The sequence below is a fragment of the Mycobacterium sp. ACS4054 genome, assembly GCF_001667275.1.
GTDB lineage: Bacteria > Actinomycetota > Actinomycetes > Mycobacteriales > Mycobacteriaceae > Mycobacterium.
In genome coordinates this window covers 57,672-115,342 of the sequence record NZ_LZHV01000041.1, presented here as the reverse complement: position 1 = coordinate 115,342, position 57,671 = coordinate 57,672, and the positions used below count along the sequence as shown (strand labels likewise).

Sequence of the window (57,671 nt, the reverse complement as noted above, 5' to 3'; positions counted from 1 at the left end):
GCGATCGCCGGGTTGGTCAGCATCGAAGACGTGCTGGAGGAGATCGTCGGCGAGATCGCCGACGAGTACGACGAGGCGGAGACCGCGCCAGTAGAAGACCTGGGCGACAAGCGGTTCCGCGTGTCGGCGCGGTTGCCCATCGAAGACCTCGGCGAGCTGTACGACGTGGAATTCGACGACGACCTCGACGTCGATACCGTCGGTGGCCTGCTCGCGCTGGAACTCGGCCGGGTCCCGCTGCCCGGGGCGGAGGTGGTCTCGCACGGGTTGCGGCTGCAGGCCGAAGGCGGGGCCGACCATCGGGGCCGAGTACGGATCGGCACCGTCCTGTTGAGTCCGGCCGAGCCCGAGTCCAACGGTTCCGACGGCAAGGCGCAATGACGCAGGAAAGCGAATTCCGTTCCGGCTTCGTGTGTTTGGTGGGCCGGCCGAACACCGGCAAGTCGACGCTGACCAACGCGCTCGTCGGCGCCAAGGTGGCGATCACCTCGAAGCGCCCGCAGACCACCCGTCACACCATTCGCGGCATCGTGCACCGGGAGGACTTTCAGATCATCTTGGTCGACACGCCGGGCCTGCACCGGCCGCGCACCCTGTTGGGCAAGCGGCTCAACGACCTGGTGCGCGACACCTACACCGAGGTCGACGTCATCGGGCTGTGCATTCCGGCCGACGAGGCGATCGGGCCCGGTGACCGGTGGATCGTCGACCAAATCCGTTCGACCGCACCGAAAACGACGGTCGTGGGTATCGTCACCAAGATCGACAAGGTGCCCAAGGACCGGGTGGCCGCGCAACTGGTCGCGGTCAGTGAACTGCTCGGCGGCGACGCCGAGATCGTCCCGGTGTCCGCGGCCACCGGGGCGCAGGTGGACGTGCTGATCGGCGTCCTCGCCGCGCCGCTGCCCCCCGGCCCGGCGTACTACCCCGACGGCGAGCTGACCGACGAACCCGAGGAAGTGCTGATGGCGGAGCTCATCCGCGAGGCCGCCCTGGAGGGCGTCCGCGACGAATTGCCCCATTCGTTGGCGGTGGTGATCGACGAGGTCAACCCGCGCGAGGACCGCGACGACCTGATCGACGTGCACGCATTGCTTTACGTCGAGCGCGACAGCCAGAAGGGGATCGTCATCGGCAAGGGCGGCGCGCGGCTGCGGCAGGTGGGCACCGCGGCGCGCGGCCAGATCGAGAAGCTGCTCGGCACCAAGGTGTACCTCGACCTGCGCGTCAAGGTCGCAAAGAACTGGCAGAGCGACCCCAAACAGCTTGGTCGGCTTGGCTTTTGAATTGCCGACGCGAAGGTTTCCACCGCCCGCGAGCGGGTAACCCGGTGGTGGCCGCGGAGGACGATACCGTCAACGACGTTCCGGACAAACTCTCCCGGTGGAAGCTGCGCGGTGCAGCCGATTCAGGTGGACCTGCGCAGGCACCCGCGTCGCCACCGGCTATGCGAGGCCTCGCCGACCTCGAGCAACCCGTGGGCGCGCACCCCCGCATCGACAAGTCGCGCAACCGAAGTCAACCGAGCGGTGATTTCACCGCCGCGACGGCGGTGTGCCGGCCACCGGCGGCGCGCCCGTTTCGGTGTTCCACCACATCGTCGGCTGCTTGGTCGACCACCCGCACACCGCCTCCAGTTCGGCCGCGAGCGAGATCAGCATGCCCTCGCTGTTGGCCGGACCCATCAACTGCACGCCGATCGGCAATCCCTCGGAAGTGAAGCCGGCCGGCACGTTGATCGACGGCCAGCCGAGCACGTTCCACGGGAACGTCAGGGGGCACGCGGCGATCATCGCCCGATCGGTGCCAAAGCTGCTCAACCGGTCGAACGCGCGCGCCGGCGGCGGCGGCTGCGCGGTGGTCGGGGCGAGAACGACGTCGACGATGTCGAAGATGGAACCCACGCGGCGCTGGACGGCGGCCTCGTGCCGGCGCGCGGTGCGCAGGATCGCCTGACCCAGCACGTGGCCCGTGCGCAGGTTGGCCAGCGTGCGGGGGTCCCAGATCACCCCGTCGCCCAGCCGTTCCTCCCAATCCCGCAGGCCGGCGGTGGACCGGGCCAGGAAGTCCCACGACAGCCGCAGGCCGTAGTCGGGATTGCCGGGCACCACGGTGTGGCCGAGCAACTCGAGCTGTTTGGCCACCGCCCGGGTGGCGGCCAGGATCTCGGGATGCAGCTTGGGGCGGAAGCCGGTGTACGGGAACCGGGTGGACAGCGCGATGTTCAACGGGCCCGGGGCGATGCCGACGTAGTCGGACGCGGTGATCGGGGGCGGTTTGTGGCGGTCGCCCTCGACGTTGCCGGACGCCGCGTCGAGCACCAACGCCGCGTCGGCGACCGTGCGGGCCAGCACGCCGTTGACCGTGATGCCGTTGAACGCCTCGGGCAGGGGCCAGGTCGAGATGCGGCCGCGCTGCGGCTTGATCCCCACCAGGTGCGTCCACGCGGCGGGGATGCGGACGCTGCCGGCGCCGTCGGACCCGATCGCCGCGGTGACCAGACCCGCGGCCACGGCCGCCGCGCTGCCCCCCGAGGAGCCGCCCGGGCTGTGCCGGCGCGACCAGGGATTGCGGGTATGCCCGAAACCGGGTCCGCTGGTGAACGGCCACTGACCCAGTTCACAGGTGTTGGTCTTGCCGACGATCACCGCGCCCGCGGCCTTGAGGCGGCGAACCACCTCGGCGTCGTGGGCGGCGGGCGCGACATATCCCTCGGTGCCGAATGCGGTCGGCACGCCAGCAACGTCGACGTCGTCCTTGACCGCGATCGGGATGCCGAGCAGTGGCGCGGTGTCGCCGGCCGCCCGCCGCCGGTCGGCCGCCGCCGCGTCGGCCCGCGCCGACTCGGTGAGCACCACGCGGAAGGCGTTCAACGTCGGCTGGCTCGCGTGGATGGCGTGCAGGGACCGGCGCACCAGTGTGACGGAAGTCACGGACCGGTTGGCCAGCTGATAAAGCAGGTCAGTCAGTGTGGGCAGGCGCTGGCCACCGGGCCCGAAAACGGACCCAGGACCTGACTCGGGAGCGCCAATCACGGGGTACGAGACTAATCGGCGCGGATACCAGCATTGTCGCGGCGGGGTGCAAAACTATGGTGATGCGGCTGTATCGAGACCGGGCTGTGGTGTTGCGCCAGCACAAGCTCGGCGAGGCCGACCGGATCGTCACCCTGTTGACCCGCGATCACGGGCTGGTTCGGGCGGTGGCCAAGGGCGTGCGTCGCACCCGCAGCAAATTCGGCGCGCGGCTGGAGCCGTTCGCGCACATCGACGCGCAACTGCATCCCGGCCGCAATCTCGACATCGTCACCCAGGTGGTCTCGATCGACGCGTTCGCCACCGACATCGTCCGCGACTACGGCCGCTATACCTGCGGGTGCGCGATGCTGGAAACCGCCGAACGCCTCGCGGGGGAGGAACGGGCCCCCGCCCCGGCCCTGCACCGGCTCACGGTGAGCGCGTTGCGGGCGGTGGCCGACGGCCGGCGGTCCCGGGACCTGCTGTTGGACGCCTACCTGCTGCGCGCCATGGGCATCGCCGGCTGGGCGCCGGCGCTGACCGAGTGCGCCCGGTGCGCCACCCCGGGGCCGCATCGGGCGTTTCATGTCGGCGCCGGGGGCAGCGTCTGCGCCCACTGCCGTCCGGCCGGTTCGACGACACCGCCGCCGGGCGTGCTGGATCTGATGTCCGCGTTGCACGACGGCGATTGGGACTTCGCCGAGCAGACTCCGCAATCGCACCGCAGCTACGTCAGCGGCTTGGTCGCCGCGCACCTGCAATGGCATCTGGAGCGGCAGCTCAAAACGCTGCCGCTGGTGGAACGGACCTATCACGTCGACCGCGCCGTCGCCGAACGGCGCGCTGCGGTGATGGAGCAGTTGGACTGTGGCTAAAGCTGAGCACAAGCTCAAGTCGACCGACTTCCCGCAGCTGCCCCCGGCGCCCGACGATTATCCGGTCTTCCCCGAACGGTCGACTTGGCCGGTGGTGTTCCCCGAGTTGCCGCCGTCTGAAGGCGGCGGCCCGAGCCGGCCACCACAGCACACCTCGAAGGCGACCGCACCCCGGATCCCGGCGGATCGATTGCCCAATCATGTGGCGATCGTGATGGACGGCAACGGCCGCTGGGCCACCCAACGTGGACTGACCCGTACCGACGGCCATAAGGCGGGCGAGGCGGTCGTCATTGACATCGTTTGTGGCGCAATAGAAATCGGGATCAAGTGGCTCAGCCTCTACGCCTTCTCCACCGAAAACTGGAAGCGTTCCCCCGAGGAAGTCCGCTTCCTCATGGGCTTCAACCGCGACGTGGTGCGCATGCGCCGGGTGAACCTCAAGACCATCGGGGTGAAGATCCGCTGGGTGGGCTCGCGTCCACGCCTGTGGCGCAGCGTGATCAACGAGTTGGCGATCGCGGAAGAGATGACGAAGGACAACGACGTCATCACCGTCAACTACTGCGTCAACTACGGCGGTCGCGCCGAAATCGCCGACGCCACAAAAGAAATCGCACGCTTGGCCGCCGCTGGCCGGCTGAACCCGGAGCGCATCACCGAGGCGACGGTGGCAGCGCACCTGCAGCGGCCCGACATCCCGGACGTGGACCTCTTCCTGCGAAGCTCGGGGGAGCAGCGGTCCAGCAATTTCATGCTGTGGCAGGCCGCCTACGCCGAGTTCATCTTCCAGGACAAGCTGTGGCCGGACTACGACCGCCGCGACTTGTGGGCCGCCTGCGAGGAATACGCCTCGCGCAACAGGAGATTCGGGAGCGCATAGTGGGGACCGGAAGCGTGGCGGGTCCTCACGGGAAGGATCCTATGCCGTCACTGCAGGAGAGGCTGGCGTCGGCGCTCGCCGAGGTGCTACCGGTCGACGAGGAAGCCGACGGGGCCCTGACGGTGCGCCATGCCGGGACCATCGCGTCGCTGCGGGTGGTGAACATCGCCGAAGACCTCGACCTGGTGTCGCTCACCCAGGTCTTGGCGTGGGATCTGCCGCTGACCAAGAAGATCAGCGACCAGGTCGTCAAGCAGGCCCGCAACAGCAACTTCGGCAGCGTCACGCTCGTCGAGAAAGTCAACGACAAGGCCGTGCAACGCAATTCGGGCAAGGGCGCGGCCAAAAGCGCGGACGTGATCCTGCGCTACAACTTCCCCGGTGCCGGCCTGACCGACGACGCCCTGCGCACCCTGATCCTGTTGGTGCTGGATTCCGGCGCCGGTATCCGCGGCGCGCTGACGGGTTAGGGCTCTAGGACACCGCAGACTTTCTCGGGCCGACGACTTCCGTACGGGGGGAAACGTCGTCGCCACCGCCGGTGCGCAGCAGCGAGTGCATCAGGTCCAGGTTGTAGTCGGCCGGTCGGGTCGAGTCGACGAACCGTTCGACGACCTCGACGAAGCGATCCGGATGGTCGTGGAACGGCATGTGCCCGGAGTCCTCGAAGATCTCCATCCGCGAACCGGCGATCGCCGCGTGGGCCGTCCGGGCGTGCTCCACCGGGATGATCACGTCGTCTTCGCCCCAAATGATCTGCACCGGAACGTCTTGCATGAGATAGCTGCGGTCCAGCATGGTCACGTATTGACCGCGCGCGTCGACTACCGACCGCAGGGTGCGCGCGAACGCGGCCAGCCCGGCGGGGTCCGTGAAACCCTCGAGCATTTCAACGACGTCGGCAGCGTCGCGCCCGAACCTGGTGGAACCCAGCACGGTCTGCACGGCGCGGCCGAAGCGCCGCACCGCGGGCAGCACGCCCGGCGCGCGCAGCACGCCCAGCGTCTCGGCGCCCAGCGGCATCGCGGCCAACCGCAACGCCGGGCTCACGTCCTTCGAGACGCCGCCGGCGCTCACCAGCACGATGCGTTCGACCAACTCCGGGTACTGGTAGGCGAACTGCATGGCCACCCCGCCACCGAACGAATGCCCGACGAGGGTGACCCGGTCGATCCCAAGCACGGCGAGGAGGTCGCGCATGCCGTTGGCGAAGGCCGGCAAGGAGTAGTCGGCGTGGGGTTTGTCGGACTCGCCGTGACCCAGCAGGTCCGGCGCGATGACCGTGAACCGCTGGGCAAGCTTGGCGTGCACGGGTTCCCACGATTTGGAGTTGCAGCCGACGCCGTGGATGAGCAGCAGCGCCGGTCCGGACCCCGCGACCCGGAAGGCCCGGCGGTAGCCGTGGATCGTCCGGAACTGCAGTGCCGGGGGCTCGACCTCGCGTACCGGCCGCAGTTGGGACACCGTGTCCTTGCGCATCGCGTGCTCACTTCCCTTGAGATGTCGTCTCGGCCCGGGGGCCACTCATGGGTAGGAGCACGCGGCGCACGCGTGGTGGACAGTTTTTTCGAAACGTTTTCCGGGGCCGGATTCGGCTCGGGTCAGCCTAGGCCCCGCACTGTGAGCACGTGCCGAATATTTCGATGGTGTGGCTGACGTCGGAGTAGCCGTGTTTGGCGGCGACCTGCGCCGCCCACGCCTCGACCTCGTGGTCGCCGACCTCGATGGTGGAACCGCAGCTGCGGCAGACCAGGTGGTGATGATGGTGCTCCGAGCACCTGCGGTACACCGACTCCCCGGTGTCGGTGCGCAGCGTGTCGACCATTCCCGCCGCCGCCATCGACTGCAGCGTCCGGTAGACGGTGGTCAGCCCGATGTTCTCGCCGCGGCGGCGCAACTCGTCGTGCAACTCTTGCGCCGAGCGGAAGTCGTCGAGGGTGTCCATCAAGGTGGAAATCGCGGCCCGCTGGCGGGTTGACCGGACGCTGGCGCCCGTCACGCGGTGTCCTCGCCGGCGTGCGCGACGGCGTCCACGACAATGTGCGCCAGGTGGTGATCGGCCAGCCGGTACAGCACCTCGCGACCCGAGCGCTCCCCGGCGACCACCCCGGCGGCCTTCAGGATCTTCAGATGCTGGCTGACCAGCGGCTGCGGCACGCCCAGTGCGTCGACCAGCTCGTGCACGCAGCGGTGCGATTCCCGCAGCTGCAGCACGATGGCGATCCGCACCGGCGCGGCCAGCGCGCGCAGCAGCTCGCCGGCGGCGGCCAGGATTTCCCGCGGCGGCGGGACCGGGTAGTCGGCCAGGGCGTCCGGACCGGCGTCGCCGTGCTCGTGGGCCACCACGCTCATGGCCGATCCCAGCTCGTCGGCGCGATCGGGAGGCAGGGGGACGTCGCCATGGGAGAGAGTCATCACCTCGAAAAGTGCCAGGTAGTCGGGGGCGGCCCGCGGTGAGGAAACGCGATCGACCGACTTCCACTGTCACATGCATGATGACGCATGTCAAAGACCGCGGCGCCGATCGTTACCATGACTGTTGCTCTGTGCGCGGCGGTCTGCTCCCCGCGCGTAACCGCCCAAACCCGGAAAGGGAGTGCACCGCCCCGTGGCGTCCGTCATCGACACCGTAGTCAACCTGGCCAAACGGCGCGGCTTCGTCTTTCCCTCGGGCGAGATCTACGGCGGCACCCGCTCGGCGTGGGACTACGGCCCGCTGGGAGTGGAGCTCAAGGAGAACATCAAGCGGCAGTGGTGGCGCGCGGTGGTCACCGGCCGCGACGACGTGGTGGGGATCGATTCGTCGATCATCCTGCCGCGCCAGGTGTGGGTGGCCTCCGGCCACGTCGAGGTCTTCCACGACCCCCTGGTCGAGTCGCTGATCACCCACAAGCGCTACCGCGCCGACCACCTCATCGAGGCGTACGAGGCCAAGCACGGGCACCCGCCGCCCAACGGGCTGGCCGACATCCGCGACCCGGACACCGGCGAGCCCGGCCAATGGACGGAGCCGCGCGAGTTCAACATGATGCTCAAGACCTACCTCGGCCCGATCGAGACCGAGGAGGGGCTGCATTACCTGCGCCCGGAGACCGCGCAGGGCATCTTCGTCAACTTTGCCAACGTGGTGACGACGGCCCGCAAGAAGCCGCCCTTCGGTATCGGCCAGATCGGCAAGAGTTTTCGCAACGAGATCACGCCGGGCAACTTCATTTTCCGGACCCGCGAGTTCGAGCAGATGGAGATGGAGTTCTTCGTGGAGCCGTCGACCGCGAAGGAATGGCACCAATATTGGATCGACACCCGCCACCAGTGGTACGTCGATCTCGGTATCGATCCGCAGAATCTGCGGCTCTTCGAACACCCGGCGGACAAGCTCTCGCACTACTCCGACCGCACCGTCGACATCGAGTACAAGTTCGGCTTCGCCGGCAACCCGTGGGGTGAGCTGGAAGGCGTGGCCAACCGAACCGACTTCGACTTATCCACGCACGCAAAGCATTCCGGCGCCGACCTGTCGTACTACGACCAGGTCACCGACACGCGCTACATCCCGTACGTCATCGAACCCGCGGCCGGCCTCACCCGGTCGTTCATGGCGTTTCTGATCGACGCCTACACCGAGGACCAGGCCCCCAACGCCAAGGGCGTGATGGAGAAGCGCACGCTGCTCCGGTTGGACCCGCGGCTGGCGCCGGTCAAGGCCGCGGTGCTGCCGCTGTCCCGGCACGCCGACCTGAGCCCGAAGGCCCGCGACCTGGCCGCCGAATTGCGCACGTGGTGGAACATCGATTTCGACGACGCGGGCGCGATCGGCCGGCGCTACCGGCGCCAGGACGAGGTGGGGACGCCGTTCTGTGTGACCGTGGACTTCGATTCGCTGGAAGACAACGCCGTCACGGTCCGCCGGCGCGACGACATGACCCAGGAACGGGTGGCGATGAACGCCGTGTCCGATTACCTGGCCGCGCGGCTCAAGGGCTGCTGACCACCGGGTTGGCGCATTCCGGGCCCCCGTCCGGCCCATCGGCGTGGGCGGCGGCGCATCCGCCACGCCGACGTATTAAACGTTTGATAAAAAACCGTTGCTGGGCGGCCGATTGGCTTTAGGCTCGGTAAACGAATGTGTTGCTCACGTGTCTAGTCGCTCGGGGGTGGGTGTCGGTTCGTGTGGGTGTAGGAGCCGTTGACTCGGTCGGTGAGTTGGGGATGTGATGATTCCAGCTTTTCTGTTATTTCCCCCCGAGATCAACTCTGCGCTGATGTATGGCGGCGCGGGCCCCAGCACGTTGTTGACGGCGGCCGCGGCCTGGGACGCGCTGGGCGCGGATTTGTCGGCCGCCGCCGCGTCCTTCGAGTCCGTGGTGACAACATTGGCCGCTGGTCCGTGGATGGGCCCGTCCTCCATGGCGATGGTGGCGGCGGCCACGCCCTATCTGCAGTGGTTGATTTCGGCGGCGGGGCAGGCCGAGATCTCGGCCATACAGGCGCGGCTGGCGGCGTCGTCGTATGAGGCGGCGTTCCTGGCGACGGTGCCCCCTCCGGCCGTGCTGGAGAACCGCATCCGGTTGCTCACCCTGATCGCGACGAACATCTTGGGTCAAAACACCCCGGCCATCGCGATGACCGAACTCGAGTACATGGAGATGTGGGCCCAGGACGTGGCCGCCATGGTGGGCTACCACGTCAGCGCGCAGACGGTGGCGACGACGCTGCCGGCGTTCAGCGTCCCGCCGGCCGGTCTGAGCGGCTTGGCGGGGTTGATAACGGCGCCGCTGGAGATCGTGTCCCAGCTGCTGGGGGGCGTCGGCGGCGCGTTCATTTCGCAGCTGCAGTCGGTGCTGGGCGTGTTCTCGCCCTTGCTGTCGTCGGTGACCTCGCTGCTGACATCGATGCCGGTGACGACGATGACCACGGTGGCGCAGATCGGGATGTATCCGGCCAGCGCCCTGATGTCGCCCATGATGGTGCTGGCCCACGGCGTGGCGCCGGCGGCCGCACCGGCGATGGCCGGTGTCACCACCGTCGCCGCCTCGGGAGGCGCGCAGGCCACGGCGGGCGGCGCCCACAGCCTGCAGACCCTGGGCGGGCTGGGCGTGGCGACGGCCGGGTTGGGCACCGCGCGGTTCGTGGGGGCGATCACGGTGCCGCCGACCTGGCAGGGGTCGATGCCGGTGCCGGCGGTGCTGACGAGCCTGGCGGTGCCGGCGCTCGGCGGCCAGCTGCCGACCCCCTTCGCGACGGGGGCCACCGGGGGATCGTCCGCGTCCGGCAGCGGTACGGCACCGGCGATGCCCATGGCGATGGAGGGGCGGGGGACCGAGGACGGCAAGACCGATGCGAGGGGCCGCCGCGGCGGCGAGAACCCGCACGTGGTGCAGGCGCGGCCCAAGGTGGTGCCGCGGGGGAGGCGCGGGTAGGGCCGGCCCGACCCGCGCGCGGTCGGCGTGGCCGTTTCGTCGCAGTTCCGGCCCGCGTCGTGGCCGTCCGCTTTGCGAAAAGCAAATCCCCGTTTTTGGGGTATTTGTCTGAAGTTTGGCTTACGATGTGGCTGCTTGGTGTTAATTGGTTCGGCCACAGCATCCGAAGATTCGGCTGTGGAAGGGGGCAACATGCTTTTGCCTCTTAGTCCGCCGTTACCCGACGACTCGGTGTCGGCGGTTAGGGGTGAGTCGGGGATGCTCGGTGGCCTGTCGGTTCCTCTCAATTGGGGTGTGGCCGTGCCGCCGGACGACTACGACCACTGGGCCCCGAAGCCGGAAGTGAGCGAGGACGCCGCCGAAGCCCCCGTTGACGCCACAGCCCCCGCCGTCGTCGCGGACGCCAGTCAATTCACCGAGTGGACCGAATGGAAGCGGTGGGAAGGCGAGGCCGAACCCCGCATCAACATGCCGCGCAGCGGAGGCGTAATACCGCATTCACCGGCCGCCGGCTGACCGCGAGCGCTCAGAATCGCCCGCCGCCACCCATCAAGCCGCCGCCGGACGAGCCGCCGAACGACGTCGGGCTCCAGCCGCCGAATCCACCCCGCATCCCGCCGCTGAGCACGTTGCCGATGATGATGCCGCCCAGCATCGCGCCGATGTCGCTGCTCCCGCCGCGGGTGTAGGCGCGCTGAGCCGATTGGACATCGGCATTGGCCAGCGTCTGCGCCTGGGCGGCCAGCGTCGACGCCGCGTTGGCGTGGGCGATCGCGTCGGTCGGGTTGGTCGCCCTCTTGTCCCGCGCGGCGTGCAGGTGCCGGTCGGCTTCGGCGAGCCGGGTGCGAGCCTCGGGGCCGATGCTGCCCCGGCGTGTGTCGATGTAATCGGAGACCGCCCGCACCCGGGACTCGGCGGTGAACAGCGCCTGCTCGATCGACCGCTGCAGCTGCTCGGCACTGGCCCGCTCCTGGGCCAGGGTGACCAGCAGCTCGCCGAGGTCGGCATCGGCCTTGGTCAGCTGGGCGAACGCGCCGAGCGGGTCGGTGGCGGCCCCGGCGCGGGCCCCGTCGACGGCGCGGGCGGCCGCATCGCGCGCCGCCAGCAGATCGCCGGTGTGAGCGGTGGTCTGCCCCTTCGCCAGCAGCTCGCCCGCGCGCTGGATGTCCGCCTGAATGTCGGCCATGGCCGACGGCAGGCGGTCGATCGCGTGCTGGATGTCGGTGGCCGCGTTGTCCACCGAGTCGAGCAAGGCGCGCGCCTGCCCCAGCGCGGACTCGGCGGCGCGGACCGCATCGACCAAGCCGGCCTGGCGGCCGCCGACGGCTTCGGCGGCCAACTCCCGGGCGGTGCCGATGTTGCGGTCGGCGAACGCCAGCCGCTCCTTGGCGGCCGTCACATTGCCGGACACCGAAGTCAGTGCGGCCGCGTCGAATTGGCCGTGCAACTCGGCCAGCCGCTGTTCTGACGGGCCGATGCGCGTGGTGAGCTCGATGTAGGCCTGCGTGAGCCCGTCGAGCCGCGATCCGGCGTTGATCACCAGGTCACGCAGGTTCTCGAACGCCTCGGTCTGCGATTCCAGTTCGCGGTCGGCGCGCGCCGCCGACACGACCACCCGGGTGAGCAGTTCGCGACGCTGCCCGGGCGTCTCGGGCGTGCTGTCGTCCAGCTGTTGTCGCACCGTGAACGCTTGGGACAGAGCGGCTTTGGCGTTGCCCAGGGCCTGGGTGAAGGGTTGGGTTCGGTCCTCGCCGAATTCGGCGACGGCCAGGTCGAGCTCGTTCGAGCTGGTTCGCACGGCGTTGTCGACGTCCACCACCAGCGCGCGGGACAGATCGTCAAGGGCCTCCAGCGGCACCGCGGCCAGCGCCTGGGAGTCGGTGGGGTCGACCCGTCGGGCCGCGGCCAATGCGGCCGCGCGCCGCCGCCGGCGGCGATAGCGCATCACCAACAACAGGGCCGCCAGCGCGCCGACAATGAGCGCCAGCGTCACCAGCAGGACCACCCGGCCCGACGAGCCCGGCGACCTGTTGAGCCCGTTGGCCGCGGCAACCGCGGCGCCGCTCCAGTCGCCGTTGTGCAAGGCCGGTTCGATCTTGTTGCGCCGCAAGTCATCGACCTGGCGGGCGCTGACGCTCTTGACGGTGGTCGGCACCAGGAAGGCGTATGCCCGGCTGGTGGTGGCGACGGCCAGCAGGGCGTCGTAGTCGCCCAGATCGCTCGAGCGCATCGTGGCCTGTGCCCAGCTCACCGGGTCCTGGCCGGAGAACGTGTCGACGTAGACCACCCACAGCCGGACGTGCCGATCCGTGTACAGCCTGCCGACCGCCGACGTAACCGCCGAGCGGCCGGAGTCCGAGAGCACGCCCGCGTTGTCGGTGACGTAGTCGGCCAGCCGGAACGGGGGCTGCGCGCCGGCCGCGGGCGCGACGAGCAGCCCCCCGCCTAACGCGATCGCGAGGATCGTCGCGACCACGCTTAGCGGGCGGGCAGTGCGCATGACGCCAATTTAGCCCCGCGGGCATACGGGCAAATAGCCGTGCGGCGCAGCGATCCCCCGCCCGGCATTCCCTGGCAGACTGTGCTGCGGTGAGCACGAATCGGCAAGACCCCTACGACGACTTCGACCGGCAACGGCGGGTACGCGAAGCGCCGAAGACTGCGGGTCTGCCGGGTACCGAAGGCCAACATCGCACCGACTTCGCCCGGGACCGGGCCCGCGTGTTGCATAGCGCCGCGCTGCGCCGGCTGGCCGACAAGACCCAGGTCGTGGGGCCGCGGGAAGGCGACACCCCGCGCACCCGCCTGACGCACTCGCTGGAGGTCGCGCAGATCGGGCGGGGGATGGCGGTCGGGCTGGGCTGCGACCTCGACCTGGTCGAGCTGGCCGGCCTGGCCCACGACATCGGCCATCCGCCCTACGGGCACAACGGCGAGCGCGCCCTGGACGAGTTCGCCGCCGACTACGGCGGCTTCGAGGGGAACGCGCAGAACTTCCGCATCCTGACCAGTCTCGAGCCCAAAGTGCTTGACGAGCAAGGCAATAGCGCCGGGCTGAACCTGACCCGCGCGTCCCTGGACGCGGTCACCAAGTATCCGTGGCCAAGAGGTGATGGGCGACGCAAGTTCGGGTTCTACGACGAGGACCGCGAGCCGGCGGCCTGGGTTCGCGCCCGCGCGCCGGAGGGCCGGATGTGCCTGGAAGCGCAGGTGATGGACTGGGCCGACGATATCGCCTACTCGGTTCACGACGTCGAAGACGGCGTCGTCTCACAGCGCATCGATCTGCGCGTGCTCGCCGACGACGACGAGGCGGCCGCGCTGGCCAAGTTGGGCGAGAGCGAATTCTCCCGGGTCAGCGCCGACGACTTCATGGCGGCGGCGGAGCGGCTCTCGACGCTGCCGGTGGTCGCCGCGGTCGGCAAGTACGACGCGACGCTGGCGGCGTCGGTGGCGTTGAAGCGACTCACCAGCGAACTGGTGGGCAGATTCGCCTCGGCCGCCGTCGCCACCACGCGCGCGGCGGCCGGTCCCGGTCCGCTGGTGCGCTACCGGGCCGACCTGCTGGTGCCCGACCTGGTGCGCGCGGAGGTCGCCCTGCTGAAAATCCTTGCGCTGCAATTCATCATGTCCGATCCGCGGCACCTCGACACCCAAGCCAGGCAGCGCGAACGGATCCACCGGGTGGCGCGGTCGCTGTACTCCGGGGCGCCAAGGACGCTCGACCCCGTCTTCGCCGCGGCATTCATCACCGCGGCCGACGACCGCGCCCGGCTGCGGGTCATCGTCGACCAGATCGCCTCCTACACCGAGGGTCGGCTGGAACGAATCGACGCGGGCCAGGCGGCCGGTTAGCGGCGCGTCATCCCGCGGCGGTGCCGTCGCCGTCGCGGGATAGGCTGCCCGGCATGACCAAATTCCGCGGTATCGCCACCCTCGCGGTGGGGCTTCCCGTCGTCGCCATCACCGCCTGCAGCTCACCTCAGCACGCGAGCAGCCAGCCCGGCACCACCCCTCCGGTGAAGAGCGCCGCACCGTCCTCGTCGGGCGAGACGACGACACCCGCGCCCAACGGCGAATCGCTCAGCGCGCAACTGAAGACGCCGGACGGGCGGACCGCCGCCACGGCGACGTTCGACTTCACCGGCGGGTACGTCACCGTCACCGTCAAGACGGCGGCCGGCGGCATCCTGACGCCCGGATTCCACGGCCTGCATGTCCACGAGATCGGCAAGTGCGAGCCCAACTCGGTCGCCCCGACCGGCGGCCCGCCCGGAAACTTCCTGTCCGCCGGCGGTCACTACCAGGCCCCCGGGCACACCGGCAAGCCGGAAAGCGGCGACCTGACCTCGCTGGAGGTGCGGTCGGACGGTTCGGCTTACCTGGTCACCACTACCGACGCGTTCAACCGGGACGTGCTGGTGGGCGGCCAGGGCAAAGCCCTGATGCTGCACGGCGCCGAGAACACCGACAACGCGATGGAACGGGTGGCATGCGGGGTCATCGGAACCGGTTAGCCGGCCCGGTCGGCGCTCTAGACTGAGCCGATGTCCAGCCCGGCAGGTTCGTGGGGGCGCGCCCCGCGCGCGGATGACGACGCCCGGCCCAGGGGCCGGGGCCGGATCCCCGATCGGGACATCGCCGCCATCCGCGAGCGGGTCCGCATCGAGGAAGTGGTGGGCGATTACGTCCAATTGCGGCGCGCCGGCGCCGATTCGCTCAAGGGCCTGTGCCCGTTTCACGACGAGAAGTCGCCGTCCTTTCACGTCCGCCCCAACCATGGCCACTTCCATTGCTTCGGCTGCGGCGAAGGCGGCGACGTCTACGCGTTCATCCAAAAGATCGAACACGTCAGCTTCGTCGAGGCCGTCGAGCTGCTCGCCGACCGTATCGGCCACACCATCAGCTACACCGGCCCGGCGACCAGCGTGCAACGCGATCGCGGGAGCCGCAGCCGGCTCGTCGCGGCCAACGCGGCCGCCGCGGAGTTCTACGCCGCGGCGCTGGAATCCGACGAGGCCGCGCCGGCCCGGCAGTACCTGACGGAACGCAACTTCGACGCCGAGGCGGCCCGCCGGTTCGGCTGCGGCTTCGCGCCGTCCGGATGGGACTCGCTGACAAAACACTTGGTACGCAAGGGTTTTGAGTTCAAGGAGCTGGAAGCGGCCGGGTTGTCGCGGCAGGGGCGGCGCGGCCCGATCGACCGCTTTCACCGGCGGCTGCTGTGGCCCATCCGCACCGCTGCCGGCGAGGTGATCGGGTTCGGCGCCCGCCGGCTGTTCGACGACGACCCGATGGAAGCCAAGTACATCAACACGCCCGAGACGCTGCTGTACAAGAAGTCGTCGGTGATGTTCGGGATCGATCTGGCCAAACGCGACATCGCCAAGGGGCATCAGGCGGTCGTGGTCGAGGGCTACACCGACGTGATGGCGATGCATCTGGCCGGGGTCACCACCGCCGTGGCATCGTGCGGCACCGCGTTCGGCGACGAGCATCTGGGCATGCTGCGCCGGCTGATGATGGACGACAGCTTCTTTCGCGGCGAGCTGATCTACGTGTTCGACGGTGATGCGGCCGGGCGCGCGGCCGCGCTCAAGGCCTTCGGCGGCGAGCAGAACCTGGCGGGGCAGTCGTTCGTCGCGGTGGCACCGGACGGCATGGACCCGTGCGACCTGCGGCTGAAATCCGGCGACGGCGCGTTGCGCGACCTGGTGGCCCGGCGCACCCCCCTGTTCGAGTTCGCGATCCGCACCGCGATCGCCGAGATGGACCTGGACAGCGCCGAGGGCCGGGTCGCGGCGCTGCGCCGCTGCGTGCCGATGGTCGGCCAGATCAAAGATCCCACGCTGCGCGACGAGTACGCCCGCCAACTCGCCGGCTGGGTCGGCTGGGACGACGTGGCACAGGTCATCGGGCGAGTGCGCGAGGAGGCCAAGAAACCCCGAGTTTCGGCGGACTCCCGTGGAGGTGGGCGGGTTTCTGGCCCCGCCGTCGCGGCCCAACCCGCCGCGCCGCGCCCGGACCCGCGGGACCCGACCCTGTGGCCACAGCGCGAGGCGCTCAAGTCGGCGCTGCAGTACCCGGCCCTGGCCGGGCCGGTGTTCGACACGCTGACGGTCGAAAGCTTCACCCACCCCGGTTACGCCGCCGTGCGCGGGGCGATCGAGGCCGCGGGCGGCACGTCGAGCGGCGTCACCGGGGCGCAGTGGATCGACGCGGTGCGCCAGCGGGCCACCTCGGAGCTGACCGCGGGGCTGATCAGCGAGTTGGGGGTGGAGGCCGTCGCGGTCGACGACGAAAAGCTGCCGCGCTACATCGCCGGCGTGCTGGCCCGCCTGCAGGAGGTGTGGATGGGCCGCCAGATCGCCGAGGTGAAGTCCAAGCTGCAGCGCATGTCGCCGATCGACCAGGGCGACGAGTACCACGCGCTATTCGGTGACCTGGTCGCGATGGAGGCCTACCGGCGCAGCCTGCTCGAGCAGGCTAGCGGCGACGATCTGACGATGTGAGGGCCTCGTCGGCCGGTTCCTCCGCGCCGCGCTCCATGATGGCCGTTTGGTCGTCGATCTCGGCGACGGTGACGAATCCGGCGTCCGGGGAGATCCGGTTCGCGACCTTGCGGCGGCCCCCTTCGATCATCGACTTGGCCACCGGGCTGCTGGTCAGCGCGCGATACGTGCCGACGATCTGCTCGTATCGGCGACGCCCGGCCTTCGAGCCCAGCACGTACCCCAGTCCAAGCACCACGACATACCGGATCAAAACGTTCCTCCCGACTAGCGACCGTTCCATCCTGCCTCACCCGGCCGGGTGCGTGCGCGCCCGATCGGCTTAGGCCACCGGCCAGAGGCGCCTCCCGTCCAGTTGGGCGCGGTAATGCCAGTACGCTAGAGTCGTCCCGCGATTGTGTTGATCCCCTGTAGCTCAATTGGCAGAGCGTTCGGCTGTTAACCGATAGGTTCCTGGTTCGAGTCCAGGCGGGGGAGCAAGGTAGAAAATCGGCGCTCCGACCGCCGCCCTTCCGCAAGCCCTTAGCGCCTCCCGCGCGCACCGCTAGTCGTAGACCGGGGCCCAGACGGCGTCGAGCACGGCCCGGCGGGCGTCGGCGTGCGTGCGGGTGGCCACCCCATCGGCCACGGCCGCGTGATACACCGCCTCGGCGACCGCGGTCGAGATGGCGCGCAGGTCCTTGACGTCGGGCAGCAGGGAGTCCCCGGGGGCCGACGGGCTGGCTTGTCGCACAACCGCTTTGGCGGCCGCCTGCAGCATGCCCTTGGTCAGCAGCTGCGCGCCGGCGACGATGATGCCCAGCCCGATTCCCGGGAACACCAGCACGTTGTTGGCCTGGCCGATGGTGTAGGAGATGCCGTCGAATTCGACCGGCGCGACGGGGGTGCCGGTGGTGATCAGCGCCTTGCCGTCGGACCATTGCAGCAGGTCGGCCGGCATGGCCTCCATCCGCGAGGTCGGATTGGACAGCGGGAAGATCATCGGGCGCTCGCAGGACGCGGTCATGGCCTGCACGACCTTCTCGGTGAAGGCGCCGAACGCGGTCGAAGCGCCCAGCAGCACGGTGGGGGAGGCCAGCTTGATGGTGTCCACCAAGCCCACCCGGTCCGCGGCGCCGATGCCCAACCGGCCGCGGTTCTTGGCGTAGGGCGCCTGGAAATCGCGCAGGTCCGCCATGTCGTCGAACAGCAGGCCCTGCCGGTCGATCGGCCAGATCTGCGCGGCGGCCCGCTCGGGGGTGGCCCCGTCGGACACCATCGCGTCGCGGATCTGGTCGGCCACCCCGATCCCGGCGGTCCCGGCCCCGAAGACAACCACCCGTTGGTCGCGCATCGGCACACCGGTGAGATGGCAGCCGCCGTACACCGCCGCGACGACCACCGCGCCGGTGCCCTGGACGTCGTCGTTGAACACGCAGTACTTCTCGCCGTAGGCGTGCAGGAGCCGGCGGGCGTTCAGCGGCCCGAAGTCCTCGAAGTGCAAAATCGCCTTCGGGAACAGGCGGTGCGCGGTCTCGATGTAGCGGTCGACGAAGTCGTCGTATTCCTGGCCGCGCCGCCGCGCGTGCCGGTTGCCCAGGTAGAACGGATCCTGAAGCAGTTGTTCGTTATTGGTGCCGACGTCCAGGGAGACCGCGATGCAGCGGCGCGGGTCGATGCCGCCGCCGGCGGTGTACAGCGCCAGCTTGCCCACCGCGATCTGGATGCCGCCCACGCCCCAGTCGCCGATGCCCAGGATCGCTTCCGCGTCGGTGCACACGATCAGGTCGACGTCGTCGGGTTCCAGCCCGAAAGTCGCGAAGGCCGCCTCGATTTCGTCGGGCTCGTCGATGCTCAGAAAGAGCCCCCGCTGTCCGCGGTATTCGTCGGAGAACCGCTGAATGGCCTCGCCGACCGTGGGCGTATAGACCACCGGCATCAGTTCGGGCAGATGGTCCTCGAGCACCTTGTAGTAGAGCAGTTCGTGGCGGTAATGCAACTGCTCAAGGAGCAGGTTGCGCCCCAGATCGATTGCCAGGCTTTGTAATTGACGCCAAACCCGGTCGGCCTGTTGATCGAGCGTGAGCACCGCGGACGGGAGGCGCCCGGTCAATCCCAACCGCCGCCGCTGCTCGTGCGTGAAGCCCACCCCCCGGTTCAGGCTTGGCGCGGCCAGTGCGGGCGGGATCCGCGGTGCGTGGGCGTCGCTCATCGCAATCTCACCTCCGTGGCGTGGCGCGTTAGGCCAACCGTAGCGTCGATCGCGGTGAACGCATCTCGAAGAGCGTTGGAAGTTGGGCCCGGTCGTCAGTCGCCGACCGCGACACCGGTGCTTCGGCCCGACCACCCGGAGACCGGCCTCAAATCCAGGTGTTCCCGCAGCGTCGCGCCGCGGTATTCGGTGCGGAAGCTGCCGCGCTCCTGCAACAACGGCACCACTTTGTCGACGAACTCGTCGAGGCCGCGTGGCGTCAGGTGCGGCACCAAGATGAACCCGTCGCAGGCATCCTCCTGCACATGCCGATCGATCTCGTCGGCGACTTGCGCCGGCGTCCCCACGAACTGCTGACGGCTAGTCACCTCGATGATCAGCTGGCGGATCGACAGGTTCTCGGCCTGCGCGCGGGCGCGCCACGCGGCGGCGACCGCCTTCGGGTCGCCGTGGCGGACGCGGCCCCGGGTGATGTGCGGATTCTCGACGGGGTCGGTTTCGGGCAGCGGCCCGTCGGGATCGTAGCCGGACAGGTCGACGCCCCAGACCTGTTCGAGGAACGCGATCGCGGTGGGTCCGCTGACCTGTTGCTCGCGGATGTAACGGGCGTTGTCCTGCGCCTCCGTCGGGGTGTCACCGAGTGCGAAGGTTGCGCCGGGCAGGACCTTCAGTTGGTCCGGGTCGCGCCCGTGGGCCGCGGCGCGGCTCTTCACGTCGGCGTAATAGCGCTGTCCGGCCTCGAGCGATCCGTGCAACGTGAACAGGGCGTCGGCATGCCGCGCGCCGAAATCGCGGCCATCGGTGGAATCGCCGGCCTGCAGCAGCACCGGATGGCCCTGAGGGCCGGCGGGCAGCGACGCCACGCCGCGGATGTCGAACTGTGCACCGCGGTGTTCGACGGTGTGGATCCGGGCGGGGTCGGCATAGACGCCCGCGTCGACGTCGGCGAGCACGGCATCGGGTGCCCAGCCGTCCCAGAATCTCCGGGCGACGGTGATGAATTCCTCGGCCCGTTTGTACCGATCGGCGTGGTCGAGGAACCCGCCGCGCCGGAAGTTCTCTCCGGTGAAGGCGTCGGACGAGGTGACCATGTTCCAGGCTGCCCGGCCGTCGGAGAGGTGGTCCAACGTGGCGAATTGCCTTGCCACTTCGTAGGGTTCGTTGAAGGTGGTGTTGATGGTTCCGGCCAGGCCCAGCCGTTCGGTGACCGCGGCGAGCGCCGCCAGGACCGTGAACGTGTCGGGCCTGCCCACCACGTCGAGGTCGTGAATCCTGCCGCGATGTTCGCGCAGCCGCAGGCCCTCGGCCAGGAAGAAGAAGTCGAACAGCCCTCGCTCCGCGGTCTGGGCGAGGTGTACGAACGATTCGAACGCGATCTGGCTGCCGGCGTCGGGGTCGGACCACACGGTGGTGTTGTTGACCCCGGGAAAGTGCGCGCCGAGAATTATCTGCTTGCGGCGCTTGACAGTTCGCGCGCTCATCCGGTCAGCCACCAGCGCTTGGCGATCAGCTCGTGCGAGCGCAGCCGATCAGTGTGCCGATGGGTCACGGACGTGATCACGAGTTCGTCGGCGCCGGTCACCCGGCGCAGCAGGTCCAGGCGGTCGGCGACCTCGTCGGGATTGCCGACGAATTGCGTTGCGGTGCGGTCGGCCACCAGTCCGAGTTCGTCGTCGGTGAGGGGTTCGCAGAGGTCGGGATCGGGGTAGGGGATGGCGCCCTGCCCGCTTCGGATGGAGTAGACCCAGTGCCCGTAGCTTGACGCGAGGTGACGCGCGGTGGCGCTGTCCTCGGCGACGACGACGTCGGCGGAGACCACCACGTACGGCTCGGCCAGCCGGGCGGACGGCCGGAACGCTTTGCGATAGGCGCCGATCGCGTCGAGCGCGGTGCCCGGGGTGATGTGGTAACTGGCGACGAACGGCAGCCCGCTTGCTCCGGCGACCTCCGCGCTCTGTCCGCGGGTGCTGCCGAAGATCCACGGCGTCAGTTGCCCGTGTTCGCCTGGGAAGGCATGTAATTCGTGTCCGTCGACGGTGTACGTGCCGTCGAGTAGCGCTTCGATGGCGTCGATCTGCTCGGCGAAGTCGGCGGCTTGCGCGCAGGGCTGGGCCAGCACCGAGGCCTGTGCCCGCATCCGGTCGCTTTTCATCAGCGCCGTCGGGTCGAACGGCGCGGGGATGACGATGCCGTCGACGTCTCGCCACGGCGCGGGCACCGACGGGGCCGTCGGCTCCGGCGATGCGACGGCCTCCCTGCGCCGCTGCCCGGACCGGCCCAGGCCCATGTCGATGCGATCCGGGTACAGCGCATCGAGAGTGCCGAAGCTCTCCACGACCGCGATCGGCGTGGTGTGGCCGATCTGCACCGCCGCGGACCCGACGCGGATGTGGTCCGTGGCCGCGGCGATCTGGCCGATCAGCACCGCCGGAGACGAGCTGGCCACCGCGACGAAGTGGTGCTCGGCGAGCCAGTAGCGCTTGTAACCCCATCGTTCGGCGTGCTGGGCGAGGTCGATCGTGTTGCGCAGCGCCGTCGCGGCGTCGCACCCGGCGCTGATCGGGGACAGGTCCAGGACGGACAGCGGGGTGACGGTCACGGTGACACCGTCGCATAGCGGTTGGGTGCGGGGGCCAATTCGAGGCGCTCACGCAGCGTTTCGCCGTCGCGGTAGCCGGTGCGGAACACCCCGGCGCGCTGCAGCGCCGGCACCAGCTCGTCGGCGATCGCGGGCAGGTCGATCGCGTTGACGGCGGGACGCAGCCGTACCCCGTCGACTCCCGCGTCGTGCCAGGCGAGCAACAGCTCGGCCAAATCGCTTGCCGCGCCGGCGAACACATGGGCGTCGGAGGAGATGGCCGCCGGGGGTGTCAGGGGGTGCTCGACCAGCGAGACGACCAGGTCGGCGTACACCTTCAGCGCCCGGCCGGCGGCGCGCTGCGCTTCGGCGACGTCACGCAGGATCGCGCGCAGGGAGTCGCGGTCGCGCGGGGTGACCACGACGATGTCGGCGCTGGTGGCGGCGAACTCATAGATCCGCGGCGCGTGGGCCAGGGCCAGCACCACCGGCTGGCCTTGCGGGGGCCGCGGGGTGATGGACGGGCCCTTGACCGAGAAGTACTCGCCGACGAAGTCGATGTAGTGCAACTTGTCCCGGTCGATGTAGCGCCCGGTTGCCGCGTCACGGATGACTGCGTCGTCCTCCCAGCTGTCCCAGAGCCGCCGCGCCACCTCCACGGCGTCGGCGGCCTCGTCGAAGAGCTGATCGGTCTGCATGCCGGAGCGCCGCCCGACGAGCGCGGCCTCGTGCGCGGTCGCGCTGACCCGCACCTGCCAGCCGGCCCGGCCGTGCGAGATGTGGTCCAGTGTCGCAATCGCTTTCGACACGTGGAAGGGTTCGGTGTGGGTCACCGTCGCGACCGGCACCAGGCCGATGTGGGTGGTGACCGGCGCGATGCGCGCGGCCACCAGCACGGCGTCCGCGCGGCCCGCCAGCCGCCGCGGCGATATCTCGGGCCGACGGCCCGGCTGAACGTCGAACGAGTCGTCGATGGTCAGGAAGTCGAGCAGGCCCCGTTCCGCGACGGCGGCCAGGGCGCCCCAGTGCCGGCCGCCGAGGTGCCCGCCCACGGCGGCGCCGTGCGCGAACGCGTATCGCCACGCGTGCGGATGCCAGCCGTAGCCGTCCAGCCCGACGGCCAGATGTAGCTCGGTCATGGCGCGCCTTCCGATTCGTTGCTAACCCACTGTGCAACGCTCGGGGCGACAACGCATTCCATTACCGCATTAAGCTCACCGTGAGTAATACTTCGCCGAGCTGGCGGGTGGAAAGTCGTTCGAGACCTTGATGATTCGAGGCTAAGCCAACAGCGGCTGCAACGCAGCGCGCAGGTCGCCGACCTTCGGCACCCCGGCGGTCCGGTACCGCTGACGGCCCTGAGAGTCGAAGATCAGCGTCGTCGGCAGCGACAACACCGACAGCCGCTTGGCGGCCACGGGGTTGGCGTCGATGTCGATCTCCACGTGCGACACGTCCGGCAGATCGGCGCAGACTTGGTCGACCACGCGGCGCACCGACGCGCATGGGCCACACCATGCGGCGCTGAAGTGCACCACGGTCGGCCCCGTCTGCGCCAACCCCAGGTCCGACGTGTCCTGTTGGGAATCGGGACTGGTCTCGCGCAACACCCCGGAGCGTCGATTGAATATCGCGCCCGCAGCTGTGGCGGCACCCAGCGCCGCGACCAGCGCCGTTCCGGCGATGACAAGAGTGCTCATGGGGACCTCAGATAGAGAAGTCTTCGCCGTGCCATACCCCGGCTTCCGGTGGCCGGATGACACTTTCGGACTCTTGTCCGTCGTTAGCCGCCTCCAGCTTGGCCACCCGGGTGAGGAGCGACTGGAGACTGACGCCCACCAGGTCGGGCATCATCGAGTCGTCGGGGCTGCTTCGCCCGTGGCGGCTGATGACCTGTCCGGGCACTCCGATGACGACGGCGCTTGACGGAACCTCCTTGACGACGACGGCGTTGGCGCCGATCCGGCTGTCGTCGCCGATCTTGATCGCGCCAAGCACCTTGGCGCCGGCGCCGATGATCACCCGGTCACCGATCGTCGGGTGGCGTTTGCCGGTTTCGCTGCCGCTGCCGCCGAGGGTGACCCCGTGGTAGATGGTCACGTCCTCGCCCACCTCGGCCGTCTCGCCGATGACCACGCCGGTCGCGTGGTCGATGAACAGGCCGGGGCCCAGGACCGCGCCCGGGTGGATCTCGACTCCGGTCAGGATGCGCAGCAGCTCGGCAAACGTCCGCGCGGCCAGCCTGGCGCCGCGATTCCACAGCCAGTGGTTGATTCGGTGGCCCCAGATGGCATGCACGCCCGGATACGCGAAGATCACCTGGAGCGTGGTCGGCCGGGCCGGGTCGCGCTCCCTGGCGGCCCGGATGTCACGTCGGATGGCGGCGAGCATGGCTAATCCGCCAGGTCGGCGAACAGCGGCGTGCTCAGATAGCGCTCACCGAAGCTGGGCAGCACCACCACGACGAGCTTGCCGGCGTTCTCGGGACGGCGAGCCACCTGCAGCGCCGCGACGACGGCCGCGCCCGAGGAGATGCCGACCAGCAGCCCCTCCTCCCGGGCCAACCGACGGGCCATGTCGAGCGATTCCTCGTTGCCGACCGTGATGACCTCGTCCACCAGGTCCATCTCGAGCACCGGCGGGACGAATCCGGCGCCGATGCCCTGAATCGGGTGCGGACCCTTCTGACCGCCGGACAGGACCGGTGACGCGGCGGGCTCCACGGCCACGAAACGCGCCGACGGCTTGCGTTCCTTGATCACCTGGGCGACGCCGGTCAGCGTTCCTCCGGTGCCCACCCCGGAGACGAAGAAGTCGATCTTGCCCTCGGTGTCCCGCCACACCTCCTCGGCGGTGGTTTTGCGGTGGATCGCGGGGTTCGCCGGGTTCTCGAACTGTTGCGGGATGAAATACCGTTGGTCGTTCTTGGCGAGCTCTTCGGCCTTGGCGATGGCCCCGGCCATGCCTTCGGCGCCCGGCGTCAGCACGATCTCGGCGCCGAACGCGCGCAACAACATTCGGCGTTCCGTGCTCATCGTGTCCGGCATGGTCAGCACGCAGCGGTAGCCGCGGGCGGCGCACACCATCGCCAGCGCGATGCCGGTGTTTCCGCTCGTCGGTTCCAGGATGATCGTGTCGGGCTTGATCAGGCCCGCCTGCTCGGCCGCATCCAGCATGGCGACTCCGATGCGGTCCTTCACGCTGTTCGCGGGGTTGAAGAACTCCAGCTTGGCGACGACGTCGGCGACCGCCCCTTCGGTGACCCGGTTCAGCCGGACCAGCGGCGTGTTCCCGATCAGTTGTGTGACGTTATCTGCGATGCTCATCTGTCTTCCTCAGGCGATGTCGGTACATGACTCGTCGGTCTGCCAGCTGATGTCGAATTCGATGGCCACGGCTGTAGGTACGGTCAGGGCGATGGGTGTGAATCGATGTGCCGCTCCCTCCACTGCGACTCCGGTCAGCACCCGCCCGGTGAGGCTATCCGGTGTTGTCGCGGTGACCGTCGTGGTGGACGTACCCGGTGCGGGCCGCAGGTAAAAGTCCGTGCCCGCCTGCACAGCGCCGACGACCGTCTCACCGTCGGAGTCGACGAGTGTGTGTCCGTCACCAACATTGAGCGTCAACGGGATTGGCACTTGAAACGGTCCTATGAGCTCCGAATTGGCGGTTGCTTCGGTATCGACTAGTTGTGGTTCCACCGTATCGCGCAACGCTTTGCGCGCCCCAGTGATCAGATAATTGTAGAGGTGCACAATTCGATCGGCATTGCGGTAGTGGCGGGCACCGGTCAGCCAGAAGCGAACATGGTCGATGGTCGGATTGGTCGCGTCGGTCGTCGCGATCAACCGGTAATGGCGATACCCACGACCACCGCCGCCGTGGCTGCTGGCCGACAAGGTGCTACCCACCCCGAGCGTGCGCCGGTGGCGACCCTTGCCCGCGTCCACCGTCAGCTGGGAACGCGAAATATCTTGCCAGGCAACGCCGTCGGCGGACTTCTGCAGTTTCAGTCCGACGGCGGCGTCCGACGCCACCCATACCGAGTACCCGCCCAGTTGCGGTTCGCCGTCGAATTCGAAGGTGATCACGCGTCCGCCCGCTCGGCGCACCTTGACGGGAACGTTGAGGGGGCGGGTGTCCAGGGCCAAGCCATTCGTGAAATGCCAAATCGCGGCCTGGGTGGCGGCGATCGCCTCGTGTTCGCCGATATGGGCCCGGCCCAGCGGGTCGCCCGCGGCGCGCAGGCTTTCGCTCAGTTCGGCGGTCGTGCGCATCGGGAAGGAATTACGCAGGATCCAATCGACCTCGGCTTCGTGGTCGCGGCTGCGCAGGTGGGGCAGCGCCGACCAGCTGTCCAGGCGGTACCGGGCCGGCTCATGTGGCGCGACGCCGAAGAAATCCAATGAATAGGCGTGCAGGTTGGGATTGACCCTGATGAGGTCGGTTCGGGCGGAGCTACCGTCGGCGAACACGATCGTGTCCACGGTGTGGGAGTACGTGCCGCCGCGGTAGCGCGTCATCCGCGCGACTTCCGTCGCGGGCCGGACCAGGACCCGGTGACGGGTCTTAACCGCCGCGGAGGCGCGGGTGGATAGGGACATCACTGTCATGGCTGGTCGATCTTCCTGAAAGATTTCGGTTGGCGAACGCGCGCCTGGCGACCGCGGGACGGGTGGGCCCATCCGCCGGCGGGAGAGCGCGGGATTTCTACGGCGTCTAAAGCGTCAGGAAATCAACAACAGCGACAACAACAGCAGGCGGCAATGCGCGAAGGAACGAAGCGCGGCTGAACGGCCTGTTGCATGGGCCCCACTATAGGCCCAGACAAAGATCACTGTCAGATTGCGGGCGCTTTACGGCCCTTTAACTCAGCACGGGAGTAATGCTTTGCCCCGTCCCGAGAGTCTCCTATGCTCGGCGCGCGAAGCCGGTCACGGCGGGTGATCATGGACCTGCCGCACTACGCTGCAGCATTCGATCGAGCACGGAAGGACCACGATGACGTCGGCTCAAAGCGAGTCTCAGGCACTCGGCGATCTCGCAGCTAGGCAGCTGGCCAACGCGACGAAGACCGTCCCGCAGCTTTCCACCATCACGCCCCGCTGGTTGCTGCACCTGCTCAGCTGGGTGCCGGTGGAAGCGGGCCTGTACCGGGTGAACCGGGTGGTCAACCCCGAAGGGGTCGCGATCAAGGCCGAAGCGGGCGCCGGCACCGAAGAGCCGCTGCCGGAGACCTACGTCGACTACGAGACCAGCCCGCGCGAATACACGCTGCGCAGCATCTCGACCCTGGTCGACATCCACACCCGGGTCTCCGACCTGTACTCGAGTCCCCACGACCAGATCGCCCAGCAGCTGCGGCTGACCATCGAGACCATCAAGGAGCGCCAGGAGTTCGAGTTGGTCAACAGCCCCGAGTACGGGCTGCTGGCCCAGGCGACTCCGGAGCAGACCATCCAGACGCTGGCGGGCGCGCCGGCGCCCGATGACCTGGACGCGCTGATCACCAAGGTGTGGAAGACGCCCAGCTTCTTTTTGACCCATCCGCTGGGAATCGCCGCGTTCGGCCGCGAGGCCACCTACCGCGGCGTGCCGCCGCCGGTGGTCAGCCTGTTCGGTGCGCAGTTCATCACCTGGCGCGGCATCCCGCTGATCCCGTCGGACAAGGTGCCGGTAGAAGACGGCAAGACCAAGTTCATCCTGGTGCGCACCGGCGAGGAGCGCCAGGGCGTGGTCGGCCTGTTCCAGCCGGGCCTGGTCGGCGAGCAGGCGCCGGGGCTGTCGGTGCGATTCACCGGCATCAACCAGTCGGCGATCGCGACCTACCTGGTCACCCTGTACTCGTCCCTGGCCGTGCTCACCGACGACGCGCTCGTCGTCCTCGACGACGTCGCCGTGGACCAGTTCCATGAGTACAAGTGAGTACCGCGCGGTAGACGCCGAAAGCGACCTGCCCATCAGCGCCGCGGAACTCGCCGCGTTGGCCACCCAGCTGTACGCGGCCAGCATCCGGCCGGGTCCCGACAGCCCGCCGCAGTCGGCGCCGCTCGCCCCGCGCGGCAGCGTTCCCGACGCCACGGCCGCGACCTCGGCCGGGCAGGCGGTCGCCGGCACCGCCGGCGTGTATCCGGCCCCGGTCCCGACGCTGGGGGTCACCGACATCTACGTTCCGGCTCCGACGTCACCCGAGCCCGAAGCGCCGCCGCAGGCGGTGCCCGTCGCCCCGCGCGGCGGCGTGCCCGACGCCACGGCAGCGACATCGGCCGGGCGGTCGGCCGCGGGGGCCGCCGACCTGTATCCGGCGCCGGTCCCGGCGCTGGGTTTGACCGACATCTACCTCCAGGCTCCGGCGTCGTCGGGGCTCGACGCCCCGCCCCAGACGGTTCCCGCCGCGCCCCGGGGTGGCGTGCCGGACACGACCGCCGGCCTCGGTGACTTCAGCGGTTTTGGGGGGCCGAGCGAGGGCATCGTTTCGCCCTCCTGGGGGTCACAGGTGCCGTCCGTGCCTGACCTGCGCTGGTCGGACGACGCCGTGCCAACGGCGGTGCCCCCCGGTGACGAGCACGATTACTCCTTCCTGAGCGTTGCCGAGACGGTGCCGCGGCTGCCCGACGAGCACGAGGTGTTCGACGTCAACGCGATCCGGGCGGATTTCCCGATCCTGAAGGAGGTCGTCAACGGAAAGCCGCTGATCTGGTTCGACAACGCGGCGACCACCCAGAAGCCTCAGGTGGTGATCGACCGGCTGTCGCACTTTTACGCCCACGAGAACTCCAACATTCACCGCGCGGCGCACGAACTGGCGGCGCGGGCCACCGACGCGTACGAAGAGGCCCGCGACACCGTGGCCGAATTCATCGGCGCGCCAAGCTCGGAAAACATCGTCTTCGTGCGCGGCACCACCGAGGCCATCAACTTGGTGGCGCACGCGTGGGGAGGCAAGCACCTGCAACCCGGCGACGAGATCGTCATCACCCACCTGGAGCACCACGCCAACATCGTTCCCTGGCAACTGGTTTCGCAGAAGACCGGAGCGATCCTCAAGGTGGCGCCGATCGACGACGCGGGCAACCTGTTGCTGAGCGACTTCGAGGAGCTACTGGGCCCGCGGACGAAGCTGGTGGCGGCCAGCCAGGTGTCCAACGCGTTGGGCACGGTGGTTCCGGTGGACAAGATCGTTCAGCTCGGGCATCGCTATGGGGCTCGGGTGCTCATCGACGCCGCTCAGTCGATTCAGCATGTGCCGGTTGATGTTTCCGAGCTCGGCGCCGACTTCCTGGTGTTCTCCGGGCATAAGATCTACGGCCCCACCGGAATTGGCGCGCTCTACGGCACCGAGGAGGCGCTGACGGAAACCCCGCCGTGGCAGGGCGGCGGTCACATGATCGCCGACGTGACGATCGAACGCTCGCTATATCAGGGACCGCCCACCAAGTTCGAGGCCGGCACCGGCAACATCGCCGACGCCGTCGGCCTGACCGAGGCGCTGCGCTATGTGCAGCGGCTGGGCATCGAGCGCATCGCGGCCTACGAACACGCCCTGCTGGAGTACGCGACGCCGCGCCTGGCCGACATTCCCGGCGTTCGGTTGGTGGGTACGGCCACCGAGAAGGCCAGCGTGCTGTCCTTCGTGCTGGCGGGACACGATCCGCTCGAAGTGGGCAAGGCGCTCAACGCCGAGGGCATCGCCGTGCGCGCCGGCCATCACTGCGCCCAGCCCGCGCTGCGGCGCCTCGGGCTGGAGGCCACGGTTCGCCCGTCGTTCGCGTTCTACAACACATTCGAGGAGATCGACGTCTTCCTCGCGGCGGTGCGCCGGATCGCCGAGGGCGGCACGAACGTCGGCTGATAGCCGGTTAAGTGCCCGTGTACCAACCCAATACGCGGGACGTCAGCAACACGATGCCCAGGGAGACCAGGGCGACGACGGTGAGCCCGATGACCGCGACCACCAGCGGTCGCCATCCGGTCCGCGCGATCTGGCGGATGTCGGTGTTGAGGCCCACACCGGCAAAAGTCAGTAGGAACGCCCATTTCGACACGTTGGCGAGGTTGGCGGTTTGGCCCTTGGTCAGCCAGCCCGCCGTCGCGATCGCGGAGACCACCAGGAAGCCCAGGACGAACTTCGGAAACTTCTCCCAGACGAACGCGGCCTTGGCCTTTGCCCCGGGTGCGATCTCGTCGGCCTGCCCGCGCGCGGCCCAGTACAAGGCAAAGCCCAGGACCACGAACCCGATCAGCGAGTTACGGGTCGACTTGACCAGCACCGCGATCTTGCCGGCATGGTCGGAATACAAGTAGCCCGTCGCCGTGGTTTCCGCCGTGTTGTCCACCGAAAGCCCGGCCCACAAGCCGAATTCGTGATCGGTGAGCCCGATCGCATGCCCCAACGGCGGCAACACGAACAGCGACACAGCGCCCAGTGCCAGGATCGCCGCGATCGCGTAGCTGACATCGGCGTTGCGGGCGCGGATCGCCCCCTTGGCCGCCACAATGGCCGACACCCCGCAGATGGATGTCCCGATTGCCAGCAGCGAGCCCAGCTTGCCCGACAACCCGAACGCGCGCGCCACCACGATGATGATCGTCCCCGCGATCGTCATGTCGACGAGGATCTGCACCAGGCTGATGCCGCCGAGTTTCGCGATGTCGCCGAGGACGAATCGCGAACCGAGCGCCACGATCCCCACCTTGAGCCAGAATTCGTAGGTCTGCACGCCGGGCCGAAATATCGGGTGCAGGCCGACGGTGTTGGTGATGAGCAACCCAATCACGATCGCCCACAACACGTATTCGATGTCCGGCACCGTCCAGTGGTGGTGTTTGGCCAGGGTGTTCCACCAGATTTGGGCGTACTTGCCCAGCACCCCGACGCCGATCAACAGCAGGATGCCCGGCACGTAGTCGAGCGGACGTGCGCTGGTGAAAGCGGCTTCGGTCGACGTTTCGTCGGGTTCGACGCGAACCGTGCTCATGCGGTCACCACGGGATCTTCGGAAGCGCGTTGGCCACCGCCAGCGCGACGATCACGCCGGCCACCGCGGTCGCCCACCAGTCCACCGAGATCGAACCGAGCCGCGCCGGCCAGCCCGGTGATTGCGACCTTTCGTCGCGCCCGTCACTCGCGTCACCCATGCTGCTCGCTCCTCAGTCATCTGCGGCGGCCATGGGCGCCACATCCTTTGCGAATGATGGCGTCTCGGGGTGCGGCCACCAAGTGATTGGCTCGCCCTGAATTTAGGCGCGCGGTCGCGGTCAGGTTGGCAGGCCGCGCTTCTCGGCATCCGCACGGTACCGGCCCACCCAGTCATCGGAGCGCTGGTCCGCTTGGCGTTCCAGCACCGGCTCGGGAGCCAGTTGCGGGTCGAGTCCCAAGGCCTCCAGGATGGCGGCCACCACCTGAGTCAGATTGCGCCACAAGACCGGATAGGGGATGTCCATCGGCTTGACGTCCTCTTCGGCGAACCAATTCCGCCAGGCCTCGTCCTGGGCGCGCAACATGGTGACGACGTGGGCGATCGCCTCGGCGTGATAGGTGGCGCGCGCGTCTCGAACCGGGTCCGGCCGGCCGCGCCACACCCGCGTCTGCACGGCCCGCCAGAACGACACCGCCTGCGAGATCACATCGGGCCGATGAACATAGATGAAGAGCGGCTCCTCACCCACCACGTCGCGGATCGCGGCCCGCAGACCGTCACCGCTTCGATTCGGCAGATTCTTTGCGCGGTCAAGCAGCAGCGGGGTCTGGTTCCACATCAGCTTGCCGCCCCATATTCCGTTAGGGGTTCTCCCGACGGTGCGGATGTAGTCCCGCCAGATCTCGGGCGGCGCGAGGTCCGGCGTCCCCGGGTCGAGCGGATCGAGCAAGCGCAGGATCGACTCGTCCTCGACGCCGGCGAACCACTCCCGCGGTTGCGGGGCCTGGCTGGTGGCGGGCAGGTATTGGAAGAACTCCTGCGGCTCGCCGGCCACGCCGGTCGCGCGCAGCGACTCGACCAACAGCGTGCTGCCGCTGCGCTGGGATGCCAGCACCAGATACGAGGACGGGCGATCAGTCACCTCGCAAGCGTATCCGGGCGGAAATGCTCTCGCAGGTGGTCCTTTTAGGCTCATCCTGACCGTAACCCTTGCTTCGAATACCGGCCCTCGCCAACTGTGTCGGTGGCGGCGATAGCCGAACGGGACGGTGGCCGTGGGCGCTCAACTGGGTTGTTGGCAACGGAAGACTCGTCAAGCGACGAGCGGCCATTCCGCGTCCCCGCTGCCGAGGCGTTCGCCGAAATCTGTGACATGCAATGCATGCTGGTCCGGCCGCCGTCGCGCGCCACCGACGTGGAGCCCCCGGTTTGAACTGGGTCGCTGAGCGAACAAACTATCAGCGCCATATCCTGGGGTTTCTTCTCTTTTCGCGTGCCGGTAGTGCAGACGGCGCGAGTCCTCCGCGAGCTTTACTCGCGTTGGCCAATTTAGCTTCGTGTTGATTCCAAACCTGACGCGGTTTTGGGTTTGCCCGTAAATTCCTCGCGTGATGTTAGGCGCGCAAACTGACGCCGCGGTCGGCGTGTAACAACAACCGGTGCTTTGACGTCGGCTGATTGCCGGCGCATTAATTGCATTACGAGAATGGAACACGGGATTGGGTCAGATGAACGGCGGCCGGGCGGGGCGAACCCTGTGAACGGCTCCGCCATCGCAAAGCCCATGAATGCTCTGGGCGAGTTCTTCCTGCTCAGCGCCCGAGCGCTGGTCGCCGCGGTGCGGGGTCCATGGGCGTGGCGGGAGTTGCTGGAGCAGATCTGGTTCGTCGCACGGGTTTCCATCGTTCCGACGATCATGTTGTCGATCCCGTACACGGTCCTCATCGTGTTCGTTCTGAACATTTTGTTGGTCGAGATCGGCGCCGGTGATCTGTCCGGCGCCGGCGCGGGTCTGGCGTCGGTGACGCAGGTCGGGCCCGTCGTCACGGCGATGGTCGTCTCCGGTGCCGGGTCGACTGCGATGTGCGCAGACCTGGGCGCCCGCACCATCCGGGAGGAAATCGACGCGATGAAGGTGATCGGCGTCGATCCGATTCAGGCCCTGGTGGTTCCGCGCATCATCGCCGCCACATTCGTCGCGGTCCTGCTGTACTCGGTGGTTGCGGTCACCGGGCTGACGGGAAGCTACGTTTTCGTGGTCTTCGTTCAGCACGTCACCCCCGGCGCTTTCGTCGCGGGAATGACCCTTGTTACGGGGCTTCCTCAGGTAGTGACGTCGCTGATCAAGGCCACGCTGTTCGGGTTGTCGGCGGGCCTGATCGCTTGCTACAAGGGCCTGTCGGTGGGCGGCGGTCCCACCGGCGTCGGTAATGCCGTCAACGAGACCGTGGTCTTTTCTTTCATGGCACTCTTTTTCATCAACATCGTGCTCACCGCGCTCGGCGTGAAGGTCACCGCGAAGTGACCGACGCAGCCGGGGAACCGTCGTGGATCATCAGCCTTGGCCCGCGGGTGACCGATTACGCCCGCAAGCTCGGTGAACAGACGGCGTTTTACGGGCAATCCCTGGTCAACATCGCCGATGCGGTGCGCCGCTATCCGAACGAGCTGCTTCGGCTCATCGCCGAGATGGGCATGGGCACAGGCGCTTTGGCGGTGATAGGGGGGACCGTAGGCATCATCGGCTTCCTGACCCTGACCACCGGCGCCCTGGTCGCGGTCCAGGGTTACGACACGCTGTCCAACGTCGGGGTCGAGGCGCTGACCGGATTTCTGTCGGCCTTTTTGAATGTCCGGATGATCGCGCCGTGCACCGCCGGCCTGGCGCTGGCAGCCACGATCGGTGCCGGCGCGACGGCCCAACTGGGGGCCATGAGGATCAACGAGGAGATCGACGCGCTGGAGGTGATGGGTATCCGCGCGATCACGTATCTGTCATCGACACGGATCATCGCCGGGATCCTGGTCGTCATCCCGTTGTACGCCGTCGCGGTGCTGATGTCATTCATCGCGGCCAAGTTCCTGACGATTTACACCTATGGCCAGTCGCGCGGGGTGTACGAGCATTACTTCTCCACGTTTTTGCGTCCCACCGACTTGTTCTGGTCGTTTCTGGCGGCTCTGACCATGGCGACGGGCGTGATGGTGGTCCACACGTATTACGGTTTCACCGCGACAGGTGGTCCCGCTGGGGTGGGGGAGGCTGTCGGGCGTTCGGTGCGGTCATCGATGATCGTCACGGCCTTTGTCTGCCTGGCGATTTCGTTGTCCGTCTACGGACAGTCCGGCAACTTCAATCTGTCGGGATGACGGCATGAGCAATCACCGGGAGAGTGGACCGGGGCAAAGCAACAGGGTCCGCCGCAGCAGAATCGACCCGATCTGGTGGGCGCCTACTCTGTTCATCCTTGTGGGAGCGATCATCGCATTGACCGCGGGGGCGTTCTCGGGCAAATTCCAGGAGTCGGTCCCCCTGACGCTCGTGTCAGACCGGGCCGGGCTCGTGATGGAGCAGGGCGCCAAGGTCAAGCTGCGCGGCGTGCAGGTCGGCCAGGTGGCGTCGATCGGCACCGACGTGAAAGCGGCTCAGTTGCAGCTCAAGATGCAGCCCGGCCCGTTCAAGTACCTGCCGAGCAACCTCGAGGCCGAAATCAAATCCACCACGGCGTTCGGTTCGAAATACGTCGACCTGATCGTGCCCGAACACCCCAGCGCGACCCCGCTCAAGCCCGGCGCGGTGCTGCACTCCCGCAACGTGACGGTCGAGGTCAACACCGTTTTCGAGAATCTCCAGTCGGTGGTCCATGCGATCGACCCGGCGAAGCTGAACGCGATTCTGTCCGCCTTCTCGGAAGCGTTGCGCGGCAAGGGCGAACGGCTCGGGCAGGCCATCACCGGGGCCAACGACGTGTTGCTGACCGTCAATCCCCGCATGGACACCATCGACAAGGACTGGAGGCTGTTCGGCAAGACGACGGCGATCTATTCCGATGCCGCCCAGAATATTCTGTCGATCCTGGACTCGGCGGCGACGACCAGCAACACCCTGACCGAAAACCAACGGTCGCTTGACACGCTGTTGTTGTCGGCGGTCGGTTTGAGCCAGACCGGCATCAACGTCATCGGCAGGAACGAATCCAACATCGTCCGATCGATCAACCTACTGGACCCGACCACGGCGCTGCTGCACAAGTACTCGCCGACGTTCACCTGCTTGTTCCAGGGCTCGCAGTGGTACGTGGACCACGGGGGTCGAGACGCGTTGGGCGGCAACGGCTATTCGGTGATCTTGGACGCCGGGCTGCTGTTCGGTGACGATCCATACCGGTACCCCAAACACCTGCCGAAAACCAATGCCACTGGCGGCCCGGGGGGCAAGCCGAGCTGTGGTTCGCTGCCCGACCCGAGTGCGAACTTCCCGGTGCGTGCGCTGGTGACCGACACCGGCTGGGGCGCCGCCCCGAACGAAATCCGTACCAACATGGCCACCGGTAATCCATGGTGGGCGAACTGGTTCCCGACCACCAAGAACCCACCGGAAGCGCCGCGCTACTTCTACCGTGGGGGACAACCGCCGCCGTGAAAAGACGAAAGTTGTCCGCCATCATCGTGCGCATCGCGGCTTTCACCGCGGTGTGTGCGGTATTCACGTTCACGCTGGTCGCCGTCTTCGGCCAGTTTCGATTCGAGGACCGCACCGGCTACCAGGCGGTCTTCACGAACATCTCCGGCCTGAAGTCCGGCAACTTCGTGCGCATCGCGGGGGTCGAGGTCGGCAAGGTCGGTGACCTGCACCTGCAGCGCGACGGCACCGTCACCATCGGTTTTTCGGTGGACAAAGGCGTGCGCCTCACTGAGGGGACCAAAGTCGCTGTGCGCTACGAGAACCTGATCGGCGATCGTTACCTGGCCCTGGAAGAGGGGCCGGGCGCGCGCCGGCTGCCGCCGGGGGCGACGATCCCGTTGGCGCGGACGTCCCCGGCGCTGGACATCGACGCGCTGATCGGCGGGTTTCGGCCGTTGTTTCGGGCGTTGGACCCCGACCAGGTCAACGCTCTGTCCGGTCAATTGCTTCGCATATTTCAGGGTCAAGGCGGAACCGTCGCTTCGGTGCTGGCCCAAACCTCAATGCTGACTTCGACGTTGGCCGGGCGCAGCGAGCTCATCACCCAGCTCATCACGAACTTGAACACCGTGTTGCACACCTTTGCCGTCCGCGACCGAGAGTTCTCCGACGGTCTGGACAAACTGTCCCAGTTCGTGAATGGCTTGGCGCAGCGCAAAGATGACATCTCCACCGGCCTCGCCTACGTCAATGCGGCGGCGGGATCGGTCACCGACCTGCTTGTCCAGGCCCGCCAGCCGATCAAAGACGTCGTGCACGAGACAGATCGCATGTCCGCGCAGGTGCTGGCGGACCGTGATTACGTCGACAACCTTCTCAAGCAGCTTCCCGATATCTATCAAGTTTTGGCCCGACAAGGCCTCAACGGTGACTACTTCGGCTTCTACTTCTGCGAAGTCTTGATGAAAGTCAACGGAAAGGGCGGCAACCCGATCTTCATCAAGCTATTCGGCCAGCCCAGCGGGCGGTGCACGCCCCAATGACCAAGTCCAAAACCAAAGCCGGCGGGCCAAGCCCTTGGAAGATCGGCGCGATCGGTGTCTTCATCTTGGTGTGCGTGACCGTCGCGGCCTTCAAATACGACAAGCTGCCGTTCATCAAGAACACCAACGATTACGCGGCATACTTCTCGGAGGCCGGCGGCATCCGAACGGGTAACTCGGTGCGGGTTTCCGGCATGGGTGTCGGGAGGGTCACCGGCATCAAGTTGGAAGGCACAAAGGTTCGAGTCAGCTTCACCGTCCGTAACTTCATCACGTTGGGGGATCGCACGGAAGCCGCCATCAAGACCGAAACCATACTGGGCGCCAAGATGCTCGAGCTCACGTCGCGTGGGGAAGGGAAGCTCTCGGGCACCATCCCGCTGGAACGGACCCACTCGCCCTACGACCTTCCCGATGCGCTCGGGGATTTGACGACCGAAATCAGCGGGCTCGACACCGCGCAGTTATCCTCTGCCTTAACCACTTTGGCGGATACCTTCAGGCAGACGCCGTCGGAGGTCAGGCCCGCGCTGGAAGGCGTGGCCCGGTTCTCCGAGACACTGAACAACCGCGACGCCCAGTTGCGCAGCTTGCTGGGGAACGCGAACAAGGTCTCGACGGTGCTGGGCCGACGCAGCCAACAGATCGCCGCTCTGGTGGCGGACTCGAATGCGCTGCTGGCCGCGCTGTTGGACGAACGCGATTCCATCGACGCGCTGATGAACAATCTCACCGCGGTGTCACACCAGGTTTCGGGGCTCGTCAACGACAACAGGACTCAGCTGAAGCCCGCCCTCGACAAGCTGAACGGCGTGCTCGAGGTCCTCGACAATCGCAAACAGGACATTCAGGCGAGCCTGCCCAAGTTCAAACGCTACGCGATGTCGTTTGGCGAATGCCTAGGCTCTGGACCGTTTTTCAAGGCCTACGTGGCGAACCTGATCCCGGGTCAGATCAGCGGGCCGACGATCGACGCCCGGATGTACAACCGGTTCCTGGACCCCGAGCAGAAGCTGCCCTCGGAGTCGGTGGACCCGCCGACCGGAACGCCCCCCGTGCCGCCGGAGCAAGCACCGCACCCGATCTGGTCTCAGCCCCCCTCGCCGGGTCCGGCGCCAGGCCCGCCGCCTGAGCCGGAGGGGGGACAGTGAAGATGAACCGGTCCACTCTGCAACGACTGACCGCCGTTACCCTCATCGGCACGCTCGCCACGGCTTCGTTCCTGATCGGTTGGAAGCTGTGGAACAGGGTCGAAAGGAACACCTACACGGCCTATTTCACCGAGGCCAACGGCTTGTTCGTCGGCGACGACGTGCGCATCCTCGGGGTCACGGTCGGGGTGATCGACAAGATCGAACCGCAACCCGACAGCTCCAAGGTGACCTTTTCGGTAGACAAGCAATACGCCATCCCCGCCAACGCCCGCGCGGCGATCCTGTCCCCCTCACTGGTGACTTCGCGGGCCGTCCAGCTCGTTCCCGCCTATTCGGGCGGTCCCAAGTTGAGCCCCGGCGCTTCCATCCCGCTCGGCCGCACCGCCGTCCCGGTCGAATGGGATGACTTTCGCAAGCAGTTGGAGAAACTGACCGACGCGTTGCAGCCCACCTCCCCGGACGGGGTGAATTCCCTCGGTGAGTTCATCAACTCCACCGCCGACAACGTGCGTGGCCAGGGCGACACCGCCCGCGACACCGTGATCAAGCTGTCCGCCGCGATCTCCGCACTCGGCGATCACGCAGACGACATCTTCAGCACCGTGCGCAATTTGCAGCTGCTGGTCTCGGCGCTGTCGTCCAGCAGTGACCTGCTGGCCTCGTTCAACCAGAACCTGGCCACCGTCACGACCCTGTTGACGAACACACCCAATGAAATCGCCAATGCGGTAAAGGGCCTCGACGGTGCGCTGACCGATTTGCGCGACTTTCTGGCCGACAACCGGGAAGCCATGGGCGTTACGTTCGATCGGCTGGCCTCCGTCACGACCGCGTTGAACGACAGCCGCATGGACATCAAGCAAATCCTGCACATCGCCCCCACGGTGTTCCAGAACTTCCTGAACATCTACCAGCCCGCTCAAAGCGCGATGACCGGCATCATCGCGCTGAACAACTTCGCCGACATCCCGCAGTGGATCTGCAGCTCGATCGAGGCGGCGTCCCGGGCCCGGCTCGACCGGGTGTCCAAGCTGTGCCTGCAGTACATCAACCCGATCATCAAAAACCGGCTGTACAACTACATTCCGGCGGGACTCAACCCGTTTGTCGGCACCCAGGCCCGCCCCAGCGAGATCACCTACAGCGAGGACTGGCTCCGGCCCGGGTACACGCCTCCGGCGCCACCGCCCGAGGCACCCCCGCCGCCGCCCGACGCGCCGACGCCGCCGGCCGCCCAACCACCACCCACGGAAGCGCCGCCGGCACCGCCGGCACCGAGCGGCACGGTCAACTCGACGCAAGTGTTGCGGGACCTGATGCTCCCGGCGGGCGCCTCATGAGGCGCGTGGTTTTGGCGGCGCTCATCCTCGCCTGCATCGCCGCGCTCCCCGGCTGTGACTGGAACTGGAAGGGGCTGAACTCGTTCACCCTTCCCGGCACCTCCGGCAACGGCCCCGGCGCCTACACGATCCAGGCCCAAATGCCCGACGTCGTGACGATTCAGGAGAACACCCGTGTTCGGGTCGACGACGTCAACGTTGGCAATGTGACCAAGATCCAGCTGCAGGATTGGCACGCGCTCGTCACCATGCGCATCAACGGCGATGTTCACCTGCCGGCCAACGCGACCGCCAAGCTGGGGCAGACCAGTCTGCTCGGCTCGATGCACATCGAGCTCGCGGCGCCCAAGGACGAACCGCCGGTCGGCCAACTGAAAGACGGTTCGCTCATCCCGCTGTCGCACGCGAGCATGTACCCAACCACCGAACAGACCCTGGCTTCCGTCTCAATCCTGCTCAACGGCGGCGGAATTGGGCAGCTACAGGAGATCACACAGGCGATCGCGAAGGCATTCGCCGGACGCGAAAACGACATGCGCAGCCTGCTGCACCAACTGGACGAGTTCATCGCCCGGACCAATGACCAGACCGACGACATCATCGCCGCGGCCGAAAACCTCAACTCGCTGGTCGGCCAGTTCGCGGAGAAGGACCCGGTAGTCGACAAGGCATTGACGACCGTGCCGAAAGCGCTGAAGGTGTTGGCCGATGAGCGCACCAAGATCGCCGACGCGATCGACCAGCTCGGCAAGTTCAGTGCCATCGCGGCCGACACCGTGCGCCAGAGCAAGGAGTCTCTGGTCAACAACTTGCGCAATATCGCGCCGGTGCTGCGGTCGCTCGCCGACGCGGGCCCGTCCCTGACCAAAGGGCTGGATGGCCTGGTGGCCTACCCGTGGCCGGCGTCGACGGCGAGAAATTGGTTCCGCGGCGACTACGCCAATCTCACCCTGATCGTCGACCTGACGTTGAGCCGCCTCGACACCGGTTTCTTCACCGGCTCACGGTGGGAGGGCAACCTCACCCAGCTCGAGCTGCAGTGGGGACGGACGATCGGGATGCAGCCCAGCCCGGCCACCGCCGGCAACCCCCTGACCTATCCATATCACTTCGGGGGGTACTGAATGCTGCGTCTGAATCGTCGAACCTGGATACAGCTTTCGATCCTGTCGCTGGTGACGGTCCTGTCTTGTGGCGCAATGGCTTTCAATTACATGAAGCTCCCCGAAACACTTTTCGGGATCGGGGAGTACGTCGTCACCGTCGACCTGCCCGAATCGGGCGGCCTCTACCAGACCTCCGTGGTCACTTACCGCGGCACCGATGTCGGCCAGGTCAAGTCGGTCGACGTGACCGCGACCGGGGTTCGCGCGGTGCTCGCGATCAGGTCCGGCGTCAAGGTGCCCGCCGACGTCCAGGCGTCGGTGCACAGCCGATCGGCCGTCGGCGAGCAATACATCGAGCTCACCCCCCAGCCCGGTAAGGACGGTGATCACGGCAGGGAGCTGCGAGCCGGCGATGTCATTCCCGCCGGCCGAGTCGACGTACCCGTCGACATCGGACACCTGCTCGATGTGACCAACCGTGCGCTGCAGGCGATTCCGCGCGACAATCTCCGCACGGTGGTTGACGAGACGGATCGCGCAGTCGGTGGCCTCGGGCCTGAGCTGTCCCGGATCGTCGACGGCTCCGCCGCTTTGGCAATTGCCGGCGGCCACACCGTCGGGCCGCTTGCCGCACTGATCGACCAGACCCCCCCGGTGCTCGACTCGCAGATCCAAACGTCGGATTCGATTGCCCGGTGGGCCAGTCGAACCGCGGCGATCACCGCCCAGTTCAAGGCGCAGGACGCCGCCTTCCGGGACCTGTTGACGCAGGGGACCAACGGGGTGGAGGAAAGCCGTGCGCTGCTCGATCGGGTGTCTCCTGCGCTGCCGGTGCTTTTCGCGAACCTGGTAAGTCTCGGTGACATCGCGGTCGTCTACCGCCATGACATCGAACAACTTCTGGTGCTCTTCCCCCAGGGGATTGCGGCGATGGCCGCAATCGTCGTCCCCAGCTCTAACACCAAACAGGAGTACCGGGGCGCACAGCTGGACTTCAACCTCAACATCAACCTGCCTCCCCCTTGCACCACGGGCTATCTGCCGCCGACTCAGCGCCGGTCGCCGGCGAACGTCGACGCGCCCGACCGCCCCGCAGCGGACTTGTTCTGCCGCGTGCCGCAAGATTCGGAGTTCAACGTCCGCGGGGTCCGCAACATCCCGTGTGAGAGCAAGCCGTGGAAGCGCGCGCCGACGGTCGAATTGTGCGATAGCGACGAAGAATACGTGCCGCTCAACGACGGCTACAACTGGAAGGGCGACCCGAACGCCACCTATACCGGACAGGGCGTACCGATGTACCCCCCCGGACAAGACCCGCGGCTCCCACCGCCGCGGGGCACCGCGCCACCGGCGCCGGCGCCGCCACCGCTCGCGGTCGCCACGTATGACCCGGCCAACGGCGAGTACATAGGCCCAGACGGGCACCGCTACACAGAATTCGACCTGGCGCACCCGCGTGCCAAGAACTGGCAGGCACTTCTAGTGCCGCCGGCCTGAGCAAAAGGAGCAAGATGGCTGAAGATGCTGAGAGCCACGAAAACGCCGATCTCGCTGAGGAATTCAGCGAATCGACCGCGGCCGAAGACGCCGATATCGCCGAGCAGGCCGGCGAGGCTGACGACACCGCTGAGGACCAAGCGGAGGCGAAGAACCGGCTCGCGCGAATCCGGCAGCGGATAATCCCGCGACTGTCGCACACCGGGCAGGCGTTGGTGGCCGGCGCCCTCGTCGTGACGGTGCTGGCGGGATTGACCGGTTGGCTTGGCTTCCGGGCCTACCAGAACCACGAGGCACAAGCACAGCGCGATCTGTTCGTGCACGTGGCGCGTCAGGGCGCGGTGAACCTCACCACCATCAACTACACGGAGGTCGACGCCGACGTGCAGCGCATCATCGATCTGGCCACCGGAGCCTTCCGTGAGGACTTCGAGCAGCGGTCCAAGCCGTTCATCGAGGTCGTCAAGGCGGCGCAATCGAAATCAGAAGGCACCGTGACCGATGCCGGCCTGGAGTCGCAGCGTGGCGACGCGGCCCAGGTCCTGGTCGCGGTCGCGGTGAAGTCGCGCACCGCCGCGGGCGAGGAGGCGCCCCGGGAATGGCGAATGCGGATCGAGGTCCGGTCGGTCGGTGACGACGCCAAGGTGTCGAACGTGGTGTTCGTGCCATGACCACGTTGAGTGAAACCCAAACGCACGACGAAGAACTGGTCGACGACGACGACTCGGCGACGCCCGAGAAATCGGATGCCGTCGACATCGAGGAGGGCTCTGACGACGAGGCCGGCACCACGCGGGCCAGGCCACCGATCGCGTGGTCCCGCGTTGTCGCGTACGCGGTGCTGCCCGCCTTGGCGTTGCTGCTGGCGCTCGTCGCGGGCTACTTCAAGTGGGTGGTGGCGTCGTCCGATGACCTCGCGCGAGTGCGAGCGGAATCGGTGCGGGCCGCGAGCGAAGACGCCGTCGCCCTGCTGTCGTATAAGGCGGATTCGGTGGATAAGGATCTGGCCGCCGCACGCGAGCGACTGACCGGAGACTTCAAGGACGCTTACACGGAGCTCACCCGCCAGGTGGTCATTCCGGGGGCCAAGGAAAAGCACATCAGCGCGGTCGCCAAGGTCAGTGCCGCCGCGCCCGTTTCCGTGACGGCCAACCACGCCGTGGTCTTGCTGTACGTCAATCAGACCGTCACGGTCGGGGAGGGTGCTCCCACCGATACACAGCCGGTTATCCGGGTGGTGTTGGAGAAGGTCAACGGCCGCTGGCTGGTTTCGCATTTCGACCCGGTGTGAGCGGAGTGGTCATGATCGGATGGGTGCGCGCACTACCCGCGGCTGTGCTTCTCGCTGCGCCGGCGCTGCTGGCGCCCGCGAGCGCACATGCCGACAACAAGCGGCTCAACAGCGCCGTCGTCTCCGCGGTATACACGCTGCAGCACCAGGCGGGCTGCACCAACGACGTCATCAGGGACAACGCCCTGACGCTGGCCGCTCAGTGGCACGCCGACGACATGATGAACAACCGAAATGTCAACGACGACATCGGATCCGACGGGTCGACGCCGCAGGACCGGGCCAACGCCGCTGGCTTTAATGGAAAAGCGTCCGAAACGATCGCGATCAACCCGGCCATCGCCATCAGCAGCCTGGAGCTGGTCAACCAGTGGTATTACAACCCCGACGACATGGCGATCATCCGCGACTGCGCCAACAGCTCCATGGGGGTATGGTCCGAGAACAGCATGGACCGCACCGTCGTGGTGGCGATGTACGGGCAACCGGCCGCGCACCATCGATGACAGGTCTGGAAGAAGGTTCCCGATGATGTTCGAACCGCCGGGCATGGAGTTGGTCGAGACCTCCCCACGCTTGACCATCGGCCAGCTCGCCGAATTGCGCGGCCTGGACCCGCAATTGCAACTGCTGGATGTTCGCGGTCACGAAGAGACGATCCAGGGCATCATCCCCGGCGCGCGGCAGATTCCGCTGCCGGACCTGACGAACTCGATTTCCGACTTGGATCCGACGGCCCCGGTGGTGGTTTACTGCGCCAGCGGGCGACGCTCCATGGTGGCCGTTAGCCGGCTTCGGGATTCGGGCTTCGACGACGTTGCGGAGCTGGTCGGTGGCTTCGAAGCCTGGCAGGGCGCCGGGTTCCCGATCGCCATCGGCGATGAGATTGTTTCCGACGCACCGCAGGTCGGCCCCCGGGCGGCCAAAGCGTTGGTCGACGCGGGCGCACTGCTGCTCGATGTGCGGGAGCCGGACGAGTGGTGTACCGAGCACGCGCCGGCCGCGATGCTTCTGCCGGTCGGACGCGTGCGCACTCGAGAAGATGAACTTCCTCGTGACCGCCGCATTGTCGTGGTGTGCCGCTCGGGGGGACGGTCCGCGGCGGTGACAGCGTTGTTGCGCCGCTCTGGCTTCGACGCGGTGAACCTGGCGGGCGGCATGTGCGCGTGGGCCGCCGCCGGGTTGCCGATCGTAAGTCACGGTGGCGACGCCGGACTGGTTGTGCAAAGGGAGGATCCCCTCAACTGCGAGACATCGCTTCCCGCGCTGATCGGCGGCGCCGTGACGCCATCCGCTCACTTCTACGTTCGCAATCATTTCCCTACCCCGGTGCTGGATTCGCAGCTGTATCAACTGGCGATCACCGGGTTGGTTGAGCGACCCCTATGCCTGTCGCTGGGCGATCTATACAACCTGCCGAGGCAGTCGCTGCTGGCGACGCTGGAATGCGCTGGAAACGGACGGGTCCACTTCGATCCGCCGGTCGACGGGGAGCAATGGCAGTTCGGGGCAGCGAGCACCGCCGAATGGACGGGCGTCCCGCTGGTTGACATCCTGGACAGGGCGGGACTATCCGCGGGAGCCCACGACGTCGTCTTCCGTGGCGCGGACATGGGTTTGGTCGACGGCGTGACGGCCCCGGTCCGGTTCGAGCGGGCCATGTCGGTGCGGGACGCCCGCGACTCGGGCGCGGTGGTCGCGTACGCGATGAACGGTGAACCGCTGCCGCTTCAGCACGGCCGCCCGGTCCGACTGATCGTGCCCGGCTGGTATTCCGTCGCGTCGGTCAAGTGGCTGACCGAGATCGACGTTGTGGACCGCCCATTCGAGGGCTTCTTTCAAACGAAGCGCTACCACTACGAACTGGAGCGCGACGGCCGCGTCGTCCATGAGCCCGTCCGCCTCCAGCGCGTTCGCGCCTTGATCGCCCAGCCCGCAGAGGGCGCCTCGGTGACCGCCGGGGAACTTGTCGTGCGAGGCGTCGCCTGGTCGGGGGCGGCGCTTATCGACCGCGTCGACGTCCGCATCGGTGAGGGCCCGTGGCAGCCCGCCCGTCTGGTCGGCGAACCCCGCCTGCACAGCTGGCAGTGGTGGGAGTTGTTCACGCGCTGTGACCTTCGCGGGTCCACGACAGTGCGGGCACGGGCAACCGACGAGGCGGGCAACAGACAACCCGAACGACCCGAATGGAACCGGTTTGGCTACGGCGGCAACGCCATTCAGACGATCACCGTCAACGTGCAGTGAGTGCGCGGGCCGGGCTTACTCCTCGAACTGGGACAGCACTTTGTTGACGTCAGAGGTCGCACCGCGGTTGTACGGCAGTTTTGACAGCGCCGTTGCCATGGCGCATGTGTTGCTTAACGCGGCGAACGTCAGGCCACCGCCGATCGCGGCGGCTACCCACTTAAGCCGTGGTATCGCGGCGCTGCCCAGGACGGACGACAGCACCACCGACCCAGCGACCAGCCGCACCTGACGCTCGAGCTCCCACCGCTGCGCGCCGCGGTCGACGGTGAAACCTTGGCCCTCCCAATCGGTGATCCCCTTTTCGAGGACCCGCCCGCTGGTCAATCCGGCGTTGCGCAATAGCGCCTGCGCTTTGGTCGAGCGTTGTCCGGAACGGCACACCAGTACGACGTCGTCGTCTTGCCCGAGGCGCCGGGCGATTTCCTCGCCGTGCTGATCCAGTATGTCGAGGGGAACGTTGAGGGATCCGGCGATGTGGGCGGTCTCGAACTCGGCGGGGGTTCGGACGTCGACGACCCGTGGAGCTTTGGGTGACTCGATCAGCTTGCGCAGGTCGATCGAGGTGATCGCGTCGGTGGTCGGTGCGTTCATGATTTACTCCAAGTGCTGATTGGTGTCAGAGCGTTGTTATCCCGAGCTTTTCGGCGTTGTCGTACTCGTCATCGATGAGTACGACGTCCCGGTCTTGGCGGTCGAGTAGCGCGGCGGCGATGGATGCGCGATAGCCGCTGGCACAATGGATCCATGGCTCGCGGTCGGGGGGAAGCTCGCCGATGCGCTGAGGCAGTTCGTGCAAGGCGATGTTGATCGCGTCGCGGATGTGGCCGTTGTTGAACTCGCCGGGCTGGCGCACATCGAGCACGATGACGCGGCCGTCGTCGAGCGCATCGACGAGGTCCTCGAAGCTCGCCACGCGATAGCTCCGCAGCTCAGATCCGGCAGCGAGCGCACGGATGTCGCCGGTGGCGCTCCCGGTCAGCCGGTCGACGCCGATGCGGGACAGTTCACGCTGAGCGTCCGCCACCTGTTCGGCATCCTCGCCGATCAAAGTCAACGGCGCACCCCACGTGTAAAGCCAGCCAAGGTAATTGACGAAAGACCCGGAGAACTCGAAGCCGTACGTTCCCGCCAGATGTCCTGCGGCGAAGGCTGTTCGCTTGCGCAAGTCCACAACCCATTCGCCGGCGTCGATCCGAGCGCGGAGCTCCTCGGGGTGTACGGGTGCGATGGGTGTCAGGTCCGGAGCGGTGGGACCGGCCCGGTTGATCACGCCCATGTGCGCGTAGTAGGCGGGGTACGCCGACAGTTCGGCCAGCAGTTCGTCGACATAATCCTGCTCGCTCTGGGTCAGCGCCGGATTGGTGTCGCGTTCATCGCCGATCGTCGACTCGTCACTGTCACTGGCTGCGGGCGAACAGAAGCTTCCGAAACCGTGGGTGGGATAGACCGCCGTCGTCGCGGGGAGTTCGTCCGCGAGTCGGCGGACCGAATGATACTGCAGCCGAGTGAGTTCCGCGGCCTGCTCTTCGCCGGAAAGGTCGGTCCTCCCCGTGCTGCCGAACAGCAGCGATCCGCCAGTGAAGACGCCGACGGTTTGGCCCGCCTCATCCCGGAGCGCGTAGCTGGTGTGGTGGTGGGTGTGCCCGGGCGTGGACAACGCCTCCAGGTGCAGACCGCCGGTATCGATGCGGTCCCCGTCGTTGATGCGCTGATGCGGGAAGTCGACCTCTTCGCCGGCGGGAAGCACGTATTGGGCGCCGGTGGCGTCGGCGAGCGCCAAGCCGCCGGTGACGTAATCATTGTGGATGTGGGTCTCTAGCACATGGGTGATGCGCAGACCGCCAGCCAGCTCTAGCACGCGGTCGATGTCGCGCTGCGGGTCGATCACGACGGCGACCACGCCGTCGCTCACCAGATAACTACGATCGCCCAACCCCGAGGTTTCGATAATCGAGACGTCCACCATGGTTCTTCCGAATCGCTTCCGTCCGCGCCTTGGCCTGACCGTCCAAACGTAGCCGCCAGCAAACCCACCCAAACGTGCTGCGAGGCGTTCCCATTGTCGGAGTTTGACAAGTTTGAAGCCAAGACGCCGCGCGTGCAGCGGCTTTACGTACCATTTCGCGGCGTCAGGACGGCGCCTGCGTCGAACGGGTGCCGCAAACTCTCTGAACACGAAATCCGGCAGCGATTTCAACCGCGGTGATTTCTATTCGCACCACGTTGCGGCCGCGGCAGCGGCCGTGCGTTGTAGCGACTGGAAATCGGGTCGGCGTCGGGGGCCGTGTGCACGGCAACCGCGCACGCCGACGACATGATGAACAACCGAAACATCAACGGCGACATCGGTTCCGACGGGTCGACGCCGCAGGACCGGGCCACCGCCTTCGGCCGGCTATCGCCGAGCGGGGCAGGCGCGTGCCAGGGTGCCCATCTCGTCGTCGAACTCGTGGTTGGCCTGCGCTGCGGCTTTCGCCGATGGCGGCAACGTCGAGTTCAGCGGGTCCTGTTTGCCCAGGTCGTCGTACACCCGTTTGACGTCTTGCAGATACTCGCGCGCCAGCGCGGCGGCGCGTTGCGCGTGGTCCGACAGGCCGGGCGTGTGGACCCGGTCGGCGCGCTGCGCCAAGCCGTCCAGCCATACCCGGTAGTCGGCGTCCGTGGGCACGGAATCTTGTTCGTAGGACCCCGGCGGCGCGAACCGCGTCTTCGCTTTCAACGACGCCTGGGCGTCGCGGTTGAAATCGATGAATTCGCGCACACTGCGACAGGGCTGTGCCCGTTCATCGAGGCGCCATGCGACAACCAGACCGGCCGCTGCGACGGCCACGCACAACACCGCCAGCAACCGCCGGGCGGTCCGGCGTGTACCGAGATTGTTTGCCGCCACGCGACCAACTTAACCGCTGACCGCGCTTCCGGGCTTGCGCGCCAAGCGACACGGGCAGGCGGAGCCGCTTGAATGAAGACCTTTCCGCTCGCCGTTTCGGATAGCGATAACGGCCCGCGGCTTTGCCCGGTTCTGTCAAGATCGACAGGTCGTATCGGGGGATTGGGGGCGCGTTGCGTTTTTTGAGTCCCCGCATGTGTTTCGGCCTGTCTGCCGTCGTCCTTGCCGCGGCGGCGTTCAACGCGCTCGGGCTTTGGGGAGTGGGGACGGCGCTGCGGGTGCAGTTCGTTCTCGAAGCGACGTTGTGCGTGGTGGCGCTGCTGGCGGGGCTGCTCGTCGTCCGGCGGGTGGCCGGGCCGGCGCGGTGGTGGCGGGTGATCCTGCTGGTGGCCATCTCCGTTTTCCTGACCGCTGAGGCCCTGTCGCAGCGGGTCCGCACAGCCGGTAGCGGCGCGACCGCGCCGCCGTGGGCCATCGCCGGCTATTTCGTTGCCGGGCTGCTGTTTGCCGTCGCGATGCTGGTGCTGGTGGGGTCGGCCATTCGCGGGCAGGCGCGGACGTGGCTGCTTGGCCGGCAGAGCCTCATCACCGCGGGGCTCGATGGAATGTTGGCGGCGCTGGCGTTCTTCCACCTGGTCTACGTCGCCCGGTTGGGGGCCATGCACGGCGCCGCGCTGCCGCGGTCGACCAACACCGCGGTCGTTGCCGGCATCGCGGCAGTCGAACTCGTCGTGGTGGTGAGCGCCGTCCTGGTGGCCATGTGGTATCCGCCGTATCTGCCTTCCCGCGTGAATTACATGCTGCTCGCCGCCGCGGTGATCACCCTGACGTCATCGGATCGGCTGCTGGCCTACCTTCGCAGCGTCGCCGTGGCCCAGCTCGACTTGTGGGTCGGCACCGGCTTCGTCATCGCTCCGCTGCTCATCGCGTGGAGCGTGCTGGATTTCCCGCCCCGGACCCGTCCCGCGCACGACGAAGAACAGCCGACGAACTGGGCGCAGCTCACCCTGCCCTACGTGGGTTTCATGGGCAGCACTGCCCTCATCAGCTTCCACCAGCTCATCGGACAACGGGTCGACCCCGTCTTCATCGGCACCTACGTCGCGATGGCCCTGCTCGTCGCGACCCGGTACCTAGTGGCGATGCGCGTCCAGCGGATGCTCACCGAACAGCTCATCGACACCAAACGCCGCCTCGCCTATCAGGCTTACCACGACCCGTTGACCGACTTGCCCAATCGATTGTTGTTGGCGCAACGGCTCGACGAGGCGATCCGCGACGGGCCGTTCGTGCTGATCTTCGTCGACATCGACGATTTCAAAGAGGTCAACGACCGATTCGGACACGCCGCCGGCGACGAACTCCTTTGCGCGATCAGCGCGCGGCTGCGGAGTTGCCTCGGTGCCGACGACACGCTGGCTCGCATCGGCGGTGACGAGTTCGCCATCCTCATCACGGGTGTCGTGCAGGCGCCCGAACTCGTCGCCGACCAGCTGCGGGTAGCGCTTCGCAGCCCGTTCTCGGTGCACGGCACGTCGGTGCGGGTGCGCGCCAGCATGGGCCTGGTCAGTCCCGGCGGTGACGGACTGCCTCCGACCTCAGACGATCTGCTCAGGCAGGCCGACACCTCCATGTACACCGGCAAGCGGTTGGGCAAGGACACCGCGGTGGTGTACCGCCCGGCGTTCAGCGTCTCCGAAGATTTTCCGACCGCGCTCCGGCAGGCCAAAGGCGGTGTCCCCGAAGGGTTTCGGCTGAAATTTCAGCCCATCGTCAAGCTTCCGGAGGGAACGCCGGTGGCGGTCGAGGCGCTTGCCCGCTGGACCACACCCAGCGGCATACAGATTGCTCCCCAGACCTTCGTCTCTTTGGCCGAGGCCCATGGCATGGGAGCAGAACTCGATGCCGTGGTACTCGACCGGGCCTGCGAGCAAATCCAATCGTCCGGCCTTGACTTGGACATTCACATCAACATCGGTGCGGCACGGTTGGGCAGCGTGGACTTCGAACGGGTCATCAGCCGCACGCTTTCCCGGTATGGGCTGGGGCCGCGACGAGTCGTCCTGGAGATTACGGAGACGGTTCCCATCGTGGACCTCGCCGATGCGGCGGTGGCCATCAGACGCCTGAACGACCTGGGGATCAGAGTGGCCTTGGACGATTTCGGCGGGGGCTACAACTCGTTGACCTATTTGCACTCGTTGCCGGTGCAGATGGTCAAACTCGACCGCGGGCTGGCTACGGGTGTCGAGCCCGGACGAAACCTGACGCTGTATCGATCAGTGATCGGCCTCTGTGAAGCCCTCGGCCTGACCGTCATTGCCGAAGGAATCGAAACCTCCGAGCAGGCCGAGACAGTCCGCGCGGCTGGGTGTGGCCTGGCGCAGGGCCACCTATTCGGTCGGGCCACCGAGCTGAGTGACATCGGCGCGCAATCAGTCGCGCGGCCGGCCGAACCGCGAGCCCCGAGGTGACTACCGACGGGGCGTGGAGTCGGCGTCGTCCCGCGCCCCGCGTCGGCCGTCGGCCGCGGACTCGCAGGCGCACCACTGACCCCTGTCCTGCATGCGCCGCCGAAGCTGGGTGCCGCGTTTGCGCATCAGGTGCTGGGCGTAGACCTTGTCGCGCTGTTGGGGTGAGAACGCGTAGTCCAGGTTGATCGGCAATCCGGCCCAATCAACCCGGTCGCCGAGCTGGTCGTCTTCCGCGGCGCGCCGCAGCCGGCACTGCAGCGGGCAGATGGCCCGCGCGGTGTCCTCGATGGGCCCCTCGAAATCCAGAGCCACGCCTACGTCCCTCCTCGGAGCAACCAATGAGTGAATGGTGCAGCGAGGTTGTTTCAGCGGCAGACGCGTGATGTTTCCGGATTATTACAAGTAGGGCGACACCGGCGGCCTAGTAGACGTCACGGTGATAGCGCTTGTCGGCGCTCAACGACCGGACGTAATCCTTGGCGGCGTCGGGATCGAGCTTGCCGTGTTCGGCCGCGATATCGCAGAGCGCGCGGTCGACGTCCTTGGCCATGGGGTCGGCCGTGCCGCAGACGTAGAGCTGCGCGCCGTCCTGCAGCCAGCGCCACAGCTGGGCGCCGCGCTGACGCATCAGGTGCTGGACGTAGACCTTCTGCCGCTGGTCGCGGGAGAACGCCAGGTCCAATTCGGTGAGGAACCCGTCGGTGCGCATCTGCTCGAGCTCGTCGCGGTAGTAGAAGTCGGTCGCGGCGTGCTGCTCGCCGAAGAACAGCCAGTTTCCTCCGGTGTGGCCCAGCGCCCGCCGTTCCTGCAGAAAAGCGCGGAAGGGCGCGATCCCGGTGCCCGGGCCGATCATCACCATCGGCGTCTCCGAATCCCTGGGAGGCCGGAAGTTGCTCGACGGCTGCAGGTAGACGGCCACCCGATCGCCGGGGGAGCGGTCGGCGAGGTAGGTCGAACACACCCCGCGGCGCGGGACGCCCTGGAAGTTGTAGCGCACCGGTGAGACCGTCAGGTGAACCTCTCCTGGGCACGCTTTGGGGCTCGACGAGATCGAGTACAGCCGCGGCTGAAGGCGTTTGAGGACCCGCAACCACTCGTGGGCCGACGCCCAGACCGGTAGCTCGGCCAGCAGGTCGATGGACTGCCGGCCCCACGACCAATCCGCCAGCGCGCGTTTGTTTTCCGGCTTCAGCAGCTCCGCCAGTTTCGCATCGCCGGTGCGCTCCTGCACGAATCGCACCAGGTCTCGGCTGATGTGGGCGATCTCGATGCGCTCGGTGAGCGCCGAGCGCAACGACATCAGACCGTGCTCACCGACCTCGACCGGGGTCTGTCCGTCCAGCCCGGTGACCGACAGCCATTCGTCCACCAACTGGTCGCTGTTGCGCGGCCACACCCCGAGCGCGTCACCGGCTTCATAGGTGACGGTTTCTTCCGGCAGGCTGAAAACCAAGTGCCGCACGTCTTTCGCCGACTTCGGCTGGCTCAACACGGTGTTGCGGACCATGCCGGTGATCAGCGGATGCTTCTTGCTGTAGGTGTTCGGCTGACCGGACCGCGAGGGCGCGGTGACCGCGGAAGCCCGCGCCGGCGCTGGAGCTCTGCCGTCGCGGCCGACCGACGTGGGCGTGCGGGTCAGTGCCGCAATGACGTCGCCCGTCCACTTGGCCGCGGGGCCGTCGTAGTCGGGTTCACAGTCGACGCGGGCGGTGATGCGGGTCGCGCCCAGCTCGGCGAGGCGGGCGTCCAGGCCGCGTCCGTGACCGCAGAAGTCGTCGTAGTTCGAATCACCCAGGGCCAGCACGGCATACCGGGTGTCGGTGAGTTCGGGTGCCCCGTCGGACGTCAATGCGCGCCACAAGCCGGTGCCGTTGTCCGGCGGGTCACCGTCGCCGGTCGTGCTGGTGATGAGCAGCAGTTCCCGCGTCGTGGCCAATTCGGCGGCGGGGAAGTCGTCCATGGCGCGCAGCGCCACCGGCAAACCGGCCTCGCGCAGTCGCGTCGCGACATCCGCGGCGAGCTCTTCGGCGTTCCCGGTCTGTGATGCCCACAGCAGCACGATGGGTGCCCGGTCGGCGGGCTTGCGCGTCGCTTCCTTGACCGCCGGGGCCGGCTTTGGCCCGGGCGCATCGTTGCGGGAGAACAGGCCGGCGAGCAGGCCGTCCACCCACAGCCGGGTGTCGGAATCGAACGGGGCGCTGCGCGGCAGGGTCGGCACCCCGGCCGTGCGTCGACCGGCGTCCGACCGAAGTGCGGTCAACATCCCGGCAAGGTAGGAGCGGCCGAGCTCGTCGAATTCCGGCACGGGTTTCGTTGCCACGCCGAGCAAGTCGGCGAGGGCATCGACCTGTGACACGCTGACTTCCGTTACCTCCGTGCCCGCTGGATCCGGACTGCCGGCGCCCGGTGGCGCTGGTTTGACGCCCGGGTCCGGCGCGGGCACAACGACTTTCGCCAGCGCGACGGCGCAGGCTTTGAATTCCGGTTGGTTCGAGATCGGGTCCACCGCATCGTTGGTGACGGCGTTGATCGCGAGGTATTCGCCGAAGACGTCATTCCAGTGGAACGGGGCGAAGCAGTTGCCGGGGCGCACCCGGTCGCTGATCGCGGCGGGCAGGACGGCGCGGCCACGCCGGGAAGCGATTTCGATCGCGTCGCCGTCGGTGATCTCCAGCCGCGCGGCGTCGTCGGGGTGGATCTCGACGAACGGGCCGGGGTTGAGCTTGTTCAGCTTGGCCACCTTGCCGGTCTTGGTCATCGTGTGCCACTGGTTCGGCAGGCGGCCGGTGTTCAACACGAACGGGAAGTCGTCGTCGGCCATTTCGTCGGGCGGCAGGTGCGGACGGGCGAAGAACACCGCGCGACCATTCGCGGTGGGGAACGCCAACCGGGGCGCGCTGCCGTCCTCGCGAACCAGCCGGGCCTGGCTGACGCCGTCGTTGAGGTAGCGAATGGGATTGCGGTCACCGGTGCCCCCGGGCGGGCACGGCCACTGCAGCGGGCCCCGGCGCAGCCGCTGGTAGCTGACCCCCCGCAGATCGTACCCGGTGTTCGGGTTCGAGAACCGCTTGATCTCTTCGAAGACCTCCTCGGCGCAGCCGTAGCTGAAGGCGTCCGAAAAGCCCATCTCGCAAGCGATCCGGGCGATGATCTGCCAGTCTGGCATTGCGTCGCCCGGCGCCGCGACCGCCGGCTGTAACAGCGTCATGTTGCGCTCGGAATTGACCATCACCCCCTCGGCCTCCGACCACAGGGCCGCCGGCAGCAGGACGTCGGCGTATTCGTTGGTCTCCGTGTCGAGGAACGCGTCCTGGGTGACGACCAACTCGGCGCGTTCGAGACCGGCCAGCACCGTCCTCCGGTTCGCAACGGAGGCAACCGGATTGGTGCAGACGATCCAGCACGCCTTGATCGCCCCGTCGGCCAGCCGGGAGAACATGTCGACGGTGCCGCTGCCGACCTCGGCGCGCAGTGTGCCACGGGGGATGCCCCACTGTTCTTCGGTGAAGGCGCGGTCATCCGCGGACAGGACCGAACGCTGCCCGGGCAATCCCGGTCCCAGGTAGCCCATTTCGCGGCCGCCCATCGCATTGGGCTGGCCGGTGAGCGAGAAGGGGCCGCTGCCGGGTTTGCAGATCGCGCCGGTGGCCAGGTGCAGGTTGCAGAGGGCGTTGGTGTTCCAGGTGCCGTGGGTGCTCTGGTTGAGGCCCATGGTCCAGCAGCTCACGAAGTTGTCGGCCGCACCGATCATTTCGGCCGCCGCGCGGATGTCTTCCGCGGGGACCCCAGTGATTTCGCTGACCGCGTCGGGGGTGTACTGCCCCAGGAAACCGGGCATCGCCTCCCAGCCCTCGGTGCACTCGGCGATGAATTCGGGATCGGTGTGCCCGTTCTCGACGATCAGGTGCAACAGCCCGTTGAGCAATGCCAGATCGGACCCGGGGGTGATCTGCAAAAACAGGTCGGCCTTTTCCGCGGTGGCGGTGCGGCGCGGGTCCACCACGATCAGTTTCGCCCCAGCCTTGACGCGCTCCATCATCCGCAAGAACAGGATGGGATGGCAGTCGGCCATGTTGGCGCCGATGACGAAAAAGACGTCGGCGTGCTCGAAGTCTTCGTAGGAGCCGGGCGGACCGTCCGCGCCCAGCGAGAGCTTGTAGCCGGAACTGGCGCTGGCCATGCACAACCGCGAGTTCGACTCGATCTGGTTGGTGCCGATGAAGCCCTTGGTCAGCTTGTTCGCCAGGTACTGCGCCTCGATGGACATCTGCCCGGACACGTACATCGCAAAGGAATCCGGGCCGTGCTCATCGATGATCGCGCGTAACCGGTTCGCGCACGCGGTGATCGCGCGGTCCATCTCGACGGCCTCGATGGGCTCGCCACGATCGGCGCGAACGTACGCCGATTCCATCCGACCCGGCGCGCTGAGCAGGTCCGAAGTGGTGGCGCCCTTGGTGCACAGCCGGCCGAAGTTGGCCGGATGTTCTTTGTTTCCAACCGACTTGGTGATGTGACGCCGGCCGCTCTCGGGATCGGTTGTGACCTGCAGCACCATCCCACAACCGACGCCGCAGTACGCGCACACGGTGTTCACGGCATCGTTGGTGGACGCCATGGACTCCCTGGTCACGCACTTCCCTTCCTTTGAGCGCAACGGGCCTACGTGAATGGTGCGACGTTGATGTTTCGGCACTTGGTATCCGGAGTTTCCCCCGCTTTACGGCTTCCTCTCACCGGACGAAGCGCGTGCGTGAACTCTGAGAAAAGCCACAAATGCCCTGCTCAGCACGGGTCGTCGTCGACCCGTCGGCCCGCTTTAGGCTACCCGGGCGCCCCCGCGCGACGCCCGCCAGAACGGGGTCTGGAACCAAACAAACGGCACATTCACAGCCTTCGCTAAGCTCACCGAGTGCGTCAGCTGATTGTGATTGCGCTGATTCTGCTGGCCGCCGGTTGCGGTGGGAAGCAACCCGCCACGCCGGCGCCACCGGACAAGTGCAAGGACTCCGACGGGCCGACGCCCGACACCGTGCAGCGGGCGATCGCGTCGGTGCCCATCACCGTCCCCGGCACCATGTGGGTGGAAATCGCTCGGGGACATGCGAAGAAGTGCCGCCTCTACTGGGTGCAGATCATCCCGACCATCGCGAGCGAAACCACCGGCCAACAGTTACTGTTCTTCGATCACAACACGGCGCTGGGCACACCCACCCCAAATCCCAAGCCGTACATCACCGTGTTGCCGCCCTCCGATGACGCGATCACCGTTCAGTACCAATGGTTGAAGGGCAACGATCAGCCGTGCTGCCCCACCGGGATCGGTACGGTGAAATTCGAGATCGGCCCCGACGGCAAGCTAAAGCCGCTCGGCAAGATCCCGAATCAATAGTCCGACCGTTCCGTCAGCTGGTGACGGACTCGGCCAGGTTCTCCGGGTGCAGCATCTCGGCGTAACGCAGCTGCTCCGGAATTCCGAAGCCGTCGACCAGCGTTTGCGCGTGCGGCCGCAGCGCGCGGCACCGATCGTTGATGCCGCGGGTGACCGCTTTGGCCCGTTCGGTGGACAGGTACCGATGTTCGATGTACCACGCCTTGTCGTCCTCGATGACCGACAGCGCATACAGATCGCACAAAACCCCTAGCAATTCCCGGGTTTCCTCATGGGGACACGCGTCGATGCCGGCGACGAACGCTTCGAGCACCACACGGTCGATGTGCGCGCCCGCGGCGTGCAGCACGTGATCCTGCACCGAGTTGAACGCGTCGAATTCCGACATCTCCTTGGACTTGGCCTGCAGCCGCCGCGCGACCGACGCCAGCAGATATTCCTCGCGATCCTCGAACATCTTGATCTGGGTGCCGCGGTTGAACAGGCTGCCCTCTTCCTCGCTGTCCTGTCGGGAGTCCACGATCGTTTGGATAATCGCTTCCGCCGCAGTGCGTTTGACGACGCGCTCACCAACGGTGTTGGCGGCGAAGCGCACCCACTCGACCGGACTCATGCTGCGGATGTCGTCGGCGTAGGCCGTCAGCAGTTCCTTGGCCACCAACTGCGTCAGCACGTGGTTGTCGCCTTCGAACGTGGTGAACACGTCGGTGTCCCCGCGCAGGGCGATCAGCCGGTTCTCGGCCATGTAGCCGGCGCCGCCGCACGCCTCGCGCGCCTCCTGAATCGCCCGGGACGCGTGCCAGGTGTTGGCCGCCTTCAGTCCGGCGGCACGCGATTCCAGCTCGCGCTGCTCGTCGGCGTCGACCGCGTCCGCGGTCTGGATGTCGTGGCACTTGCTGACCAGTTCGTTCTGAGCGAACTGCAACGCGTATGACTTTGCGATCAGAGGGAACAGCCGGCGCTGATGCACCAGGTAGTCCATGATCAGCACCTCGGACTCGTCATCGGGCGCGCTGAATTGCTTGCGCTGCAAGGCGTATCGCGTGGCGATGTCGAGCGCGACGCGAGCGGCGGCGCCCGCGCTGCCACCGACCGTGATCCGCCCACGGACCAGCGTGCCCAGCATGGTGAAGAATCGGCGGTTCGGGTTCTCGATCGGCGAGCTGTAGGTGCCGTCCGGCGCCACATCGCCGTACTTGTTGAGCAGGTTCACGCGGGGCACGCGCACGTGGTCGAACACGATGCGGCCGTTGTCCACGCCGGGCAGGCCGCCCTTGTATTCACAGTCCGACGTCGTCACCCCGGGCAGGTCGTTGCCGTCGGCGTCGCGGATCGGCACCATCAGGCAGTGCACCCCGTGCTGGACGGGCTTGCCGTCCTCGGTCGTGATCAGTTGCGCGAATACCGCTGCCATGGTGGCCGTTTCGGCCGCCCCGCCGATGTAGTCCTTTCGGGCGGTCGGCGTGGGGGAGTCGATGATGAACTCCTCCGTCTCGGGGTCGTAGGTCGCGGTGGTCTCCAGCGACTGAACGTCGCTGCCGTGCCCCGTCTCCGTCATCGCGAAGCAGCCCCGTAGCTCGAGGCTGATGATGTCCTTGACGTACGCCTCGTGGTGGCGCTCGGTGCCCAGGTTTTCGACGGCGCCGCCGAACAGGCCCCACTGAACCCCGGCCTTGACCATCAGCGACAGATCCGACATCGCGAGCATCTCGATCATCGTGATCGCGGCGCCGATGTCACCGGTGCCGCCGTGCTCCTTGCGGAAGTTGTCGGCGGCCGCACCGAACGCGGCCATGATCCTCATCTGCTCGGCCACCTTGGTGCGCGCGATCACCGTGTTCGGTGTGTAGTGCGGCCGGAAGAGATCCTCGCTCATGGTGGAGCGCAGCTGGTTCCTGGTGTCACGCCAACGCCCGTCGAGGGCGTTGCGCAGCTGGTCGGCAATGGTGGTGGTGTCTGGCGCCATAACCCGACCGTATCCCCCGGTTCGCGTCGCGCAAAACAACGAAGCCATTTCACCCGGCGTGCATTCAGTGCGACGTCGAAGCCCGATTTCCGCCGTGAGTGCACGCTCGGCGATACCTTCTCCGGTATGGCTCATCGGCTCCGCGCGGCGTGCGTGTCACTCGTCTTGGCGCTCGCCGGCTGCGCGCCGGCGCACCCGCCCGCCCCGGCGGCTCCGCCGCGGCCGATGCTGACCTATATCGGTCAGG

General features: G+C 67.3%; 50 protein-coding genes, 1 tRNA gene and 4 pseudogenes (2 of these 55 cut by a window edge). 30 read left to right on the top strand and 25 right to left on the bottom strand.

Annotated features, from left to right (window positions below):
- Both A5730_RS09475 and era read left to right on the top strand, forming a co-directional pair.
- Positions 1–381, top strand: the final stretch of a protein-coding gene (locus tag A5730_RS09475; protein WP_067898732.1) for a hemolysin family protein. It extends 921 nt beyond the left edge of the window; the window shows 381 of its 1,302 coding nt (coding positions 922–1,302); its start codon lies off the left edge, out of view; its stop codon occupies positions 379–381.
- Positions 378–1,286, top strand: coding sequence for a GTPase Era (era, locus tag A5730_RS09470; protein ID WP_067898730.1), 909 nt, complete (start codon positions 378–380; stop codon positions 1,284–1,286). The genes A5730_RS09475 and era overlap by 4 nt, the downstream gene beginning before the upstream one ends.
- 249 nt (positions 1,287–1,535) lie before the next feature.
- Here era and A5730_RS09465 read toward each other — a convergent pair whose 3' ends face one another.
- Positions 1,536–3,035, bottom strand: coding sequence for an amidase (locus A5730_RS09465; protein WP_067898728.1), 1,500 nt, complete (start codon positions 3,033–3,035; stop codon positions 1,536–1,538).
- Positions 3,036–3,097: 62 nt separating this feature from the next.
- On the opposite strand from A5730_RS09465, the gene recO reads away from it, so the two are divergent.
- Genes recO through A5730_RS09450 form a run of 3 tightly spaced genes read left to right on the top strand, consistent with a single transcriptional unit; the run spans position 3,098 to position 5,245 of the window.
- Positions 3,098–3,892 (top strand): DNA repair protein RecO, encoded by a 795-nt coding sequence (recO, locus tag A5730_RS09460; RefSeq protein ID WP_067817839.1) that lies wholly within the window; start codon positions 3,098–3,100, stop codon positions 3,890–3,892.
- Positions 3,885–4,775: a decaprenyl diphosphate synthase gene (locus tag A5730_RS09455; protein ID WP_067898724.1), complete on the top strand. Its 891-nt coding sequence runs from the start codon at positions 3,885–3,887 to the stop codon at positions 4,773–4,775. Before recO ends, A5730_RS09455 begins: the two co-directional genes overlap by 8 nt.
- A 41-nt stretch (positions 4,776–4,816) precedes the next feature.
- Positions 4,817–5,245 carry a hypothetical protein gene (locus A5730_RS09450; protein WP_067898721.1) on the top strand — a complete coding sequence of 143 codons (429 nt, stop codon included), beginning with the start codon at positions 4,817–4,819 and terminating at the stop codon, positions 5,243–5,245.
- Between the two features lie 4 nt (positions 5,246–5,249).
- Here A5730_RS09450 and A5730_RS09445 read toward each other — a convergent pair whose 3' ends face one another.
- From A5730_RS09445 to A5730_RS09435, 3 genes are all read right to left on the bottom strand, one after another.
- Positions 5,250–6,254, bottom strand: a complete 1,005-nt coding sequence (locus tag A5730_RS09445; RefSeq protein WP_067898718.1) for an alpha/beta fold hydrolase — start codon at positions 6,252–6,254, stop codon at positions 5,250–5,252.
- 127 nt (positions 6,255–6,381) lie between these two features.
- On the bottom strand, positions 6,382–6,774 hold the full coding sequence (locus tag A5730_RS09440; protein ID WP_067817679.1) for a Fur family transcriptional regulator: 393 nt from the start codon (positions 6,772–6,774) through the stop codon (positions 6,382–6,384).
- Complete coding sequence (locus A5730_RS09435; protein ID WP_231994666.1) at positions 6,771–7,127, bottom strand: metalloregulator ArsR/SmtB family transcription factor; 357 nt, start codon at positions 7,125–7,127, stop codon at positions 6,771–6,773. The genes A5730_RS09440 and A5730_RS09435 overlap by 4 nt, the downstream gene beginning before the upstream one ends.
- Positions 7,128–7,371: 244 nt before the next feature.
- Here A5730_RS09435 and A5730_RS09430 point away from each other — a divergent pair, with 244 nt between their 5' ends.
- From A5730_RS09430 to A5730_RS09420, 3 genes are all read left to right on the top strand, one after another.
- On the top strand, positions 7,372–8,763 hold the full coding sequence (locus tag A5730_RS09430) for a glycine--tRNA ligase (protein WP_067898712.1): 1,392 nt from the start codon (positions 7,372–7,374) through the stop codon (positions 8,761–8,763).
- A 226-nt stretch (positions 8,764–8,989) separates the two neighbouring features.
- Positions 8,990–10,195 carry a PPE family protein gene (locus A5730_RS09425; RefSeq protein WP_067898709.1) on the top strand — a complete coding sequence of 402 codons (1,206 nt, stop codon included), beginning with the start codon at positions 8,990–8,992 and terminating at the stop codon, positions 10,193–10,195.
- 258 nt (positions 10,196–10,453) lie between these two features.
- Positions 10,454–10,711: a hypothetical protein gene (locus tag A5730_RS09420; RefSeq protein WP_067898706.1), complete on the top strand. Its 258-nt coding sequence runs from the start codon at positions 10,454–10,456 to the stop codon at positions 10,709–10,711.
- A gap of 10 nt (positions 10,712–10,721) precedes the next feature.
- Here A5730_RS09420 and A5730_RS09415 read toward each other — a convergent pair whose 3' ends face one another.
- Positions 10,722–12,695: a TPM domain-containing protein gene (locus A5730_RS09415; RefSeq protein ID WP_067898703.1), complete on the bottom strand. Its 1,974-nt coding sequence runs from the start codon at positions 12,693–12,695 to the stop codon at positions 10,722–10,724.
- An 89-nt stretch (positions 12,696–12,784) separates the two neighbouring features.
- On the opposite strand from A5730_RS09415, the gene A5730_RS09410 reads away from it, so the two are divergent.
- Genes A5730_RS09410 through dnaG form a run of 3 tightly spaced genes read left to right on the top strand, consistent with a single transcriptional unit; the run spans position 12,785 to position 16,707 of the window.
- Positions 12,785–14,050: a deoxyguanosinetriphosphate triphosphohydrolase gene (locus tag A5730_RS09410; RefSeq protein ID WP_067898701.1), complete on the top strand. Its 1,266-nt coding sequence runs from the start codon at positions 12,785–12,787 to the stop codon at positions 14,048–14,050.
- A 53-nt stretch (positions 14,051–14,103) separates the two neighbouring features.
- On the top strand, positions 14,104–14,712 hold the full coding sequence (locus A5730_RS09405; protein ID WP_082946780.1) for a superoxide dismutase family protein: 609 nt from the start codon (positions 14,104–14,106) through the stop codon (positions 14,710–14,712).
- A 30-nt stretch (positions 14,713–14,742) separates the two neighbouring features.
- The gene (gene dnaG / locus A5730_RS09400; protein ID WP_067898699.1) at positions 14,743–16,707 is read left to right on the top strand and encodes a DNA primase; all 1,965 of its coding nucleotides are present in this window, start codon (positions 14,743–14,745) and stop codon (positions 16,705–16,707) included.
- On the opposite strand, the gene A5730_RS09395 is transcribed toward dnaG, so the two are convergent.
- Entirely contained in the window at positions 16,682–16,960 is a 279-nt protein-coding gene (locus tag A5730_RS09395) for a hypothetical protein (protein WP_067898696.1), read from the bottom strand. The genes dnaG and A5730_RS09395 overlap by 26 nt on opposite strands.
- Before the next feature lie 151 nt (positions 16,961–17,111).
- On the opposite strand from A5730_RS09395, the gene A5730_RS09390 reads away from it, so the two are divergent.
- A tRNA-Asn gene (locus A5730_RS09390) sits at positions 17,112–17,184 on the top strand.
- Positions 17,185–17,251: 67 nt separating this feature from the next.
- On the opposite strand, the gene A5730_RS09385 is transcribed toward A5730_RS09390, so the two are convergent.
- The 8 genes from A5730_RS09385 to A5730_RS09350 form a co-directional block, all read right to left on the bottom strand.
- Positions 17,252–18,898 (bottom strand): NAD-dependent malic enzyme, encoded by a 1,647-nt coding sequence (locus tag A5730_RS09385; protein ID WP_067898693.1) that lies wholly within the window; start codon positions 18,896–18,898, stop codon positions 17,252–17,254.
- A gap of 95 nt (positions 18,899–18,993) precedes the next feature.
- Complete coding sequence (locus A5730_RS09380; protein ID WP_067898690.1) at positions 18,994–20,379, bottom strand: NtaA/DmoA family FMN-dependent monooxygenase; 1,386 nt, start codon at positions 20,377–20,379, stop codon at positions 18,994–18,996.
- Positions 20,376–21,497, bottom strand: coding sequence for an LLM class flavin-dependent oxidoreductase (locus A5730_RS09375; RefSeq protein ID WP_067898687.1), 1,122 nt, complete (start codon positions 21,495–21,497; stop codon positions 20,376–20,378). The genes A5730_RS09380 and A5730_RS09375 overlap by 4 nt, the downstream gene beginning before the upstream one ends.
- Positions 21,494–22,615, bottom strand: a complete 1,122-nt coding sequence (locus A5730_RS09370) for an LLM class flavin-dependent oxidoreductase (protein ID WP_067898684.1) — start codon at positions 22,613–22,615, stop codon at positions 21,494–21,496. Before A5730_RS09370 ends, A5730_RS09375 begins: the two co-directional genes overlap by 4 nt.
- 141 nt (positions 22,616–22,756) lie before the next feature.
- Positions 22,757–23,176, bottom strand: a complete 420-nt coding sequence (locus A5730_RS09365) for a thioredoxin family protein (RefSeq protein WP_067898681.1) — start codon at positions 23,174–23,176, stop codon at positions 22,757–22,759.
- 7 nt (positions 23,177–23,183) lie between these two features.
- Complete coding sequence (gene cysE, locus A5730_RS09360) at positions 23,184–23,867, bottom strand: serine O-acetyltransferase (protein ID WP_067898678.1); 684 nt, start codon at positions 23,865–23,867, stop codon at positions 23,184–23,186.
- Positions 23,868–23,869: 2 nt separating this feature from the next.
- A complete protein-coding gene (gene cysK / locus A5730_RS09355; protein WP_067898675.1) occupies positions 23,870–24,802 on the bottom strand; it encodes a cysteine synthase A in 933 nt (310 codons plus the stop codon).
- A 9-nt stretch (positions 24,803–24,811) separates the two neighbouring features.
- Positions 24,812–26,089, bottom strand: coding sequence for a thioester domain-containing protein (locus tag A5730_RS09350; protein WP_067898673.1), 1,278 nt, complete (start codon positions 26,087–26,089; stop codon positions 24,812–24,814).
- Positions 26,090–26,477: 388 nt separating this feature from the next.
- Between A5730_RS09350 and A5730_RS09345 the strand changes: the two genes are divergently transcribed.
- Complete coding sequence (locus tag A5730_RS09345) at positions 26,478–27,401, top strand: family 2A encapsulin nanocompartment shell protein (RefSeq protein ID WP_067898670.1); 924 nt, start codon at positions 26,478–26,480, stop codon at positions 27,399–27,401.
- On the top strand, positions 27,388–29,328 hold the full coding sequence (locus tag A5730_RS09340) for a family 2A encapsulin nanocompartment cargo protein cysteine desulfurase (protein ID WP_067898667.1): 1,941 nt from the start codon (positions 27,388–27,390) through the stop codon (positions 29,326–29,328). The genes A5730_RS09345 and A5730_RS09340 overlap by 14 nt, the downstream gene beginning before the upstream one ends.
- A gap of 7 nt (positions 29,329–29,335) precedes the next feature.
- On the opposite strand, the gene A5730_RS09335 is transcribed toward A5730_RS09340, so the two are convergent.
- The 3 genes from A5730_RS09335 to A5730_RS09330 form a co-directional block, all read right to left on the bottom strand.
- Complete coding sequence (locus A5730_RS09335) at positions 29,336–30,454, bottom strand: YeiH family protein (protein WP_067898664.1); 1,119 nt, start codon at positions 30,452–30,454, stop codon at positions 29,336–29,338.
- 4 nt (positions 30,455–30,458) lie between these two features.
- Complete coding sequence (locus tag A5730_RS24935) at positions 30,459–30,614, bottom strand: hypothetical protein (protein ID WP_197506220.1); 156 nt, start codon at positions 30,612–30,614, stop codon at positions 30,459–30,461.
- A gap of 120 nt (positions 30,615–30,734) precedes the next feature.
- A complete protein-coding gene (locus A5730_RS09330; RefSeq protein ID WP_369829867.1) occupies positions 30,735–31,592 on the bottom strand; it encodes a Stf0 family sulfotransferase in 858 nt (285 codons plus the stop codon).
- Positions 31,593–32,153: 561 nt separating this feature from the next.
- On the opposite strand from A5730_RS09330, the gene A5730_RS09325 reads away from it, so the two are divergent.
- The 12 genes from A5730_RS09325 to A5730_RS24230 are packed head-to-tail and all read left to right on the top strand — an operon-like array spanning position 32,154 to position 44,699.
- Positions 32,154–32,921 carry an ABC transporter permease gene (locus A5730_RS09325; RefSeq protein ID WP_067898659.1) on the top strand — a complete coding sequence of 256 codons (768 nt, stop codon included), beginning with the start codon at positions 32,154–32,156 and terminating at the stop codon, positions 32,919–32,921.
- On the top strand, positions 32,918–33,766 hold the full coding sequence (locus A5730_RS09320; RefSeq protein WP_055400732.1) for an ABC transporter permease: 849 nt from the start codon (positions 32,918–32,920) through the stop codon (positions 33,764–33,766). The genes A5730_RS09325 and A5730_RS09320 overlap by 4 nt, the downstream gene beginning before the upstream one ends.
- 4 nt (positions 33,767–33,770) lie before the next feature.
- Positions 33,771–35,039 (top strand): MCE family protein, encoded by a 1,269-nt coding sequence (locus A5730_RS09315; protein WP_082946779.1) that lies wholly within the window; start codon positions 33,771–33,773, stop codon positions 35,037–35,039.
- Positions 35,036–36,064, top strand: coding sequence for an MCE family protein (locus A5730_RS09310; RefSeq protein ID WP_067898653.1), 1,029 nt, complete (start codon positions 35,036–35,038; stop codon positions 36,062–36,064). The genes A5730_RS09315 and A5730_RS09310 overlap by 4 nt, the downstream gene beginning before the upstream one ends.
- Complete coding sequence (locus tag A5730_RS09305; RefSeq protein WP_067898650.1) at positions 36,061–37,215, top strand: MCE family protein; 1,155 nt, start codon at positions 36,061–36,063, stop codon at positions 37,213–37,215. Before A5730_RS09310 ends, A5730_RS09305 begins: the two co-directional genes overlap by 4 nt.
- Positions 37,216–37,217: 2 nt before the next feature.
- Positions 37,218–38,558: an MCE family protein gene (locus A5730_RS09300; RefSeq protein ID WP_369829866.1), complete on the top strand. Its 1,341-nt coding sequence runs from the start codon at positions 37,218–37,220 to the stop codon at positions 38,556–38,558.
- Complete coding sequence (locus tag A5730_RS09295) at positions 38,555–39,682, top strand: MCE family protein (RefSeq protein WP_067898645.1); 1,128 nt, start codon at positions 38,555–38,557, stop codon at positions 39,680–39,682. The genes A5730_RS09300 and A5730_RS09295 overlap by 4 nt, the downstream gene beginning before the upstream one ends.
- Entirely contained in the window at positions 39,683–41,161 is a 1,479-nt protein-coding gene (locus tag A5730_RS09290; protein WP_067898642.1) for an MCE family protein, read from the top strand.
- Between the two features lie 14 nt (positions 41,162–41,175).
- Positions 41,176–41,832 (top strand): Mce protein, encoded by a 657-nt coding sequence (locus A5730_RS09285; RefSeq protein WP_082946777.1) that lies wholly within the window; start codon positions 41,176–41,178, stop codon positions 41,830–41,832.
- On the top strand, positions 41,829–42,452 hold the full coding sequence (locus A5730_RS09280) for a hypothetical protein (protein WP_231994656.1): 624 nt from the start codon (positions 41,829–41,831) through the stop codon (positions 42,450–42,452). Before A5730_RS09285 ends, A5730_RS09280 begins: the two co-directional genes overlap by 4 nt.
- Before the next feature lie 11 nt (positions 42,453–42,463).
- Entirely contained in the window at positions 42,464–42,958 is a 495-nt protein-coding gene (locus A5730_RS09275) for a CAP domain-containing protein (RefSeq protein WP_067899560.1), read from the top strand.
- A 22-nt stretch (positions 42,959–42,980) separates the two neighbouring features.
- Positions 42,981–44,699 carry a molybdopterin-dependent oxidoreductase gene (locus A5730_RS24230; protein WP_082946776.1) on the top strand — a complete coding sequence of 573 codons (1,719 nt, stop codon included), beginning with the start codon at positions 42,981–42,983 and terminating at the stop codon, positions 44,697–44,699.
- A 15-nt stretch (positions 44,700–44,714) separates the two neighbouring features.
- Here A5730_RS24230 and A5730_RS09265 read toward each other — a convergent pair whose 3' ends face one another.
- A complete protein-coding gene (locus A5730_RS09265; protein WP_067898636.1) occupies positions 44,715–45,293 on the bottom strand; it encodes a rhodanese-like domain-containing protein in 579 nt (192 codons plus the stop codon).
- A 25-nt stretch (positions 45,294–45,318) separates the two neighbouring features.
- Positions 45,319–46,665 carry a rhodanese-like domain-containing protein gene (locus tag A5730_RS09260; RefSeq protein ID WP_067899557.1) on the bottom strand — a complete coding sequence of 449 codons (1,347 nt, stop codon included), beginning with the start codon at positions 46,663–46,665 and terminating at the stop codon, positions 45,319–45,321.
- Positions 46,666–47,004: 339 nt separating this feature from the next.
- On the opposite strand from A5730_RS09260, the pseudogene A5730_RS25150 reads away from it, so the two are divergent.
- A pseudogene (locus A5730_RS25150) lies at positions 47,005–47,094 on the top strand (CAP domain-containing protein); the annotation flags it as partial.
- Between the two features lie 3 nt (positions 47,095–47,097).
- Here A5730_RS25150 and A5730_RS09255 read toward each other — a convergent pair.
- On the bottom strand, positions 47,098–47,463 hold the full coding sequence (locus A5730_RS09255; protein WP_067898633.1) for a hypothetical protein: 366 nt from the start codon (positions 47,461–47,463) through the stop codon (positions 47,098–47,100).
- 323 nt (positions 47,464–47,786) lie between these two features.
- On the opposite strand from A5730_RS09255, the gene A5730_RS09250 reads away from it, so the two are divergent.
- On the top strand, positions 47,787–50,066 hold the full coding sequence (locus tag A5730_RS09250; protein WP_082946775.1) for a bifunctional diguanylate cyclase/phosphodiesterase: 2,280 nt from the start codon (positions 47,787–47,789) through the stop codon (positions 50,064–50,066).
- On the opposite strand, the gene A5730_RS09245 is transcribed toward A5730_RS09250, so the two are convergent.
- From A5730_RS09245 to A5730_RS25305, 4 genes and pseudogenes are all read right to left on the bottom strand, one after another.
- Positions 50,067–50,378 carry a hypothetical protein gene (locus A5730_RS09245; protein WP_156745746.1) on the bottom strand — a complete coding sequence of 104 codons (312 nt, stop codon included), beginning with the start codon at positions 50,376–50,378 and terminating at the stop codon, positions 50,067–50,069.
- Between the two features lie 109 nt (positions 50,379–50,487).
- Positions 50,488–52,854 (bottom strand): annotated as a pseudogene (locus tag A5730_RS25145) (molybdopterin dinucleotide binding domain-containing protein); the annotation flags it as partial.
- Positions 52,855–53,211: 357 nt separating this feature from the next.
- Positions 53,212–54,426, bottom strand: a pseudogene (locus A5730_RS25140) (molybdopterin-dependent oxidoreductase); the annotation flags it as partial.
- A gap of 87 nt (positions 54,427–54,513) precedes the next feature.
- A pseudogene (locus A5730_RS25305) lies at positions 54,514–54,684 on the bottom strand (hypothetical protein); the annotation flags it as partial.
- 309 nt (positions 54,685–54,993) lie between these two features.
- Here A5730_RS25305 and A5730_RS09235 point away from each other — a divergent pair.
- Positions 54,994–55,458: an LppP/LprE family lipoprotein gene (locus tag A5730_RS09235; RefSeq protein ID WP_067899552.1), complete on the top strand. Its 465-nt coding sequence runs from the start codon at positions 54,994–54,996 to the stop codon at positions 55,456–55,458.
- A 13-nt stretch (positions 55,459–55,471) separates the two neighbouring features.
- Here the strand turns inward: A5730_RS09235 and A5730_RS09230 are convergent, their stop codons facing one another.
- A complete protein-coding gene (locus tag A5730_RS09230; RefSeq protein WP_067898624.1) occupies positions 55,472–57,424 on the bottom strand; it encodes an acyl-CoA dehydrogenase in 1,953 nt (650 codons plus the stop codon).
- Positions 57,425–57,550: 126 nt separating this feature from the next.
- Here A5730_RS09230 and A5730_RS09225 point away from each other — a divergent pair, with 126 nt between their 5' ends.
- Positions 57,551–57,671: the 5' end (the start) of an esterase-like activity of phytase family protein gene (locus A5730_RS09225; RefSeq protein ID WP_067898620.1), read on the top strand. Its footprint extends 998 nt past the window's final position; only the first 121 of its 1,119 coding nucleotides appear in the window; its start codon is at positions 57,551–57,553; its stop codon lies beyond the right edge, outside the window.

Coding starts and splice junctions, on each gene's coding strand:
- A5730_RS09420 (WP_067898706.1), top strand. CDS start 10,454: ATGCTCGGTGGCCTGTCGGTTCCTCTCAATTGGGGTGTGGCCGTGCCG.
- A5730_RS09295 (WP_067898645.1), top strand. CDS start 38,555: ATGAGGCGCGTGGTTTTGGCGGCGCTCATCCTCGCCTGCATCGCCGCG.
- A5730_RS09365 (WP_067898681.1), bottom strand. CDS start 23,176: ATGAGCACTCTTGTCATCGCCGGAACGGCGCTGGTCGCGGCGCTGGGT.
- A5730_RS09285 (WP_082946777.1), top strand. CDS start 41,176: ATGGCTGAAGATGCTGAGAGCCACGAAAACGCCGATCTCGCTGAGGAA.
- A5730_RS09380 (WP_067898690.1), bottom strand. CDS start 20,379: ATGAGCGCGCGAACTGTCAAGCGCCGCAAGCAGATAATTCTCGGCGCG.
- era (WP_067898730.1), top strand. CDS start 378: ATGACGCAGGAAAGCGAATTCCGTTCCGGCTTCGTGTGTTTGGTGGGC.
- A5730_RS09300 (WP_369829866.1), top strand. CDS start 37,218: ATGAACCGGTCCACTCTGCAACGACTGACCGCCGTTACCCTCATCGGC.
- A5730_RS24230 (WP_082946776.1), top strand. CDS start 42,981: ATGATGTTCGAACCGCCGGGCATGGAGTTGGTCGAGACCTCCCCACGC.
- cysE (WP_067898678.1), bottom strand. CDS start 23,867: ATGCTCGCCGCCATCCGACGTGACATCCGGGCCGCCAGGGAGCGCGAC.
- A5730_RS09425 (WP_067898709.1), top strand. CDS start 8,990: ATGATTCCAGCTTTTCTGTTATTTCCCCCCGAGATCAACTCTGCGCTG.
- A5730_RS09305 (WP_067898650.1), top strand. CDS start 36,061: ATGACCAAGTCCAAAACCAAAGCCGGCGGGCCAAGCCCTTGGAAGATC.
- A5730_RS09345 (WP_067898670.1), top strand. CDS start 26,478: ATGACGTCGGCTCAAAGCGAGTCTCAGGCACTCGGCGATCTCGCAGCT.
- cysK (WP_067898675.1), bottom strand. CDS start 24,802: ATGAGCATCGCAGATAACGTCACACAACTGATCGGGAACACGCCGCTG.
- A5730_RS09385 (WP_067898693.1), bottom strand. CDS start 18,898: ATGAGCGACGCCCACGCACCGCGGATCCCGCCCGCACTGGCCGCGCCA.
- A5730_RS09315 (WP_082946779.1), top strand. CDS start 33,771: ATGAGCAATCACCGGGAGAGTGGACCGGGGCAAAGCAACAGGGTCCGC.
- A5730_RS09330 (WP_369829867.1), bottom strand. CDS start 31,592: ATGAGCCTAAAAGGACCACCTGCGAGAGCATTTCCGCCCGGATACGCT.
- A5730_RS09280 (WP_231994656.1), top strand. CDS start 41,829: ATGACCACGTTGAGTGAAACCCAAACGCACGACGAAGAACTGGTCGAC.
- A5730_RS09435 (WP_231994666.1), bottom strand. CDS start 7,127: ATGAGCGTGGTGGCCCACGAGCACGGCGACGCCGGTCCGGACGCCCTG.
- A5730_RS09445 (WP_067898718.1), bottom strand. CDS start 6,254: ATGCGCAAGGACACGGTGTCCCAACTGCGGCCGGTACGCGAGGTCGAG.
- A5730_RS09275 (WP_067899560.1), top strand. CDS start 42,464: ATGATCGGATGGGTGCGCGCACTACCCGCGGCTGTGCTTCTCGCTGCG.
- dnaG (WP_067898699.1), top strand. CDS start 14,743: ATGTCCAGCCCGGCAGGTTCGTGGGGGCGCGCCCCGCGCGCGGATGAC.
- A5730_RS09415 (WP_067898703.1), bottom strand. CDS start 12,695: ATGCGCACTGCCCGCCCGCTAAGCGTGGTCGCGACGATCCTCGCGATC.
- A5730_RS09450 (WP_067898721.1), top strand. CDS start 4,817: ATGCCGTCACTGCAGGAGAGGCTGGCGTCGGCGCTCGCCGAGGTGCTA.
- A5730_RS09250 (WP_082946775.1), top strand. CDS start 47,787: ATGTGTTTCGGCCTGTCTGCCGTCGTCCTTGCCGCGGCGGCGTTCAAC.
- recO (WP_067817839.1), top strand. CDS start 3,098: ATGCGGCTGTATCGAGACCGGGCTGTGGTGTTGCGCCAGCACAAGCTC.
- A5730_RS09230 (WP_067898624.1), bottom strand. CDS start 57,424: ATGGCGCCAGACACCACCACCATTGCCGACCAGCTGCGCAACGCCCTC.
- A5730_RS09290 (WP_067898642.1), top strand. CDS start 39,683: ATGCTGCGTCTGAATCGTCGAACCTGGATACAGCTTTCGATCCTGTCG.
- A5730_RS24935 (WP_197506220.1), bottom strand. CDS start 30,614: ATGGGTGACGCGAGTGACGGGCGCGACGAAAGGTCGCAATCACCGGGC.
- A5730_RS09370 (WP_067898684.1), bottom strand. CDS start 22,615: ATGACCGAGCTACATCTGGCCGTCGGGCTGGACGGCTACGGCTGGCAT.
- A5730_RS09335 (WP_067898664.1), bottom strand. CDS start 30,454: ATGAGCACGGTTCGCGTCGAACCCGACGAAACGTCGACCGAAGCCGCT.
- A5730_RS09350 (WP_067898673.1), bottom strand. CDS start 26,089: ATGACAGTGATGTCCCTATCCACCCGCGCCTCCGCGGCGGTTAAGACC.
- A5730_RS09265 (WP_067898636.1), bottom strand. CDS start 45,293: ATGAACGCACCGACCACCGACGCGATCACCTCGATCGACCTGCGCAAG.
- A5730_RS09405 (WP_082946780.1), top strand. CDS start 14,104: ATGACCAAATTCCGCGGTATCGCCACCCTCGCGGTGGGGCTTCCCGTC.
- A5730_RS09340 (WP_067898667.1), top strand. CDS start 27,388: ATGAGTACAAGTGAGTACCGCGCGGTAGACGCCGAAAGCGACCTGCCC.